Source organism: Algoriphagus sp. A40, from assembly GCF_002002735.1.
Lineage (GTDB): Bacteria > Bacteroidota > Bacteroidia > Cytophagales > Cyclobacteriaceae > Algoriphagus.
The window spans coordinates 1-57671 of sequence record NZ_MUNY01000059.1 but is presented as its reverse complement, the minus strand read 5'-3'; the positions used below and the strand labels follow the sequence as shown (position 1 = coordinate 57671).

At 44.4% G+C, this 57671-nt stretch carries 35 protein-coding genes (1 of these 35 running past the window's edge); 21 read left to right on the top strand and 14 right to left on the bottom strand.

Features of this window, described 5'->3' with window-relative positions; genetic code table 11:
- The 7 genes from B0E43_RS13825 to B0E43_RS13795 form a co-directional block, all read left to right on the top strand.
- A protein-coding gene (locus B0E43_RS13825) for a CusA/CzcA family heavy metal efflux RND transporter (protein WP_077350694.1) crosses the window boundary here: on the top strand, positions 1 to 1882 show its end. Its footprint begins 2441 nt before the window's first position; only the last 1882 of its 4323 coding nucleotides appear in the window; its start codon lies beyond the left edge, outside the window; it ends in the stop codon at positions 1880 to 1882.
- Positions 1882 to 3039 (top strand): efflux RND transporter periplasmic adaptor subunit, encoded by a 1158-nt coding sequence (locus B0E43_RS13820; RefSeq protein WP_077350692.1) that lies wholly within the window; start codon positions 1882 to 1884, stop codon positions 3037 to 3039. Before B0E43_RS13825 ends, B0E43_RS13820 begins: the two co-directional genes overlap by 1 nt.
- Before the next feature lie 266 nt (positions 3040 to 3305).
- A complete protein-coding gene (locus B0E43_RS13815; RefSeq protein ID WP_077350690.1) occupies positions 3306 to 3926 on the top strand; it encodes a dihydrofolate reductase family protein in 621 nt (206 codons plus the stop codon).
- Positions 3927 to 4096: 170 nt separating this feature from the next.
- Positions 4097 to 4627, top strand: a complete 531-nt coding sequence (locus tag B0E43_RS13810; RefSeq protein ID WP_174567132.1) for a GNAT family N-acetyltransferase — start codon at positions 4097 to 4099, stop codon at positions 4625 to 4627.
- 232 nt (positions 4628 to 4859) lie between these two features.
- The gene (locus tag B0E43_RS13805; protein ID WP_077350688.1) at positions 4860 to 5963 is read left to right on the top strand and encodes an adenylate/guanylate cyclase domain-containing protein; all 1104 of its coding nucleotides are present in this window, start codon (positions 4860 to 4862) and stop codon (positions 5961 to 5963) included.
- 172 nt (positions 5964 to 6135) lie between these two features.
- A complete protein-coding gene (locus tag B0E43_RS13800; RefSeq protein ID WP_077350686.1) occupies positions 6136 to 6573 on the top strand; it encodes a GNAT family N-acetyltransferase in 438 nt (145 codons plus the stop codon).
- A 61-nt stretch (positions 6574 to 6634) separates the two neighbouring features.
- On the top strand, positions 6635 to 7474 hold the full coding sequence (locus B0E43_RS13795) for an N-acetylmuramoyl-L-alanine amidase-like domain-containing protein (RefSeq protein ID WP_077350684.1): 840 nt from the start codon (positions 6635 to 6637) through the stop codon (positions 7472 to 7474).
- A 33-nt stretch (positions 7475 to 7507) separates the two neighbouring features.
- Here the strand turns inward: B0E43_RS13795 and B0E43_RS13790 are convergent, their stop codons facing one another.
- Together B0E43_RS13790 and B0E43_RS13785 are read right to left on the bottom strand one after the other, a co-directional pair.
- On the bottom strand, positions 7508 to 9805 hold the full coding sequence (locus B0E43_RS13790) for a right-handed parallel beta-helix repeat-containing protein (protein ID WP_168171954.1): 2298 nt from the start codon (positions 9803 to 9805) through the stop codon (positions 7508 to 7510).
- 731 nt (positions 9806 to 10536) lie between these two features.
- Positions 10537 to 17850, bottom strand: coding sequence for an Ig-like domain-containing protein (locus B0E43_RS13785; protein ID WP_139352770.1), 7314 nt, complete (start codon positions 17848 to 17850; stop codon positions 10537 to 10539).
- Positions 17851 to 18207: 357 nt separating this feature from the next.
- On the opposite strand from B0E43_RS13785, the gene B0E43_RS13775 reads away from it, so the two are divergent.
- On the top strand, positions 18208 to 18660 hold the full coding sequence (locus tag B0E43_RS13775) for a DinB family protein (RefSeq protein WP_077350676.1): 453 nt from the start codon (positions 18208 to 18210) through the stop codon (positions 18658 to 18660).
- 122 nt (positions 18661 to 18782) lie between these two features.
- Here the strand turns inward: B0E43_RS13775 and B0E43_RS13770 are convergent, their stop codons facing one another.
- Positions 18783 to 21101 carry a hypothetical protein gene (locus B0E43_RS13770; RefSeq protein ID WP_139352769.1) on the bottom strand — a complete coding sequence of 773 codons (2319 nt, stop codon included), beginning with the start codon at positions 21099 to 21101 and terminating at the stop codon, positions 18783 to 18785.
- A gap of 371 nt (positions 21102 to 21472) precedes the next feature.
- Between B0E43_RS13770 and B0E43_RS13765 the strand changes: the two genes are divergently transcribed.
- From B0E43_RS13765 to B0E43_RS13745, 4 genes are all read left to right on the top strand, one after another.
- Positions 21473 to 23296, top strand: a complete 1824-nt coding sequence (locus B0E43_RS13765; RefSeq protein WP_077350674.1) for a Xaa-Pro dipeptidyl-peptidase — start codon at positions 21473 to 21475, stop codon at positions 23294 to 23296.
- A gap of 333 nt (positions 23297 to 23629) precedes the next feature.
- Positions 23630 to 24106 carry a putative toxin-antitoxin system toxin component, PIN family gene (locus B0E43_RS13755; protein WP_077350670.1) on the top strand — a complete coding sequence of 159 codons (477 nt, stop codon included), beginning with the start codon at positions 23630 to 23632 and terminating at the stop codon, positions 24104 to 24106.
- 208 nt (positions 24107 to 24314) lie between these two features.
- Positions 24315 to 25127 carry a phytanoyl-CoA dioxygenase family protein gene (locus B0E43_RS13750; protein ID WP_077350668.1) on the top strand — a complete coding sequence of 271 codons (813 nt, stop codon included), beginning with the start codon at positions 24315 to 24317 and terminating at the stop codon, positions 25125 to 25127.
- 78 nt (positions 25128 to 25205) lie between these two features.
- Positions 25206 to 26390, top strand: a complete 1185-nt coding sequence (locus tag B0E43_RS13745; protein WP_077350666.1) for a Gfo/Idh/MocA family protein — start codon at positions 25206 to 25208, stop codon at positions 26388 to 26390.
- Positions 26391 to 26618: 228 nt separating this feature from the next.
- On the opposite strand, the gene B0E43_RS13740 is transcribed toward B0E43_RS13745, so the two are convergent.
- The gene (locus B0E43_RS13740) at positions 26619 to 28064 is read right to left on the bottom strand and encodes a M48 family metalloprotease (protein ID WP_077350664.1); all 1446 of its coding nucleotides are present in this window, start codon (positions 28062 to 28064) and stop codon (positions 26619 to 26621) included.
- Positions 28065 to 28420: 356 nt separating this feature from the next.
- On the opposite strand from B0E43_RS13740, the gene B0E43_RS13735 reads away from it, so the two are divergent.
- From B0E43_RS13735 to B0E43_RS13720, 4 genes are all read left to right on the top strand, one after another.
- Complete coding sequence (locus B0E43_RS13735) at positions 28421 to 29425, top strand: bestrophin family protein (RefSeq protein ID WP_077350662.1); 1005 nt, start codon at positions 28421 to 28423, stop codon at positions 29423 to 29425.
- Between the two features lie 265 nt (positions 29426 to 29690).
- Positions 29691 to 30272, top strand: a complete 582-nt coding sequence (locus B0E43_RS13730) for an RNA polymerase sigma-70 factor (protein WP_077350660.1) — start codon at positions 29691 to 29693, stop codon at positions 30270 to 30272.
- Positions 30269 to 31240, top strand: a complete 972-nt coding sequence (locus B0E43_RS13725; protein WP_077350658.1) for a FecR family protein — start codon at positions 30269 to 30271, stop codon at positions 31238 to 31240. Before B0E43_RS13730 ends, B0E43_RS13725 begins: the two co-directional genes overlap by 4 nt.
- A 17-nt stretch (positions 31241 to 31257) precedes the next feature.
- Positions 31258 to 32910: a carboxypeptidase-like regulatory domain-containing protein gene (locus tag B0E43_RS13720; protein WP_077350656.1), complete on the top strand. Its 1653-nt coding sequence runs from the start codon at positions 31258 to 31260 to the stop codon at positions 32908 to 32910.
- Between the two features lie 122 nt (positions 32911 to 33032).
- Here B0E43_RS13720 and B0E43_RS13715 read toward each other — a convergent pair whose 3' ends face one another.
- The 5 genes from B0E43_RS13715 to B0E43_RS13695 are packed head-to-tail and all read right to left on the bottom strand — an operon-like array spanning position 33033 to position 43910.
- The gene (locus B0E43_RS13715; RefSeq protein WP_217349170.1) at positions 33033 to 35672 is read right to left on the bottom strand and encodes an ABC transporter permease; all 2640 of its coding nucleotides are present in this window, start codon (positions 35670 to 35672) and stop codon (positions 33033 to 33035) included.
- Positions 35672 to 38317 (bottom strand): ABC transporter permease, encoded by a 2646-nt coding sequence (locus B0E43_RS13710; RefSeq protein ID WP_217349169.1) that lies wholly within the window; start codon positions 38315 to 38317, stop codon positions 35672 to 35674. The genes B0E43_RS13715 and B0E43_RS13710 overlap by 1 nt, the downstream gene beginning before the upstream one ends.
- A gap of 5 nt (positions 38318 to 38322) precedes the next feature.
- Positions 38323 to 40914 (bottom strand): ABC transporter permease, encoded by a 2592-nt coding sequence (locus B0E43_RS13705; RefSeq protein ID WP_217349168.1) that lies wholly within the window; start codon positions 40912 to 40914, stop codon positions 38323 to 38325.
- A 51-nt stretch (positions 40915 to 40965) separates the two neighbouring features.
- On the bottom strand, positions 40966 to 43584 hold the full coding sequence (locus B0E43_RS13700; RefSeq protein WP_077350654.1) for an ABC transporter permease: 2619 nt from the start codon (positions 43582 to 43584) through the stop codon (positions 40966 to 40968).
- Entirely contained in the window at positions 43584 to 43910 is a 327-nt protein-coding gene (locus B0E43_RS13695; protein WP_077350652.1) for a PadR family transcriptional regulator, read from the bottom strand. The genes B0E43_RS13700 and B0E43_RS13695 overlap by 1 nt, the downstream gene beginning before the upstream one ends.
- Positions 43911 to 44178: 268 nt before the next feature.
- On the opposite strand from B0E43_RS13695, the gene B0E43_RS13690 reads away from it, so the two are divergent.
- From B0E43_RS13690 to B0E43_RS13675, 4 genes are all read left to right on the top strand, one after another.
- Positions 44179 to 45393, top strand: coding sequence for an LA_2272 family surface repeat-containing protein (locus B0E43_RS13690; protein WP_077350650.1), 1215 nt, complete (start codon positions 44179 to 44181; stop codon positions 45391 to 45393).
- Positions 45394 to 45780: 387 nt separating this feature from the next.
- Positions 45781 to 46386: a hypothetical protein gene (locus B0E43_RS13685; RefSeq protein WP_077350648.1), complete on the top strand. Its 606-nt coding sequence runs from the start codon at positions 45781 to 45783 to the stop codon at positions 46384 to 46386.
- A gap of 173 nt (positions 46387 to 46559) precedes the next feature.
- On the top strand, positions 46560 to 48905 hold the full coding sequence (locus B0E43_RS13680; protein ID WP_077350646.1) for a TonB-dependent receptor: 2346 nt from the start codon (positions 46560 to 46562) through the stop codon (positions 48903 to 48905).
- A gap of 325 nt (positions 48906 to 49230) precedes the next feature.
- Positions 49231 to 50685 (top strand): hypothetical protein, encoded by a 1455-nt coding sequence (locus tag B0E43_RS13675; protein WP_077350644.1) that lies wholly within the window; start codon positions 49231 to 49233, stop codon positions 50683 to 50685.
- Positions 50686 to 50741: 56 nt separating this feature from the next.
- Here B0E43_RS13675 and B0E43_RS13670 read toward each other — a convergent pair whose 3' ends face one another.
- Positions 50742 to 51173 (bottom strand): nuclear transport factor 2 family protein, encoded by a 432-nt coding sequence (locus tag B0E43_RS13670; protein WP_077351047.1) that lies wholly within the window; start codon positions 51171 to 51173, stop codon positions 50742 to 50744.
- Between the two features lie 103 nt (positions 51174 to 51276).
- Here B0E43_RS13670 and B0E43_RS13665 point away from each other — a divergent pair, with 103 nt between their 5' ends.
- Positions 51277 to 52137: an oxygenase MpaB family protein gene (locus B0E43_RS13665; RefSeq protein ID WP_077350642.1), complete on the top strand. Its 861-nt coding sequence runs from the start codon at positions 51277 to 51279 to the stop codon at positions 52135 to 52137.
- A 128-nt stretch (positions 52138 to 52265) separates the two neighbouring features.
- Here the strand turns inward: B0E43_RS13665 and B0E43_RS13660 are convergent, their stop codons facing one another.
- The 4 genes from B0E43_RS13660 to B0E43_RS13645 form a co-directional block, all read right to left on the bottom strand.
- Positions 52266 to 52619, bottom strand: coding sequence for a hypothetical protein (locus B0E43_RS13660; protein WP_077350640.1), 354 nt, complete (start codon positions 52617 to 52619; stop codon positions 52266 to 52268).
- Positions 52620 to 52766: 147 nt separating this feature from the next.
- Positions 52767 to 54074 carry an APC family permease gene (locus B0E43_RS13655; protein WP_077350638.1) on the bottom strand — a complete coding sequence of 436 codons (1308 nt, stop codon included), beginning with the start codon at positions 54072 to 54074 and terminating at the stop codon, positions 52767 to 52769.
- A gap of 136 nt (positions 54075 to 54210) precedes the next feature.
- A complete protein-coding gene (locus B0E43_RS13650) occupies positions 54211 to 54588 on the bottom strand; it encodes a GxxExxY protein (RefSeq protein WP_077350636.1) in 378 nt (125 codons plus the stop codon).
- Between the two features lie 102 nt (positions 54589 to 54690).
- Positions 54691 to 57264, bottom strand: coding sequence for a cation-translocating P-type ATPase (locus B0E43_RS13645; protein ID WP_254423427.1), 2574 nt, complete (start codon positions 57262 to 57264; stop codon positions 54691 to 54693).
- Positions 57265 to 57671 lie beyond the last annotated feature (407 nt).

Sequence of the window (57671 nt, the reverse complement as noted above, 5' to 3'; positions counted from 1 at the left end):
AGGCCCGGCTAAAATCTCCCGTGACAATACACAGCGAAGGGTGGTGATCGGAGTGAATGTCCGAAACCGCGACCTGCAATCCGTGGTGGACGATATCCAGGGAATCGTTGCCAAGATCGATATTCCAGAAGGCTATCGGGTGGATTATGGGGGGCAGTTTGAAAACCTACAACAGGCACGGACCCGATTGATGATTGCAGTGCCGGTGGCTCTGATTCTGATTTTCATTCTCTTGTATTTCGCCTTTTCTTCAGCCAGGGACGCATTTATGATCTACACCGCGATTCCGTTTTCGGCTATCGGTGGGGTTTTGTTGCTCTGGTTTAGGGATATGCCGTTCAGTATTTCTGCCGGAGTGGGATTTATTGCCCTTTTCGGTATTGCCGTACTCAATGGAATCGTGATGATCGAACACTTTAAATCCATGAAAGATAAATTTACTTCTATCCGGGAACTGGTCGTGGTGGGTGCAAAAGAGCGATTGAGACCGGTTTTGCTCACAGCTTCAGCAGCTGCACTTGGTTTTTTGCCGATGGCAGTTTCAGGTTCGGCAGGGGCTGAAGTCCAGCGGCCTTTGGCTACAGTAGTGGTCGGTGGATTGATCTCAGCGACACTGCTTACGCTCGTGGTTTTACCGGTTTTATATGTGCTTTTCAATTCCAAAAAAGCCAGTGGAAGCGGAATCCCAAAAACAGCACTTCTTCTGTTAATGCTTGTGACCGGTTCGGCTTTGCCCGCTTTTTCTCAAACCGAAGTGCAGCAACTTAGCCTAAGTCAGGCACTTCAAATCGCCCAAGAGCAAAATTTGAGTTTGCAGGCAGCCCAAAAAAGCTTGGAATCGGCTTCCGCAAGAAGCCATGCAGGTTGGACAATTGGCAAGACCCAAGTTTATTATGGCTTTGACAAAAACGACATTGCCGAAAACGGAGAGTACAATCGGGTTTGGGGAGTGAGGCAAAGTTTTGATTTCCCCTCGGTTTACTCCGCTCAGAAGAATGTTCTTCAGGCGTCTGAAATGCAGCAGACCGCACAGCTTCAGCTTTCAGCAAGGACCCTCAATAGGGAGGTAAGTGAGGCTTTTGTTACGGCACTTTATTGGAAGGAACTTGAGCAGAATTATAGTTACCTGGACAGTTTGTATGGAGAATTTGCCCGGGCGGCCACCCGCAGGCTGGAGACAGGAGAGTCCAATCTTTTGGAAAAACTCACCGCAGAAAGCAAACTGAGGGAAATCGGCCTGAAAAAAGCTGAAGCCCTCCGGGGTTTTGAAATTTCCAAAAACCAGCTTCGGCAGCTGCTGAATATTGAAGAAGAAATTGAGTTGATTGAAGAAGAAATTTCTTTTGATGCAGAGGTGGATCTGGAAAATCATCCTTCCCTGATGCTTTATGAGTCGGCCTTCCTACAGGCCGAAAGCCAGATGAAAGTAGACCGAAGGACGATGCTACCAGATGTGAATGTAGACCTGTTTCGGGGTACTAATCCCGGAGAAGCAGCCAAAGTTTATCCTGGATTCCAGGCAGGAATTGGGATTCCCCTGTTTTTTGGTTCGCATACTGCTAAAGTCAAGGCCGGGAAATTCCAGCAGGAGCAAATTATGCTCGAATCACAGGCTTTCAAACAAAAACTTCAAACCAACTATTCCAAAATTCAGACTTCACTTGCCCAAAACAAGCAAGTGATTGAGTACTATGAATCGGAAGGAAATATGCTTTCAGTTCAGCTTCGGGATCAGGCCATCCGCTCTTTTAAGGAAGGTGAAATTGATTTTCTCCAATACGTCCAGCTGATCGAAAACTCCCGAAACATCACGCTGCAGTATTTGCAGGCCAAGCTGGATTATCAACTCAACCAATTAGAACTTATTTACCTGAATAACTGATGCGCACATTTCAGTCCAACCTCCTCATTTTTGGCGTTTTTGCCGTGATTCTTGGGTCCCTTTCGGGCTGTGGGAAAAACGTGAGCCTCGCCGTAGAAGGCATAGAAGTCACAAAAGCCCCTGAGGGTTCAACGGAGATTTTCCTTACCCAAACCCAGTTCAACACGATGAAAATGGAATGGGGGAGTCCACATCAGGGGGATTTCTCAAGTGAGGTCAATGTCCAGGGTACGGTGAAGGTGCCCGTGGAAGGAATGCAGGAAATTTCAGCCTACTTCGGTGGTTATGTGAGTGATCTTGAGCTTATAGAAGGTCAATCTGTAAGAAAAGGACAGACTCTTTTCTATCTGGAAAATCCTGAATTCATCCGCTTGCAGCAAGACTACCTGGAGACTACCAGCCAATTGGCCTATCTGAAAGCGGAATACGAGCGTCAGAAGACGCTTTATGGCGAACAGATCTCGGCACAGAAAAACTACCTCAAAGCGGAGGCTGATTACCAGGGTGCGCTTGCCAAAAGTCAAAGTTTGAAAAAGCAACTCAGCCTGATCCATATTGATGCAGAGCAGTTGACCCCGGCAAACATCCGGTCAAAAGTACCCGTGATTTCTCCGATCAGAGGTTTTGTGGAAGAAGTGTTTGTAGCTCCGGGACAGTTTCTTCCAGCGTCCGGAAAGGCGATTTCCTTGCTGAATAAGGAGCATTTGCACATCGAGTTGATTCTGTTTGAAAAAGATGCTACCCGCATTCACATCGGACAGAAAGTGGAGGTTTCCATGCCGGATTCTCCGGGTCAAGTCCTAATGGCTCAGATTCACGTGGTAGGCCAGTCGATCAATGAACAGCGACAAATAAATGTCCATGCGGATTTGGTGGATGAAAAAGAGGTGATCAAGCTGATCCCGGGGATGTTCATTCAGGCAAGAGTTCAGCTGGATCCCCAGGAATCCTGGGCTTTGCCTGAGGATGCCATGATTGAGGTGGATGGGGAATATTTTGTTTTGATCCAAAAGGAAAAGACAGATCAAGGATTTAAGCTGGCCAAAGTGAAAGTAATCCCGGGAGCAAAGAATAAGTCAATGATTGCCATCGAACCTGTGGAAGGACTGGATGAAACGGCTGTGGTGTTGGTAAAAGGCGGGTTTAATTTGCTTTGATTATTTGTCCCTAGAGGTAAGGGGTAAGCAATAAGTGCTGATTGAAACTACTTACGACTTTCCGTTTCCAATATGTATTGGCAAACTCAACCCCCAATTGTCGGTTGAAATGGTTTTGGTAGCCTGAATGGACTTTTTTAAGTGAGAGGGAATTAGTAGGTTGGGGTTCGGCAATAATTAAGTTTGCGGCTATTATTTGGCGACAGTCCAAAGCTTAAACAGTCAGTCAAATCCTACCAGAAACAAAAAATTAATTAGGTGTAATTATGAGTAAAATAATCTTTGACAGTGGAATATCACTTGACGGTTTTTTCGCAGGGGATAATAGAAGTCCTAAAAATCCTATGGGTGGAGTCTCGGGGCAAATTCATTCGTGGATGTTTAAGCAAAAAGCTTTTTGGGAATACTTAGGGATTGAAGGAGGCAAAGAAGACGGAGCTGACGGGAAATTCATCAGGGAGACAATCGCTAGAACGGGTGCTTTCATTATGGGGAAGCGAATGTTTGAGGAAGGCGAAGCCAGTTGGCCAAATGACTTATACAAAGCTGACGTTTTTGTATTAACACATGAAATCCGAGAACCTTGGGTACAGGAAGGAACGACAACTTTTTATTTCATAAACGATGGAATCGAAAGTGCTTTGAACAAGGCAAGACAATCTGCAAAAGGAAAGGACATAAGAATACAAGGTGGTGCAAACACAATTCAACAATTTTTAAACGCAGGACTTGTTGACGAATTTTTTATTCACATTTCTCCAGTTTTTTTAGGAAGCGGTATTCGACTCTTTGACGGCATTGACAAAAATAAATATGCAATTCAGATTGAGGAGGTAATACCATCTGACATGACAACTCATTTAAGATATAAACTGACAAAGAAATAGTGAAAACGACCTGCTAATGCTGGTTTTTCAACTTGAAGGCTGATCTTCAAACGTGGTGCTTTTTGTTTCTTTTAAAGTTTAGTGATTGTTGACAGTAGACTGCTTCGAAATCCGCTTCTTTTCCAACCTCAAATCGTTAAAAAACCACTCCAACTAAGGCTGCAAATCCCATGAAAATCCAGATTCGACAAGAAAACCCCGGGGACTATGAAGCGGTTTTTGAAGTGGTAGAAAAGGCCTTCGCAGCAGAAGAATTTAGCGATCAAACCGAACAGTTCTTGGTAGAACGCCTTCGAAAATCCGATGCCTTCGTTCCCGAACTGTCCTTGGTTGCGGAGCTAGGGGATAAAATCGTTGGTCATATTTTGCTTACCAAACTGAGGCTTGTCAATGACCAAACGAAATTTGAATCTTTGGCTCTTGCCCCTGTGTCGGTTCTTCCAGAATATCAAAGAAAGGGTATTGGCGGAATGCTGATTGAGTATTCCCATCAAAGGGCTAAAGAATTAGGATTTAAATCAGTGGTTGTACTCGGTCACGAAAAGTACTATCCGAAATTTGGATACCAACAAGCTGACCTTTTTGGAATTGAATTGCCGTTTGATGTTCCGAAAGAAAACTGCATGGTCATTGAATTGGTCGAAAATGGATTGACAGGGTTGAAAGGGATGGTGGAATACCCGAAAGAATTTTATGAATAAAAAGGGAGGAATCCACTGCCCTTGACACTATCCCGAAATGTGTTTAAATGAAACTTTGGGCTTCTATTCAAACTCAATGTTTTTCGTACTTTTAGTTAATTGGAATCCAAGATTAGAAATGTCTTCTAAAGGAGCAGAGATTTAATACATCCCCAATTTCCTTCCGCAGAATACCAAAAGGCCAAGTATCTCACACCGATCCTTATTTATGTAACTTTTAACTTTTCAGATCATGGCCGCAAAAGATTCGAATCAAGGCTTGAATAAGTACGGAAACTTGGACCTTGATCTTTTTAAAAAGCATGAAATCGAAAGCCTTATCCAAGAACAAAACAAGCGCTTCCAAGTAATCTGCAGTTCTAAAAACGATGCGATTATCACCTCTGATGAGTCCAAGCGGATTTTATTCTGGAATAAAGGAGCGGAATACATATTTGGCTTTACCTCAGACGAAGCGATTGGTCAACCAATAACCCTGATAATTCCCCATGAATTGCACCACAGCCACAATGAAGGCATGGAAAGAATGAATCAGGGAAAGGAACCTCGAGTGCTTGGAAAAGTACTTGAGTTGAAAGCAGTCAAAAAAGGAGGGGAAGAATTCCCAATCGAACTCACTCTCGGAAGTTGGGATAACGATGGCAAAAGATACTATAGCGGCATAATCAGAGACATTACTGAAAAGAAAAAGGCTGAATTGATCATACTGAACGAAAAGAAAAAATCAGAAGAATTATTGTTGAATATTTTGCCGAAGCAGGTAGCTGAAGAACTCAAAAGCAAAGGAAAAGCGACAACCAAAAGGTATGGGAATGTTAGCATTTTGTTTACCGATTTTAAGGATTTCACGGTAATGGCTTCTTCAATTTCCCAAATAAAACTTGTCAAAGAATTGAATGAGATATTTAGTCACTTTGACGATATCCTGGAATCCTTGCAAATTGAAAAGATAAAGACAATTGGCGATGCATATTTTGCAGCGTGTGGATTGCCGGAAAAAAACACAGATCATGCCCACCGATGTATAGAAGCTGCAAAACATATGTTCAGGTATTTGGAGGTGCGAAATAGAAAAAACAAACTCCAATGGAAGATGCGGGCAGGAATTCATTCGGGTCCTGTGGTAGCTGGAGTGATCAGTAAGAAGAAATTCGCCTATGATCTTTTTGGTGATACTGTAAATATTGCCAGTAGGATGGAATCCAATGGAGAGGTGGGGAAGATTAATATCTCAGAGACAACCTATGAATTAATCAGGGAGAAATATAATTGCATTCCCAGGGGGCAGATTCATGCCAAAGGAATTGGGAATTTGAACATGTATTTTTTAGAATGAAAATTGGCAATTTGGGCTTCTAGGATAGGTTCTCCCACTTTGGAAATGAAAATTCGACAGGAAAACCTCCATCTAGCCCTTTCAAAAAAACTTACTTTTAAAGGATTGATATCCAGTCAGTACTTATTCTTTTTAACTTAAAACCACCACAAAAATAAAACTGAATTTGACCATGGAACTTCTGCCGATTTCAAATTTGCCTGAAGAAAACAGGCAGTTTTTGGAAAATCCCTGGCACAGGGAGATTTGCCAAATGACCCTTGATTTTTACCAACGGGTCGGTTTTAATCCACCTTGGATCGGATATATGGTGATGGAGGATGGGGAGCTGGTAGGAACAGGAGGCTTCAAAGGCAAGCCGGTCAATGGTTCGGTGGAGATTGCCTATGGTACCGAGGAAGCGCATCAGAAAAAAGGAGTCGGAACTGCTATCTGTAGGGAATTGGTGTTGATTGCCATACATGCTGATTCCAGCCTGGAAATCACAGCCTGCACGCTTCCTGAAAAAAACTTTTCCACCCGGATTTTGGAGAAAAACAGGTTTCAATTTGTCGGAACAGTCCAGGACCCCGAAGACGGAGAAGTGTGGAAATGGGTGTATAAAGGCTGATTCAGTGCTGCAATTTCGATGATTTCTCCCATCTTCAACCTGTTAACCTGGCCCCGAACTCATGCGTCTTTTAGCGTTTTTACTTTTGATTCTTCCTTTTTCCCTTTGGGGACAGACCGTTTGCTCTCTGGAAAGCCGGCAGCGGCTTGAGCTCGCTTTGGATGCACTTTCCCGACAGGATCTTTCCGGTAAATCCATCCAGGTATTGACTGTGGAAATCGGGGAAAGTTTCCTCGGAACTCCTTATGTCGAAAAAACTCTGGAATTGCCCGGAGATGAAAAACTGGTTATCAATCTGACCGGTTTGGATTGCACCACTTATCTGGAAACGGTGGTGACTTTGGCCAGAATCGCCAAGTCCGGGAATCTGACTTTTGAGGCATTTGAGCAGGAATTGGAGCGGCTTCGTTATCAGGAAGGAATCAGGATAGACTATTCCTCCAGACTCCATTACTTTTCCGACTGGATTTTTCAAAACCAACAAAAAGGAATCCTCAAGGACATCACAGAGGAAATCGGTGGGTCACTTTACCCCAATCAGCCGACTTTCATGTCCGAGAATCCAAAGTTTTACCACCAGTTGAGCAACTTGGAGTTTTTGGAAGCCATCAAAACGGACGAGGCTGAAATCGCCAAAAGAACTTATCATTTCATCCCCAAAGCTGAGATCGAGACTTTCGAGAAAAACATCCATTCCGGCGACCTGATTGCGATCACCACCTCGATCAAAAACCTGGATATCGTCCATGTCGGTTTTGCGGTGGAGCAGGAGGGAAGGATTCATCTGATGCATGCCGGAACGGGAAACATGCAGGTTGAAATTTCTGAAAAGCCCCTGAGTGATTATTTGGCAGGGAATAAATCCCAGTCGGGAATTATGGTTTGCAGGCTTTTGGAGTAGGTTCCTTTTTGGAAGTCCTTGATTATTTCAGTTTCATTTTTGATCAGCCGGTATCTTAACCAGTAACACCGAGCCATAGGCTGGGATCTTTACTTCCTGATTGAATTCTTCATTTTTGGCGTTTTTGTAGCGGCCAGACATGGGAAGAGTCACTTCCTGATCAGAATAGTTGAATTCAAAAAATATGTATTCAGAAATATTCAACTTTTTGGTCTTGACTTTTGAAACGGTCATGTTGTCAAATATGACCGGAACTGAAGGTTCATTGATTTTGATAACGACACTTTCGCTAGGTGCAGAAACTCTTGCTTTGAGCAGGATTTGGATTCTTTTAGGATCCTTATTGGTGGAGAAATATCGGGTGGTTCCCTCCTGGTTGTCGTCAAAGGTTTTCTCGAGAAATACCTGGACTTCTTTGTTTTCCTCCAGACTTTTTGAGTCAAACTCAATGAGGATTTCATCTCCGGCTTTCACTGCACCAATTTGAATGTAGGCCAGGACATGTTCGCCTGGATTTGGTGTGATCGAAAGGGAGTTTCCTTTGATTCCGTTTGATATCAATTCTGAAATCCCTCCGTAAGTGCCTGCGATTAGATCGATTTTTGATTCAAACGTACTGGATTTGATCGGGCTGCGGGTGATGATTTCGTATGGGCGAAGGTTAAACAGAGGTTTGTGGGAATTTAATTCGTAGCCAAAAGCTTGTCTCCAGCTTTGGAGATTGCGGATTTGTCCGGAGGGGGAATCACTTGCGTCTTTTGAATGAAAAATGAAATCGGTGTTAAGGAGATCCAAAAAGTAATTATTGTCGAGTTGGCCGAATTGTGCGATGTCATTGTCATCGGTGGTGAAAGACATGACCAATTCCCCAACAAATACACTTGAAAGTTGGTTGTTTTCTATAGTAATGTCCCGGATCGGAGTCCCGATCGCATCATGAGAAGCCCGAATTTGGATGGGTACATTATATATCAGATTTTCGTTCAGTTCCAGATTGTTGTTGTTATGTAGGAAGATTCCGCTGCCATTGACTTTATGGATCGTGTTATTATATATTCTGATCCCAGAAGCCATATCATCTGCATAAATGCCGTTGGCTAAATATACTTTTTCTTCATTACCGTCAATATTTCCTATCCCGTTGACAATGATGTTGTTGTGAATCTCCCTGCCTTGATTGTTTTTGGAAATTTGACGGTCTGAGTTGGTGTAGATGCCGCCACCGTCTTGTTTAAAGACACAAAATCCATCAATCAGATTATTTTTTACGATTGTAAAGTCTCCTCCAAAGTGAATGCCGTTGTATCCGGTGTTGATAATGCGGTTTTTTTCAACCACTGAACTATCAGAATCAGAGCCTAAGTATAAGCCTATCCCATTCATATCGCTGGATTGTCCCATACCCTGAAAGGGCATAGTGTTTTCAATCAGGTTGTTTTTGACTGTAATTCTGGGGCTTTTGTTGAAGACAAAAATGCCGTTGCTCAAGCTATTCTTGATTGTGTTTCCAGTTATGGAAAGATCCGGTACTTCCTCCATGAAGATTCCGTTTTCACCGGCAGACTCCAAGATGCAATTTTCTATTTTAAAATTGCCGGACTTCTTCACATAGAATAGGCTTTTGTTACTTCCTTTAAAATGAAGGTTAACAAAAGAAAGGTTTTTCACAAAAGGTTGATTTGTTACCAAGTAATCGTTGGTTGCAAGTTTGATCTTGGCGGCAGCTGGAACTGTTGCCCCAGTGTAAACAGTTATGGTTTTTAAAATGGAATTATAGACCCATTCCCCAAAAGTATCCAATGTATTGACATGATTCTGGATGAAGTACCCGTAGCCAAGTTTAACAGGGTAGGGTGTTTTGATTGTTTGGTAGTTGATGGTGCTTCCGGAGGTGGAAGTGATGGGGTGGCGGTCAATGATCCAGTTGTTCTTTCTGACTACTAGTTCACCGCCTATCCAGTTGTTGCCTTCGGGCTGTCCGTGGAGTGAATTGGGATTGTAAATGCCTTCAATTTTCAGAAACCTCTCATCACTATCTGAATTGGGGTACCTACCTAGCTCTCGGGGTAAATTATCTATTTCAACAATATTGACTTTTGAGCTCCGCAAATTGGGAATTAAGGCTTCAAATTTTCCGCCTCCGAGGGATCTCCAGGTTTGGATTTCTTCCAATGATGTAATCATCGCAGGCGCACCAATGCCATAAGTAGTGTAGACTATAGGGTTTCCGATATCTCCTCCCTTTACAAGATAGATTGTCCCATAGAAAACTTCTCCTGCTGCAAACAAAACCCGATCTCCTGGCTTTAAGCCGCTGGCTATTGCGTTCAATTTGCCGATTGTTTTCCATGGTGTTGCCGGATTTTGAGCCTCTGTATACGGCCTATTATCGTCCCCTAGGCTTGTCGAAAAATAGTAATCGGTACAATGGCCAGCCAGTGGAAAAATTAGGAATGCCAGCAGATGAAGGTGTTTAATCAATTTGATAAAATTCACTTTGTGAAGAACCAACCATGTAATCATTAAAAAATATAACGGTCAATAGGTGAAATCTACTAATTAATCTTTTTCATAGCGAATTTTTAAAAGTAAAAGGTTGTATCTGTTTCAAATATGTTAGACAAATGAAAAACCTTCCAGTTTATGAAAGTCACCATTTCCTCATTTGAGATGAAAGTTCCCTTTAAGTACTTTCCGCGAATTGCCTGGTCGCTCCAAACCATGGGCCAATTGGAGGAGGGTTTTTTGGATCACCCTTAATTCCATGCTTTTGCCCAAAATAGTCTCATTAGGTCCCCCTGATTTGACATTTCAAGGTAAGGTGTGGTGAGTGATGGGTTTTTGTGAGGTTTAAGAAGAGCCTACTTTTCAGGAATTCAAAGATTCAAGGCGAATAATTTAAGCAGTTTAAATTTTAAGAAAAGGTTGTCATGAAGCAACTTCATCCAGAGATTCAGTGGCATGTGCCCTCAACTGGGGAACATGCCGAACTGAATCGAGAATAAATGCTCATTCTAAATTTTCAAATTCTTTCATCTAGACAAAATTAGCCGAGATTACTTTTAGAACTTAATCACTTTTTTGATCACTGCTACGTTGTTGTCTCCTAGGATCTTGAACAAGTAGATGCCCGGAACATATCTGGAAATGTCAAGGGTAACTCGTTTGGTTCCTTCATCCACCTCAATAGTTTCCACCAATCTTCCTCTCATATCGATTACCTGGATTCGAATATTTTCAACTTGGTCGAAATTGAAGAAATGTAGGTTTACGTATCTATTGGTCGGGTTAGGATAGGCCAAAACTATAGGCTGTTCAAAAGAGAAACCTCCTGATCCTGGCCTGACTACCCTTACTGTAGGCCGTGAAGATTCAGCAGTGAGCCCATCTGTATCAAATACCTTAGTTTTAAGTGTATAAGTTCCTACAGGAGGATTGATCCAATTATACTCATATGGCGGTTCGGTGACGATGGCAAAGATCTGCTCGTTATAGAAGAATTCTACGTGCTGGATCCTGTTTTCAGGATCATTTGGCACAGTTTTGATCAGAATATTCTCTCCACGTTGGAAAATCTGTCCATCTATTGGTTCCACCAGATTGATCGTAGGAGGTTGATTTTCCCTCACTTCTATGGTTGGTCTGGAAGACTCGGCGGTGAGTCCTTTAGAATCAAACACCTTCGTTTTCAGCGTATAGGTGCCTGCAGGAGGACTTGCCCAGTTGATCTCATAAGGAGCCTCGGTGACGATGGCAAAAATCTGCTCATTGTAGAAGAACTCAACATGGTCGATTTCGCCTTCGGGATCAACCGGATTGGTTTTGATCAGGACATCTTCCCCGAGTTCGAATATCTGACCGTCGATTGGCTCAATTATTTCAATTGAAGGGGGCAGATTTTCATTGATTACAATATTCACCGGTTGCGACTCTGCCATTTGCCCGATTTCATCGAATACTCTGGCTTTGAGTACATAGTTTCCACCAAGCGGGCTAGGCCAGTTGATTGCGAAAGGAGCCTGCTCCAGAGTTGCCAAAAGTTCGTCGTTGGCGTATAGCTCGACTTTTTGGATTTGACCTTCAGGATCGCTTGGCTCAGCACGTATCACAACATCCTCACCAAGTTCGAATTCCTGACCATCAAGCGGCTCGACAATCGCCACAGTAGGTGGCAGGTTTTCAATGACCGCAATAGTCGGCCTGGCGGACTCAGCGGTGAGTCCTTTGGCGTCAAACACCTTAGTTTTCAACGTGTAGGTTCCTGCAGGAGGATTGATCCAGTTGAATTCATAAGGAGCTTCAGTGACAATGGCAAAGATCTGTTCGTTGTAGAAGAACTCGACATGGTCGATTTCATTTTCGGGATCAATCGGATTGGTTTTTATCAGTACATCATCCCCAAGATTGAATGCCTGACCATCAACAGGTTCAATAATGGTGATGGTAGGAGGTTGATTTTCCTGAACCACGATGCTTATAACTTCTGATTCTGCTGTTTGTCCTATTCCGTCATAAACTTTGGCTATAAGGGCATAGGCTCCGACCGCTGGGCTAATCCAATTGAATTCAAATGGAGCTTGGGCTACAGTTGCCAGGATTACATCATTGGAGAAGAATTCTACTTTTTGGATCTGTCCTTCCGGATCTGAAGGATCTGCAATAATCATCACGTCATCGCCCAAATCAACAACTGTTCCGTCAAGCGGAGCTGAGAGAATAACTATTGGAGGTAGATTTTCCCGAACAACAATTCCCACAGTCGGAGACTCTGCAGATTGACCTTCTTCGTCAAAGACTTTTGCTTTAAGTGTGAAGCTTCCGGCTGGAGGACTGATCCAATTGTATTGGAAAGGAGCAAGATTTACCGTAGCCAAAAGTTCATCATTGGCGTAAAACTCAACTTTTTGGATCTGTCCTTCCGGATCTGAAGGATCAGCAATAATCATCACGTCATCGCCCAAATCAACAACTGTTCCGTCAAGCGGAGCTGAGAGAATAACTGTTGGAGGTAGATTTTCCCGAACAACAATTCCGACAGTCGGAGACTCGGCAGATTGACCTTCTTCGTCAAAGACTTTTGCTTTCAATGTGAAGCTTCCGGCCGGAGGACTGATCCAATTGTATTGGAAAGGAGCAAGATTTACGGTAGCCACAAGTTCATCATTGGCGTAAAACTCGACTTTTTGGATCTGGCCTTCCGGATCTGAAGGATCAGCAATAATCATCACGTCATCGCCCAAATCAACAACTGTTCCGTCAAGCGGAGCTGAGAGGATGACTGTTGGAGGTAGATTTTCCCGAACAACAATTCCGACAGTCGGAGACTCGGCAGATTGACCTTCTTCGTCAAAGACTTTTGCTTTCAATGTGAAGCTTCCGGCTGGAGGACTGATCCAATTGTATTGGAACGGAGCAAGATTTACGGTAGCCAAGAGTTCATCATTGGCGTAAAACTCGACTTTTTGGATTTGGTTCTCAGGATCTGATGGATCAGCGATAATCATTACGTCATTGCCCAAATCAACTATTGTTCCGTCCACAGGTGCAATAAGATCAACCGAAGGCGAAAGGTTTTCAATGACCGCAATAGTCGGCCTGGTGGACTCAGCGGTGAGTCCTTTGGCATCAAACACCTTAGTTTTCAAGGTGTAGGTTCCTGCAGGAGGATTGATCCAGTTGAATTCATAAGGAGCTTCAGTGACAATGGCAAAGATCTGTTCGTTGTAGAAGAACTCGACATGATCGATTTCATTTTCAGGATCAATCGGATTGGTTTTAATCAGAACATCATCCCCAAGATTGAATACCTGACCATCAACCGGTTCGATTATAGTGATGGTAGGTGGTTGATTTTCCTGAACCACGATGCTAACAACTTCTGATTCTGCTGTTTGTCCTATTCCATCATAAACTTTGGCTTTAAGGGCATAGGCTCCGACCGCTGGGCTAATCCAATTGAATTCAAATGGAGCTTGGGCTACAGTTGCCAGGATTACATCATTGGAGAAGAATTCTACCTTTTGGATTTGGCCTTCAGGATCAGTTGGCTCAGCAGATATCATAACCTCTTCACCAAATTGGAAGACCTCCCCATCTGTCGGTTCCACGATGGAAACGGCTGGTGCTTGGTTTTCTTCCTGCACCACAATTACTGGCCGGGAAGATTCGGCAGTTAAACCATAAATATCGAAAACTTTGGTTTTAAGCGTATATGTTCCAGCTGGTGGGCTTACCCAATTAAATTCGTATGGCGCTTCTGTGACGATGGCAAAAATCTGCTCGTTATAGAAGAACTCCACATGGTCGATTTCCCCTTCAAAATCAATCGGGTTGGTTTTGATGAGTACATCATCTCCCAAGGCAAATGTCTTCCCATCTACTGGTTCCACGATGGAAATAGTAGGAGGGTAATTGGAAATGGTTAATTCGACGGTTTCGGAAGTCCCGGTTTGCCCTCCTTCGTCAGTAACCACAGCATAAAGTTGATGAGTGCCGATTGGTATTTTCACCCATTCATAATCATATGGGGTTTCCTGATCAAGTTCTACCAATTCGCCATCGATATAAAACCTGACATGTTTTATTTCATTCTCAGGATCGTATGGGTTCGTTTTCACGAGAATCTTTTGTCCATAACTGTAGTCATATCCATTGTTCGGCTGGCTGATGGAAATCGTCGGTGGAAGATTTACCTCTGAGTCGGGAATCACGTGGACGATGACAGTTTGAGATATCGAACTGTTTCCTCTATTGTCGTAGGCAACTGCATGCAATAGATAGGTACCGGGCTCTACCTCTGAAGGCCAGTTAAATTCGAAAGGATCGGTTTCGATTGATCCGATTAAATTGTCTCCGCTGTAGAATTCAACGCGATCTAGATCATTTTCAGGATCATACACAAATGCCAACAACTTCAACAAAGCTCCTGAACTTATGACAGCTTCTTTAATGGGTTGTTCTAAAACAATAATAGGAGGGAAGTCTGCCTGGGCAGTGTCAACGACATTGATATTGATAGCATCGGATTCGGCAGACAAACCTTCGTGGTCATAAATAATGGTTTTCAAAGAATGAATGCCTGCCGACGCATTGGACCAATTGAAGTTGAAAGGAGCAGTATCCGACGTTCCGATGATGTCGGTTCCTGTATAAAATTCTACTCTGTCAATGTTGTTTTCGGGATCGGTGGGGTCAGTTTGTATTGTAATATCCTGGCCAAACAGCAAATACTGTCCGTCGATTGGATCTGTAATTTGAATATTTGGAGGTAAGTTTGAACTAGGAGGTTCTGTAATATGTATGGTGACAGTTTCAGAACTTCCCGAAGCACCCCCCGTGTCGTAGACAACTGCTCGGATCTCATGGGTATTGAGAACTGAAGGAGACCAAATCAGTTCGTACGGCTGCTGGGTAACGGTACCCAAAAGGATGTTCCCGTCATAGAATTCAACTCTATCGACCGCACCTTCAGGATCATTTGGCAGGGTGCTGATTAAGATATCGATTCCAAGGTCAATTGACTGATTATCTGACGGGGTGACGATTTCGATGGTTGGTGGGAGGTTAGAGGGTTGCCCATTTAATACGATGATCGGGACAATCGCGGATTCAGCAGACCTACCTATGATGTCGTATGCGACTGCCTTCAGATTATAGTTTCCGGCGACGGGCGTCGGCCAATTATATTCGTAAGGCGCCTCATAGATTCTGGCGATCACGCTATCTCCTTGATAAAAGAAAACCTTGTCAAGGAAGCCTGTTGGATCCGTAATGGTTGTGTTTATTAAAACATCGTCATCGCTGTAGAATTCCTCGTTAGGAGACGGTTCGATGATCGAAATTTCAATAGGCGAAGGAGGTAAATCGGCGATATTAAAATTTGTCTTTACCAGCAGGGCTGATCCATAAGGAGGAATAGTTACTTCCTTGTCAAATAATTCGTTCTTGACGTTTCTATAAAGACCAGGCAGAGGAATGGTCACTTCCTGATCGGAGTAATTGTATTCGAAAAACATGTACTCCAAGATATTCAGCTCTTTGGTTGTGACTTTTGAAATTGCCAAACTGTCAAAGATGACAGGATCAGAAGGTTCGTTGATCTTTATCACGATGCTTTCGCTTGGTGCAGAAACCCCGGCTTTAAACAGGATCTGGATTTTTTCAGGTTCCAGACTCGTTGAAAAATATCTGAGAGTTCCTTCCTGGTTATCGTCATAAGTTTTTTCTAGAAACAACTGGATTTCTTTGTTTTCCACCGGGCTTTTTGAGTCAAACTCAAGGAGGATTTCATCTCCAGCCTCTACTGCCCCGATCTGAATATATGTCAATACATGTCCACCAGTATTGGGCGTGATTGAAAGAGATCCTCCGGTAATCCCGTCTGGAATCCAAGAGGAAACGCCACCATAGGTGCCAGCTATAATATCAATATTGGAATCAAAGGTGCTGGATTTGATTGGGTTGCTAGTGATGATTTCGTATTGGTGGAGGTTAAACCGGGGTTTTTTTGAATTCAAGTCGAAACCAAATGCTTCTCTCCAGCTTTGAAGATTGCGGGTTTGGCCTAAAGGGGTATCACCAGCGTCCTTAGACAGTAAAATGAAATCGGTATTATAGGGATCCAAAAAGTAGTTGTTGTCGAGTTGGCCAAATTCTCCAATGTCATAGTCATCGGTGTTGAAAGACAAGGTTAATTCCTCACCAAATACCCTGGACAACTGGTTGTTTTCAATGGTGATATCTCGGATAGGAGTTCCGATTGCATCGTGGGAAGCCAGAATTTGGGTTGTAACATCATAAATCAAATTCTCGGTAAGGTCAAGGTTGTTGTTGTTGTGAAGGAATATCCCATTGGCACTGACTTTATGGATTGTGTTACTATAAATTTTGATCCCTGCCGCCATGTCATCGGCATAAATCCCACTTGCTAAAAGTACTTTTTCCTCGTTCCCGTCCATGTTTCCGATGCCGTTTACGATGATGTTATTGTGAATTTCACGTCCCTCGTTATTTTGTGTGGTCTGACCGTCTGCATTGGTGTAGATACCTCCTCCATCTTGTTTATAGACACAAAAACTATCGATCAGATTGTACCTCACGATGGTAAAATCTCCGCCAAAGTGAATTCCATTGTATCCGGTATTGATGATGCGGTTTTTTTCGATCAGTGAATTGTCAGAATCAGAGCCTATGTAAACCCCAATGCTGTTCAAATCGCTGGATTGCATCATGCCCTGATATGGTCCTGTGTTCAGGATCTCGTTGTTTTGGATGGTAATTCTAGGACTGCCATAAAATACAAATATGCCGCTGTTTAAGCTGTTTCTTATTGTATTTCCAACTATGGAGAGGTCAGGTACTTCTTCCATGTAAACTCCATTTTCACCGGCAGATTCTAGGATGCAATTTTCTATTTTAAAATTGCCTGACTTCTTCACGTAGAATAAGCTTCTGTTACTTCCTTTGAAATGAAGGTTGACAAAGGATAGGTTTTTCACATAAGGTTGGTTGGTTACCAAAAAATCATTGTTGGCTACATTTACTTTGGCAGCAAGTGGTGCCTTGGCCCCAGTATAGACCGTAATAGTTTTTAAATTGGAATTGTAAGCCCATTCCCCAAAAGTATCTAAGGTATTGATGTGATTTTGTATGAAGTAGCCATAGCCATGTTTAGCGTCGTAAGGGGTGTTGACGGTTTCGTAGTTGATCGTGCTGCCGGCAGTAGAAGTGATGGGGTGGCGGTCAATGATCCAGTTGTTTTTTCTTATGACTATTTCACCACCTGTCCAGTCAAATGGATTAGGTTGGCCGTTAAGTGAGTTGGGATTGTTTACGCTTTCAATGTCCAAAAACCGCTGCTCACTTCCTGAATTGGGATAGCTTCCAATCTCTCGGGGTACATTTTCTGCTTCCACTATTTGGACTTTTGAGCTTCCTAAATTGGGTAAAGAGGCTTCATATTTACCTCCACCGAGTGACCTCCAATTTTGGATTTCTTCCAAAGAGGTAATGATCGCAGGCGCGCCGGTGCCATAGGAAGTGTAGACTATAGGGTTACCGGTATCTCCCCCTTTTACGATATTGATGGTCCCATAGAAGATCTCTCCTGCAGCAAACAACACTCGGTCTCCTCCCTTCAGTCCACTGGCTACCGCATTCAATTTGTCGATGGTTTTCCATGGAGTAGCGGGATTTTGTGCCTCAGTAATCGACCGACTGTCATCTCCTATGCTTGTGGAAAAGTAATAGTCCGTGCTGTAGCCTACCAAGGGTAAAAAGAGGCAAAGTAGCAGGAATAAATTGGGGACTAATCTAGTGAATGCAAGTTTTTTGTGAAGCATTGAAAACAAATTGCTTCTTGAATAGAGAGTCTTCATAACCTTATGAATTAGTTTAAATAATTTTCTTTTATGTAAAAATCTTACCGGTTTGTAATTAGAAAAATCCGGTCCTTTGGAAGGGGATACAAATTTGGAATTCAATTTTTCCGCCGCATCCACCTGCTAAACTTTTATTAGTGAATACTTAGGTGATATTAATTAAAAATCCTTCCGATAATTAATAAATATACTGGAAAATGCTTTTTAGATTCATCAAAATGACGAATATTTTTTTTTCGATAAACTAGGTTCAATGGAAGCGAAATCAACAACAGTCCAATTTCCTGATCTTTGATAAAAAGTAATGGATTAGAGTTGATGCTGAAAACAGACAAAAAGAAAGTATTGTAACAGATGAAAGAGCAAGCCGAAAAACTGAAACAATTGATTGCAACAGGGCTGGAATATATCCGCCAAACTGATGAAGAGAATCTAAGCAGGAAACTATCTCCTGAAAAATGGTCAAAAAAGGAAATTCTAGGCCATTTGATTGACTCTGGAATCAATAATCTTCAAAGGTTTACTGAGATCCAAAATGAAACCAAACCTTACAAAATCCGAAAATACAGGCAGGATGATTTGGTCCGAGCCAATGATTACCAGAACGCGGATATTCAGGAATTAGCTGATTTCTGGAAAGCTGTCAATTTTAGGATTATCATGGTAATTCTTCAACAAACGGACAAAACTCTCGCCTTTCCCGTTGATTTGGGGGAGAATGAAATGGTCGATTTGAGTTTTTTGATCAGAGATTATATCGATCATCTGGAACATCATCTCAAACAGATCATGATGCAGAAGAGGTGAAAATTTATTGGCTTTTATGGGAATTTTGGGGAAAAAGGATAATCCGGGTTAAAAATTGGAAATGCTAAAATGACCAAGCGAGGTCATTTTAGCATTTCCAATTTCAAACCGTTTCCGGCTGATTAAAACTCAGGTCTAGCCGGGCCCTGATAAGGTGCTGCTCCGAATTTTTGATTTCTTGGTTCGACCGTTAGGAGCGCTTTATCGGTTACAGTCGGAGCTTCGATAAAACCGTGATATCTCCCCATCCAATAGTCTCTTAGGTATCCGGTGGGTTCCATCACCCGTCTTCCACCCAAGGATCCATCCAAAACGGTTGCATATCTGCTGCCTCTCATTACACTTGATTCCCTTGGCGAAATGGTCTTTAAACCTCCTTCATAAGAGGTAAATCCAACTTCTACGAATAGATCATCCCGGTGAGAGTTTTGGAAACTGTGCTCCACGCAGTCCAAAGTCCAAGCCTGGAGGTGTTTGACGCAATGCTCGTTGTCAAAATCATTGTTGGTATAGGCTCCATAGGCAAAGTTGAACCAAGGAACGTGCTCCATCCGCTTTACTTCAAAGGTTCGCTCCAAACTTCTCAGCAGAAAAGATTTGTACTTGGGATCTGTGGTATAGCGCAGGATGGTGTAATAAGCCTCAAAGGCAAGTTGGTCGTCCCATGGTGCCAAAGTGGATGGAGGGAAAGTGTTTTTCTGGCGAAGTGTGTTGTTTAGATAACCCCAATCCACCAATTGTTGGTATCCTTTTTTGAATTTTTCGTCACCAGATACCGAATAGGCAGTCTGCATGAAAGCCAAGGCTTCCAATCCATTGAGACCCCTGTCACTGTATCCATAAGGTGTAAGAAGGTAATCCGGATCCCAACGTCCCCATCGGGTTGGCTTGCCATCCATGTCGATAATCAAAAACCCGTTGTCATGAATATAAGAGGCAATCCGAGTCAGGTGCTCTTTGGCGAGTTCTTTCTCGTGACCTTCGGCCACCAGATCATGGAAAATTGAAACTGAATAAAAATGGGCAATGATTTCGTCACTGGAAGTATCTCCTTTCCAGTACCATTTTCCGTCCTCGGTTTTGTTCCATTTGGCTGGAAGACCACCTGAGCCATGCTTGGCCAATCCGCTTTTATCCCCTTCGACTGAATAAATGGATCTTGCAACCAAACCGTCAATCGGGGTGATTCTTTCCAGCCAAATCATGGCCTTAAAGGATTCCACTGCTTTCTTTCGGGCTTCTTCATCACCGGTCACCTTGTATTTGTAGCACATTGCCGCCAAGTAGCTAGCCGTATGGTCGCCGTCATTGTCACTGACTTCCCGGGTCCATTCTCCGTCTTTAAGGAAAAGAGTCTGGATAAAACCCAGTCTTTTTTGTCCCCATTCCTCGATATGTCTTTCGTAGAATTCAGCTTTTTTCTGCAGGGTATATTCCTGATATTCAATGATTCCAAGTCCTCCGTCTGTGGCGATAAATACCTTTTTGTCAGCTACTGCAATATCATTCACCTTGTTGCTTGGCAGCCAGTGACTTGCGCCGAAATACTGCCATTCGCCTTTCAGCATTCTTACAGCCCCACGTTCGGTTCCGATCCAGAGATCATTGGCAAATCCTCTGGTGAGGGAGGTGGTGTTTTCAACCGGTAATCCGTCTTTCCCCTGGATAGTTTTTAAGGAAGCTCCCTGTAATTCTGCCAATCCTCTGTCAGTGGAAACATATAGTCTGCTACCAAAACTTTGTAGGTCTCTTGTAGTTTTGGACGGCAATTTTCCCCAATCAATAAAATCTGTGTTGACGATTTTACCATCGAATTGCACCAATTCTCCTGATCGGAGGATATGAAGGGTGCCGGCATAAGATTGAAACCGGGTGATTGGTCCGAGTTTGACAGGTTCTGCATGAAGTTGGGTACCGTCTTCCATCAGCATGGTGATATCACTGTTGTAATATCCGCCTTCTGGTTTAATGGAGACAAATTTGTTGTTTTCCAGCTTGAATATTTCTTCTGAGGTGGCCGCGTATAATTTCCCGTCGTGAAAAGAAAGATCAACGTAGTTCCGGTTGTCTACTTTTTCCCAGGCGTTCGATCCCAATTTGTAAATCCCCTCATTGCCCAAAGCCCAAAGTTCTCCCTGAATCGGGATCAAGCGACTAATTTGAGAAGGAGAGTTTTGGACCTCTTTGAATTTATTGTCCTTGAGTTGGTGGATTTTGCTTTGGATAATGCCGTAGCATTCTTTCTGATAAACCCCGATTCCGGTGATAGGCTGGTCAGTTTGGATTTTATGGGAAACTTCCTGGAGGAAAACCTCATCGGCTACCGGTGTCCAAAACCTTTCAGTTTGGTTTTCCTGGGCAAAAGCCGGGAAAAGAGACATTATAAACAAGGGGAGAAATAAACTTTTGCGGGCAATTTGCCGAAGGAATTGCAACATCATCAGGGTTTGGTTTATTAAAAAGGGTTTGATTTTGATAATTAATACCTGATTATTTCCCCGAAAGGCTAGTGAAAATTTTCGTTTTTTATGAAAGGGGGCATGTTTTGAAATTATCATTAAGCGTAGTCAGTTTTTGCAATTTTCTTGATTTTCGAATGTTTCGGATTTGATTTAAAATCTCTGCCTTGTTTGGTTGGGGAAAATAGTTTTGGCCTGAATGAGGTCAAAAGGAAGGCATTGGACTTACCTGCGCTATTGTTGTTGGGTCAAAAAGTCTAATTTAGATTTTCCCAAAAAATCAAGAGAACTTAATCCATTCACCTTATAAAATCTTAATCCGACGGACACAGGTTTGTCGCTTTTATACCAGCATGAAACACTCCCGCACCTTGGCTATTTTATTCTTGTTGCTTTTTTTCAGCAACTGTTCTTTGAATGCACAGGTTAAGCCTGTTTTTGAAAATGGAGAGGCTCAAATTGTACCTGAACTGAAGGATTCCGCCAATTGGATCCGGCATGATCTCTGGGTAGAAACAGAATTTGATACCGATGGTGACGGCAAAAAAGACCGCATGCATGTGGACGTGACCCGTCCCAGACAAACTGAAACTGAAGGTCTGAAACTACCGGTCGTCTATGCCAGCAGTCCTTACTATGCAGGAACTGCCGGAAATGCTCCGATATTTTGGGATGTAAAGCATGAATTGGGCGCTCCTGCTCCTCTGAGAAATCATACGGAGGTAAAGCGAACAGGAAAGCGTCCGGTCATCTCCAATGACGAAATTATGACTTGGGTTCCCCGCGGGTACATTGTAGTCCACTCTTCCTCTCCGGGCACAGGCCTTTCTCACGGGGCACCAACTGTTGGAGGGGATAACGAATCTTTGGCTCCAAAAGCCGTTATCGAATGGCTAACGGGAAAAGACAATGGCTATACCAAACCAGACGGAAATGAAAAAGTAATGGCCTTCTGGTCCACTGGAAAGGTAGGAATGACAGGAACTTCCTACAACGGTACTTTGCCTCTAGCTGCCGCAACTACAGGAGTGAAAGGCCTCGAAGCGATCATTCCCATTGCTCCAAATACATCCTATTATCATTATTATCGCTCCCATGGTTTGGTTCGCTCCCCGGGAGGCTACCTGGGAGAAGACATCGATGTCTTGTATGATTTTATTCACAGCGGAGAGGAAGCCAAGCGACCCTACAACAACAAAACTGTTCGCGATACTGAAATGGCCCAGGGAATGGATCGGAAAACCGGGGATTACAATGATTTTTGGGCTGGCCGAGATTACCTGAATGACATGGAACCGATGAAGGCCGCCCTTTTGATGTCCCATGGTTTCAACGATTGGAATGTGATGCCCGAGCACAGCTATCGGATTTATGATGCTGCACGTGCCAAAGGTCTTCCTTCGATGATCTATTACCACCAAAACGGTCACGGTGGACCGCCACCTTTTTCGATGATGAACCGCTGGTTTACACGATATCTCCACGGAGTCGAAAATGGGGTGGAAAATGACCCTAGAGCCTGGATCGTCCGTGAGCAGGATGATCGCGCCAAGCCTACGGCATATGCTGATTACCCAAATCCAGCAGCTTCCAATGTCAGCTTTTACCTAAAAGGCGAAGCACCAGCAGCTGGTACATTGGGACTTGAAAAAACGAGCTCAGGCCAAAAGGAAACGCTGGTCGATAATTATTCTTTTCCAGGATCGGCTTTGGCCCAAGCCGATTACACCGAGCATCGCTTGATCTATCTGAGCCCTGTGCTCAAGGAAGCGGTGCATATTTCCGGTATTCCAAAAATCACGGTGAAGTTGGCTTCCAACAAACCGGCGGCAAACCTCTCAGTTTGGTTGGTTTCACTTCCTTGGACCGAAGGAAGAAATGCGAAAATCACCGATAATATCATCACCCGAGGCTGGGCGGATCCACAAAATCATGCTTCCATCCGAAAAGGTGAGCCTTTGGAGCCAGGTAAATTCTACGAGGTAAGTTTTGATTTGCAGCCTGACGATCAGATCATCGCCGCCGGTCAGCAGATCGGACTGATGATTTTCTCCTCAGACAAGGAGTTTACCATTTTGCCTAATCCGGGGACCGAACTGACCATTGATCTGGACGGAACTGTACTGACACTTCCGATCGTGGGAGGGAAAAGCGCTTTGGAAAAGGCTGTGAAATGAAGAGTTGAAGAATTGTAGCGGAGCTTGGATTATCCTAAGCTCCGCTTTTTTTGAGTTTCTAAATTGGATAAAAGAAAAGATGTCTTTTGTATTTATAGCTTAAATCAAATAAACGAGCGTTCAATCTAGTATAGTGAGCGAAATTCTCGATTAGCTCATCATTATTTGGTTAAAAAAAGTAACTTACTGATATGGAAACACTTCAGATAAATATTCTGGATCCAAAAGCTAAAAAACTCCTTGAGGACTTGGCGGACCTTAATTTAATTGAAATCAAACCCGCAGAAATTCCTGTTTTAGACGCTTACAGCCGAATTAAATCTAAGTTTGAAAATGCCCCGATCTCTGAAGAGGAGATTTTCAATGAGGTTGAGGACGTTCGTCGGAATAGGTATGGTGCCTCCAAAGTTTAGGGTAATTTTAGATACAAACATTTGGTTAAGTTTGTTGATCAGGGGAGGATTCCCTGCCATTTTTGAACTTGTCGAGGCAAAACAAATTCAAATACTATTAAGCATTGAATTACTAGATGAGTTTCTAGAGGTAGCCGGTAGACCTAAGTTTCAAAAGTACTTTTCAACGACAGACAGAGACTCTTTTCTGAGATTTTTATTACAAAAGGGAGAGTTGGTTAATGTCAATACAAAACCTTCAGATTGTAGAGACTCAAAAGATAACTTTCTTTTGGGCCTGGCTGAAGATGGAAAAGCCACTCATTTACTAACCGGAGATCATGATTTATTGGTTTTAAATCCCTTCCGAGAAACCAAAATTCTTCAGATATCCGACTTCCTGAAAGAATTCGAGTAATCCCAAGCGATCCGAATAGCCCACTCTTCTATTTCAAATAACTCCTCAGGTAATGAACAGAAATAAATTGCAATTTGGCTGTTTCGAAAGTTGCAGCTTTTGAATAATCGTCTTTGGAGACTTTTTAAATGCCGATTTTTTGAGCAAATTAAGAACTGAAACTTCTCACCAAGAAGGCATTTGATTTCCTTTTAAACCCATAAAAACCATGATTTCCGCATTTCAAATTGAATCCTACAGGCAGGATGGATTTTTGATACTTCCCCAGCTTTTTTCTCTTGAAGAAATGGCCCTGCTATATTCCGTTGCCACCGATGAAACTGTGACTTCGAATTCCTTTGATCTCAATGATCAAGACGGGAAAAAGACCAAATTGACGCTTTGGTTTACTGCTGGGGATGATTCCTTTGGACTGATGTCGCGTTGCAAAAGAATGGTGGAGTCGGTCCAGCAACTATTGGGTTCGGGTGAGGTTTGCCATTTTCACTCCAAGATCATGCAAAAACAACCCAAAGTCGGAGGAGCATGGGAGTGGCATCAGGACTATGGTTATTGGTACAAAAATGGATTTCTCTTTCCGGAGGCGATGATTTCGGTGATGCTTGCGCTGACAGATGCCAACAAAGAAAATGGCTGCCTGCAAGTCCTGAAGGGAACACATAAGATGCAGAGAATGGAGCATACGTTTATCGGAGAACAACAGGGTGCAGATCCCGATTTTGTGATTGAGGCTGAGAAAATTTCCGAGCTGGTTTATTGTGAATTAAAGGCTGGAGATGTGCTCTTTTTTCATCCCAACCTACTTCACCGCTCTGAAGCAAATCTTTCTGAAAAGCCGCGTTGGTCTGTGATTTCTGCTTACAACCTCTCCTACAACAAGCCTTTCCGGGAGAAGCATACTTCCTGTATCACGCCGGTTTCTATGGTGAGGGATGAGGCAATTTTGGCCAGCGGCCAAAAGAAAGTTTCGGGTGCTGATTTCTTGGTCAAGGAAGCTGAAATCACACTCAACGTAAAGTAAAAGCAAAAGACCTGGCAGGTTTTCAAAACCTGCCAGGTCTTTGAATTGGCACTATACTTTAAAAATATCCATTTTATTATGATCAAAATTTGCATCCTCGGAGGAGGGTTTATCGGTCGTTTTTATGCGGAATCACTTATCGGCAGAAGGGGAAAAGATGTGGTAAGTATGATTTACGCAAGAAGGGAGGAAACAGCAAAACGATTTGCCGATGACTATGAGGTTCCGAACTTTTCCACCGATATGGAAGCTGCCATCTCGCATCCGGATTCGGAGGTGGTGATCATCGCCCTGCCCAACTATGTGCATGAAGAGGCAGTGATGCTCTGCGTCAAACATAAAAAACCGGTTTTGTGCACCAAGCCATTGGGAAGAACGGCCGAGGAGGCCTTACGGATGACTTTGGCCTGTGAAGAAGCTGGAGTTTTCGCAGGATATCTGGAAGATCTTTGCTATACGCCGAAGTTCCTGAAATCCGTGAAAAGTATTGAAACCGGAGCTATCGGTCGTGTACTTTGGGCCAAATCCAGGGAAACCCACCCCGGACCGCATTCTGATTGGTTTTGGGATATCGAAAAAGCAGGAGGGGGAGCAATCCTTGATTTGGGCTGCCATTGTGTGGAGATTTCAAGAAATTTTATCGGAAAAGACGTGCTACCAGTCGAGGTAATGTGTTGGGCAGATACTCAAGTGAAGCCAATCGATGCAGAGGATCATGCGATCGGCCTAGTCAAATATGAAAACGGAGCCATCGGGCAATTCGAAGTTTCCTGGACTTTCAGAGGTGGAATGGATCTCCGGGACGAAGTCATGGGAACGGAAGGGACGATATGGATCAATTCATTTCTCCGCACTGGATTTGAAATGTTTTCCAGCGGTAATGGGGGAGATTATGTAGCCGAAAAAGCTGAAACTTCCTCCGGTTGGCTGTTTCCGGTAGGAGATGAAGCGCATGAACTGGGCTATCCCAATATGTTCGTGGACATGTTTGATTCCTTTGAGAAAGGGACCCAACCACGAGAGACTTTTTATGACGGTTATGTGGTCAATGCGATCTTGGATGCAGCGTACAAATCCGCCAAAACCAAACTTTGGGAACCAGTTCAGTTGCCTGTTTGGAGAGGCAAAACTGGACTTTCGAAACCTTCTGTTTACCAGGATTTTGATGAAAACTATTGGCTGATCAAAGAGGAAATCCTGCCAAACGGGGACCGGAAAACGATTCTGAAAAACAAGAAAACCGGAGAAATCACCACGGTCTAAGGGTAAGTGAATGTTTAACCTTTTGAAAACAAGGGGTTATTATAACATTAAGGGCAATGAGAAAATTAAGAACAGGAAGTCCAGACGTCGAAAGTTCTCTTCCCGGATTAGGCATTTTTCGTGTTGAGAGCTAAGCTGCTCCCTACAAACTTAATTCCCTACATTCTCTTAATGTTTTGAATATTTCATACTACAAAGCCATTTGAGCTATCCTTGGAGGCCAAATTGTTATTTCCCAATCACCTTGATCAAAGTTCCTTTTTCCAATTGATCAGTCAAGAGCATCCCGTTTAATATTGCCAATTCTTCAAACCTTGCTTTTGGCATTTTGAAATTTGAAAGTGCGGCTTCTAAAGTCATTCTCTGGGGGATAGTTTGTATTCGAACCACTTCTGGCTTTCTGTTGAGTTTTTCAGCTTCCTTTAGTTCCTTGAAATTTCTGATGGTAGAAAGGAAAACAGGCTGATAATTTGTGAATTTGGATAGTTCGGAAATCCCCATGATGCTATAAATATTTCCGTCAAACTGGATCATGGCGGAAAGCACCCGGATTGTTCCCGACTCCTGCTTTTGATCCGCAATGGCGAGAAGAGCCGAAAGCCCATTGATGGTTTCATTTTTCGATTCCACCAGCTCCAATTTGTATTGCTGAAGGAATGCCTGAGTGGCTTCTTCAGGTGTTTTTCCCGGAGCCAAAGTAAGAGACATCAGGGCATCACCTGCTTTTGGAGCCATCTGAACCTGTTGAGGTGTGTTTTGGAAGTTCCAGTCTTGGGGTGTTGGAAACTGGATTTTCAACACCGGATGGTAGAAAACATTGTTTTCCAAAAAACCCTGACGTGGATCTTCACCCAACACAATTCCGTCAATCTTTTTTAGGTAAGCATCCCTGTTTACTGATGGATTGGTCAAATCGAGTTTTGCCTTCCATTCCTCAGCCAGTTTTGCAACGGTGGTATTTCGTTCACCGGGAGAAGGGTGAGTAGAGAGAAATTCTGGAATTTCGCTCGCGCCTTCTTTGGCACCCTGTCTTTCAAGGGTGTTAAAGAATCCGGCCATTTCGGTAGCATCATACCCAATTCGGGAAGAATATTCCACACCCAATTCATCGGATTGCCGCTCAGCATCCCGGCCAAAACTCAGCAATGCGATCTGCATACCCTGAGAAAGTGGCTCCGCAAATTCTGCCAGTTCCGGCACAAACACCATTCCGGCGATCATTCCAAGCTGTCCGATCATCTGATTTCGCTGCTGAATGACCGAATGCCGGGCAGTCACGTGACCAATTTCATGGCCCAAAACTCCTGCAAATTCCGCCTCATTGTTGAAATGAGCCATGATTCCACGGGTGAAATAGACATAGCCTCCCGGTACTGCGAAAGCATTGATCACAGGTGAATCCACTACTTTGAAATGATAGTCCAGTTTTGGCCGATGGGAGACTGCTGCCATTTCCAGGCCTTTTGCTGTGATGAATTGCTGCAATTCGGGATCCTCATAGACTCCAAAAAACGCGGAAATCTCAGGGTCTGACTGCTGTCCGATGGAGATTTCCTGGGCTTCTGACATCAAGACTACTTGCTTTTTTCCAGTTACCGGATTGATGGCACATCCTTCGGTGAAGAGAAGAATTCCTGAGAACAGAAATACAATAATTGCGGATCGAGATTTCATGCGGTTTTGTTTTTTCGAGAGTTTTTAAACAATCTGAATTTACTCAGGATAGGAAAAAACCTTTTTAGTTCCATTGGATAATTCCCACTTACCTTTTGAGATTTTCAGATTGAATTCAGTTGTTTCCTGCAATTTTCCTGCCTTTGTAAATCCTTAGGAAAAATCCCCCTGCAAATCCAATCGAGCATTCATCTAGGTTGAGATGGGATTTGGATATATTTTCTGATTGTGTCAGTCAGAAGTTGAAAATTCAGGTTCCTTGGGTTTTCTTTAAGTTAGAATTAGTGCTGTTCCTCCCTGCTACTTTTTGAATTTAACCTGAACTAGATCCTTTAATTCCTAAAACCCAACTGAAAATGAATACAGGAAACTATTACAAACTGCATCATTTTATTCCCTGGACCAGGATGAAAATACTGTATATGGTTGCTGTCAGCACGGTGCCGACTTCGCTCTATTATTTTCTGGATTGGCATTGGTTGGGGATTCCCTGGGTTCCCGTGGCTTTGGTTGGTACAGCAGCTGCATTTATAGCCGGATTCCGGAATACGCAAACCTACAACCGACTTTGGGAGGCAAGGCAGATTTGGGGCGGGATCGTCAACAGCAGCCGAACTTGGGGGATCATGGTCAAGGACTTTGTCCGAACGGAAGATTTGGACGAAGAAAGAGGCCTGCACCAGCAATTGTTTTACAGGCATTTTGCGTGGCTGACTGCTTTGCGTTTTCAGCTAAGAGAAAGCAGGAGTTGGGAAAATGTCAAAACCAAAAGCTACAACCGAGAGTACCTCAACTACTATCTGGTGCCGGAATGGGAATGTGGAGTGGAAGTCGATTTGGTGAATTATCTAAGTGAGGAAGAATTGAATCTGATCCTTTCCAAGAAAAACAAGGCAGCTCAAGTCATCGCTTTGCAATCTTCCCAGCTCAGAAAATTGAATGAGCAAGGTCAACTATCGGATCTGAACTATGTGGAAATGCAAAATCTCTTGAAGGAACTCTACGATCATCAGGGGAAAAACGAGCGGATCAAAAACTTTCCCTATCCGAGGCAATTCTCCAGTATCAACATGTACTTTGTCTATTTGCTTACAATTTTGCTCCCTTTGGGGTTTTTGAATGAGTTTTCAAAACTGGGATCTGAAGTTGTTTGGCTCACTGTCCCGTTTAGCGTGATCGTGGGTTGGGTATTTTTGGTGCTGGAGCAGATTGGAGAAAGTACCGAAAATCCCTTTGAAGGCGGACCCAACGATGTGCCGATTTCATCCATGAGCAGGGCAATCGAAATTGACCTGAGAGACATGCTGAATGAGGAAAATCTGCCACAGCCCATCCTTCCGGTGAATGAGATTTTGATGTAGAATCAGCACCTAATGGATGGTTTTCAGGTTTTGAATTAGACCTTTTTCTATTTATGCTTTTCAGGAAAAGACCCTTTGAAACACAGAAATTACTTTGTCAAGAAAGCCTCCCGTCAGCAAAAATGCCAATTGTCTGCTTTCTTGAAGCCTAAGGATTATTTTTTAAAAATATTCCAAATTTAGAATAGGGGTAAGTAGGATTTCAGTTGTCTTATTTCAAAAAGAAACCAAAATCTTATCTTGCACCGAAAGCATTTTTATTTCCATGCAGGAGTCAGATCAACAGGTTTTTTTAGCGATACAATCAGGCCAAACTCCTGCCTTTGAAATGCTGTTTAAAACCTACTATCAACCCCTTTGCCGCTATGCTACGAGCTATCTGAAAGATCCCGATGGGGCGGAAGAGATCGTGCAGGCTGCATTTATCGGGTTTTGGGAAAAGCGGAAAACCATTTCGATCGAGACTTCGCTCAAATCCTATCTCTACCGTGCGATCCGCAATGCCTGCCTCAACGAGCTGAAACACGAGCAGGTCAAGCAGAAATATTTCGCCAGTGAATCGCTCAAGGAAGAAGCTCAATCCAGTCCGGCCGATCACCTTGCCATCCATGTGGAGTTGGAGGATAAAATCCGTGCCGCCATCCAGACTTTGCCCGAGCAATGCAGGCTAATCTTTACCATGAGCCGGTTTGAGGAGCTGAAGTATCAGGAGATCGCAGATCAACTGAATCTGTCTGTGAAAACTGTAGAAAACCAAATGGGCAAAGCATTGAAAATCATGCGGGCCCAGTTGAAAGAATATTTGCCTTTGCTGGCCATTTTGATGAGTAATTTGTTGAATCCATGAAGTGGGAAGAGGAATATATTGAAGATCTGGTCGGCAAATTCATCGTCGGTGAAGCCTCGGAAAGTGAAGTCCGAGACTTGCGGGAATGGTGCGCCCTTTCGCCCGAGAATCAAAAATACCTGGACGATTCGCTTTTCATTTTTGAAAAAGCCCAGCTTCCCGATGACCAGAATTTCGACACCGATGTGGCTTGGGACAAAGTAAAGGCGCAGATTACAGCAAAGAAAACAGTTCAAAGAACGCTGATTCCACTTTGGAAAGTAGCCGCCGGACTGATCCTGGTTGCAGCTGTTTCTTATTTGTTTTACTGGAATCTGGCTCCCGGAGACGAATTCGTCTACCTGAGCGAAAACCAGGTCATGACCCAGACACTTCCCGACCAGACGGAGATTTCGCTCAACAAAGCTTCCGAAGTCAAGGTGGAATACAATGTCCGAAAGAAAAGAGGAACGATCCAGCTCAAAGGCGAAGCGACCATCAGCATCGGCAAAGAGAAAGATATCCAATGGACTGTGGAAGCGGAAAATCTCCTGATCCGGGATATCGGGACGGTGTTTCATGTCAAAGCCTATCCTGATGGCCAACAGATTGAGGTTTCTGTTTTGGAAGGGGCAGTACAGTTTTATAGTCAGACTGAGGAGGGGATTATGCTGGAGGTCGGAGAAAAAGGAATTTACGACAAAGCATCCGGCAGCTACAGCAAAACCGTGGCAGACACTAATGTGGTTGCTTTCAAGACTCGCTCTTTTCAGTTTAATGAGGAAAATCTCCAGATAGTCGTAGACCGGATCAGTGAGGTTTATGACAGGAAAATCACCTTGGCAGGTGGAATAGGAACCTGCAAAATCACCGTTGAATTTACCGAGGAAGAACTGGACACAATCATTGGAATATTGTCTGAAACGATGGGCTTGGAAGTCAGTGAAAATGGCGATGAAATTATCCTGAGCGGCGAAGGCTGTTCCTAATCTGACGCACCGGACAAATGAGGAATCTATTACTGTTTTTAGCTGGATTTTTTTTGGTTTTGGGAAGTGTAAACAGCCAAACTATTCCCGTTTTGGAAAGGAGGATAACTATCTCTGTCCAGAATGAACGGATTGACAACCTTCTCAAGCGGCTTTCCCAAGACGCCGGATGCGTGTTTTCCTACAGCCCTTCAGCCATTGAGGTGAGTCGGACTTTTTCCGGAAGCTTTTCCGACCGGCCGCTGAGGGAAGTCTTGGAGGTGGTCTTTGACGGTGAAGTTCAGCTAAAGCCCAAGGGCGTCTATGTAATTCTGACTCCCAAACCATCCTCATCCAAAGAGATGGTGGTAAGCGGCTATGTGGTGGATGAAAGCGGAAAGGGAATCCGAGATGCAACAGTTTATGATCCGATCACGCTGAAATCCTCGACCACGGATGAGTTTGGTTATTTTCAGTTTGAGGTTAAAAACCCCGCTCAAGAAAATTTTGAGCTAGTTGTCAACAAGAAAGACTTTTCCGATACACTGGTCTTGGACAACTCCGGTAATTCCTTCCAGAAGATATTGTTGAAATCCGAAGATCTCGGCAAGAGTATAGCTGAACCGATGAAAAATTTCTGGCTTTGGACCAAAAACTCTGTGGGCGTCAAAAACCTTGAAAACGTCACAGATACCATTCACCGTGGATTTCAGATGTCATTGGTTCCATTTGTCGGCACCAACCGAAAAATCTCCGGTAGCGTCATCAACGACTATTCGCTCAACGTCTTGGGAGGTTTTTCGGGAGGAACTGAAAAGGCTGAACTTGGTGGATTGTTCAACATCAACAAAGGGGATGCTGGGGTAGTACAGATCGCCGGTCTGTTTAACCAAGTCGGGGGTCAGGTAAGGGGCTTCCAGTTGGCAGGTTTGGTCAATTCCGCAATGGACTCGGTAAAGGCCGCCCAAATTGCCGGACTCACCAATTTCACGACGGGAAACGTGCGTGGATTCCAATTGGCTGGTTTGCTGAACCTAGGCACACAAAGTGTTCAGGGTACGCAGATCGCCGGCATTGCCAATTACACCCATCGCGATATCGCGGGAGCGCAAATCAGCGGGATTTTGAACATTGCCAGGAATGTGACCGGTTCCCAAGTCGGCTTGTTCAACTATTCTGACAGCACCACAGGAGCTCCTGTCGGCCTGATCAGCTTTGTAAGAAAAGGGTATCACAAGGTTGAAATCGGCGCCGATGAAATGATGGCTTTGAATATTTCCCTGCGCACGGGTACCCGGTCCTTTTACAACATGCTTTTTGCGGGTATGCGCCCCGAGCAGGCAGATTCTACTACTTGGGCATTCGGCTATGGGATCGGCTTCTCACCAAAATTGGGCAAAAAAACATACTTGAACATCGAGTTCAGTTCCCAGCAGATGAACAAAGGCAATGTCCTGGCTTTAAACCTGATCAACCGGGCGTATCTGGGATTTGATTGGCAAATGGTCAAAGGCTTAGGGCTTTATGCAGGACCGAGCTTGAACTGGAGAGTGTATGACAGCTCCTACACCGACCATCCGGAGACCTTTACCTATGCCGATCCCAAAATTCTCTCTGAAAAAAACTATCCGGTAGAAGATCTTGCTAGCCAGCTGTGGTTTGGCGTTCGGGCTGGGGTTAGGTTTTTTTAGAAAGAGGAGGGAAGTCAGAAGGTTGAAGCTGGTAAAGTTTCCAAGAGCTAAAGGATCAAAGGTTGTCCTAAGCCGCGTAAATCGTACTTCGTAAATCCAATTTTTCTAGCTCCAAGAAATGCCTATTCTGATTTCAAACTCTTCACCGGATTCATAAGCGCGGCTTTGATCGCCTGAAAACTCACTGTCAATAAGGTAATTCCGAGCGCAATACCTGCAGCCAATACAAAAACCCATAAACTGATATCTGTGCGGTATTCATATTTTTGAAGACCCTCTTCGAGAACAAGGTAGGCCAATGGCATTGCGATGAGACATGCCAATAAAACCAGCAGCACAAATTCCTGAGACAGGAGTCTCCACATGTTCAGAACAGAAGCACCTAGCACTTTTCGGATGCCGATTTCTTTGGTCCGTCGCTCAGCCACAAAGGATGCCAATCCAAAAAGTCCCAAACAACTGATAAATATTGCAAGCACTGCAAAAACGCCGGCCAATTTGCCGATACGATCTTCTGTAGAAAACTTGGAATCAAATTCCTGATCGACAAATCGATAATCAAAAGGAATATCAGGGATAAGCTGCGTAAAGACCTTTTCGATTTTGGGCAAAGCTTCAGCAGCACTGATTCCGGGCGTGATCCGCATCAGAAGTACCCTTTCATAACCATAGGTGACATAAACCGCAGGTTTTACCGGTTCGAACGGTGAATTCATCAGCATATCCTTTATCACTCCCAATACCACAAAATCCTGATCCACATTCCAGGATCGGTTGGTCCAGCGGATTGTTTTTCCAACCGGATCCTCGAGATTCATGTATTTTACCGCCGCCTCGTTCAATACAATTCCGGAAGAATCACTTGCCATTTCAGCCATGAAGTCCCGTCCATCCACAAATTCCCAACCCACGGTTTTCCCAAATTCAGGAGACACATTCAGCGTAGCGAAGTACGCCTCAAAACCGGGATCTTTTCCTTCCCAATTGAAGCCTCCATTGTGCGACCAAGTCCCGGTGACATCACCGCCGGATTCTGCCACCTCTGTGACCATGCCCGTCCGCTTCAGTTCTTCCCGGAGCGCAATGGCTTTTGTATTGAATTCATCTGATTTTTTGCGAACCGAAATCAATCCTTCCCGGGAATAGCCCACCGGTCTGTCTTTGACATACATGAGCTGATGGTAAATGGCGGCAGTACAACTAATCAATCCGACAGAAACCACAAACTGGAGCACCACGAGCGTTTTCCGGGGTAGGGCAGAGAACCGGCCTGCGCGGAAAGTACCTTTCAAAACGCTTATCGGTTTGAAAGAGGAAAGGTAAAAAGCTGGATAACTCCCTGCCAACAAGACTGTAAGGAAAATAAAGGAAAGGCAACTGAGCCAAAACCATTTGTTGGCCAGTGGCAAAGCCAGGTCCTTCCCAGCCAATTGGTTGAACGATGGCAAGACTCCATACACAGCTATCAGGGCCAACAAAAAGGAGAGAATCACTACCAGGAAAGACTCACTGAAAAACTGCCCGATCAGTTGGGAACGGATCGAACCCATCGTTTTTCTGATTCCGACTTCTTTGGCTCTTCTTTCGGATCTGGCCGTACTCAGATTCATAAAATTGATGCAGGCAAGCAGCAGCACAAAAATCCCGATCGCAGCAATGAATCGGACCATTTGGATGGGACCGTTTTGGAGTTCCCCATCCCTGAAGTCAGCATACAAGTGCCATTCCGCCATTGGAAGCAATAAAACATCTGAACCCTCCGACCCATCCTGCTTCCTAAAATCCAGGTTTTCAGTTGCTTTTTTCTCAGCGGATTTGATGGCGGCACCTGCTTCCTGCATCGTCACATTTAGAGCAATCTCCACATAGACCATGAGAAAATTATTGTCCCAACCCTGCCGGGTGATATAGGAAGCGTCCTTCAAATAAAAATTCCAGGGTTCAAAAAACATCATGCCGTAGAATTCTGTGTTCTTCGGAAAATCCTCAAACACACCTGTGACTGTTACGTCGGTGTGGTTGTTTATCTTCATCGCCTTACCCATGGGATCACTATCGCCAAAAAATGCTTTGGAAGTGGATTCAGATATCATGATTCCCTGTATCTCATCGAGGCCATTCCAACTGCCATATTTCATTTTCCAGGAAAACATCTCGGGAGCACCTTCTCCGATATACATGCCTTTTCTGGTCAGTATTTTATCCTCTATGGAAAGCACCGCATCAAATCCCTCGGGGCCAGAGATGGGGACTATGTGTTTGAAATTCTGACCATAGGAGCTCTTAAGTTCCTCGATCAGCGGGAAAGGAAGATGCTTTTGCCCCATGTAATACTTGCCCTCGTAGTTTCCCGCTTTGGTCACCTGGGCGATCCGGTCATAGTTTTTGAAATACTTATTAAACGAAAGTTCATCAAAAACCCAAAGGCCGATCAGAATGGCCACTGCCATTCCAGCTGCCAAGCCAATGATGTTCAGGGAAGAGTTTCCTTTTTCCCTCAGCAGATTCCGCCATCCGATTTTGAAATAACTCTTGTACATGCCCATGGGATGAAACTGATTAGAATTTGAAAACGACCTGATAAACCCCGGTCTGAAATATTTTACCACACTCCAGGAAAATTTCCATCTGGCCTTTCTCGGAGATTCTTCCACCTCGCTGCCAAAAACCTCAATCAGATCCCCCTCGATCTCTTCGAGATAATCTTCGTGGCAAAACCAGCGGAGAAATTGAAGGGAACGTTTTGGAGGGGAGGTTTTCACTATTCAGATTTTAGACTGTTCACAGGGTTCATCAGGGCAGTTTTTACCCCTTGGTAACTGACGGTAAGCAAGGTGATGCCAATAGCGCCAACACCCGTTGCGACAAATACCCAGATGGATAAGTCAGTTCGGTAGATGAAATTTTGCAGCCATCCGTCCATCAAATAATAGGATAAGGGCGCTGCAACAAGGCATGAGATAAAAACAAGCCAAACAAACTCTTTGGAGAGCATGGCCCACAAGCCAGCGACTGAAGCACCCAGCACTTTTCGGATGCCAATTTCTTTTGTCCGGGTTTCGGCCACGAAAGAAGCCAATCCCAACAATCCCAAACAGCTGATGACTATGGCTAAACCGGCAAAGATGAAAGCCATGTTGGCGATTCTCTCCTCCTTGCCAAACTTCGCCGCATATTCTTCATCGGCAAACTTGTATTCGAAGGGAACAGTCGGGATGACTTTCTTAAAAACCGATTCAATCTCGGCCAATGCTTCGCTGGCGCTTACTTGTGGATTGATTTTGATGTTGACCCAATTGGGAGTTCCATTGTGTCCTTTCAAATAAAACATCGTGGGCCGGGCGGGCTCATACGGTGAAGCCATGACCATATCTTTGATCACTCCCAGGATTTTGTAATTCAGGACCTTATTCTCGTCTCCCCTCCATGTCCAGCTCACAAGTTCTCCGACTGGATCTTGAAGATTCATACGTTCGAGGGCAGATTCATTGATGACAATGCCCAGCGAATCACTGGCAATATTCAGATCAAAGTCGCGACCGTCAACAAATTGCCAGCCCACCGTCTTTCCGTGCAGGTGTGACACAGATAGCGTTGCAAAATCCCCCTCGTCTTCGGGCTTTCGGTCTTTCCAATCCCACCCATCGTTGCCGGAATAAATTTGAGTAATCGAACCCATGGATTCAGATACTTCGGAAACAACGCCAGTATTTTTCAATTCCTGCCGAAGCACATCATATTTTCCATTAAAGTCGGCTGACTGTTTGCGCATCATAATCAGCCCTTCGCGGTCGTAGCCCACCGGCCGGTCTTTCGCATATTGGATTTGGCGATAGACCACGATGGTTCCGATAATCAGGATGACGGAGATGGAGAATTGAAAAACCACCAACACCTTTCTCGGCAGGGAAGCAAAGCGTCCGATGCGGAAGGATCCTTTCAGCGCCCTGATCGGATTGAAAGAAGATAAATATAAGGCAGGATAAAATCCGGCCAGCAAACTGGTGAATGTGACGAAACCAAAACTTGCTACCCAAAACCAACCGTTGCCCAATGGGATCTCCATGTTTTTGGTAGCGATTTGGTTAAATCCCGGCAAAACGAGCACCGTCAAAATCAAGGCGAGAATGAAGGAAAAAATGACCACCAGAAAGGATTCGGTAAAAAATTGGCCGATCAGCTGACTACGAAAAGAGCCAATGGCTTTTCGGATTCCGATTTCCTTCGCCCGCTTTTCCGCCCGCGCAGTACTAAGGTTCACGAAGTTGATGCAGGCGAGCGCCAATACAAAAGCCCCAATAGCCCCGACGAGCTTCAGCATCAACATCGGCTCCATCTGGCCGTCACGAACCTCAGCAGGATGGAGGTGCCAGTCGCTCATGGGATACAATGCAAGTTCGGCTTCTCTTTTTTTGGCATCCTCTAAGTCTTCTGGGGCGAACTGCAGGGCACTTTTGATCTGTGAGCTAACTGATTCAAATGTGTTCCCTTTCTCTATCTCCACATAGATTTCGAGAAAGTGATTCCGCAGATCAGTCAAGGCACGTTCTTGAATCCATTTATTCTCGGACACATACAAGCTCCACGGAGCAAAGAACTTTACTTCACTGAATTCTGTGTTTTGCGGGAAGTCTTCAAAGACACCGGATACAACCACATCTGTTTTGTTGTTGATCCGAATGGTCTGGTTTATTGGTTCTTTCGAACCGAAAAGCGCATCAGCCACTGACTTTGCCAACATCACCGAATTCATTTCAGCAAGTCCAGCACGAGTGCCTTCAAGCATTTTTAGTGAAAAAAGCTCAGGTCCTTCCTCATCCACATAGAGTCCAAGGGAAGTTGTTTTTATTTCTCCAGCGGTCAGGATTTTTTCCTGCTGAGGGCTTGCCCGGGCAAGCCGTTTGAACTGGTGGTTATACTTTTCGACAAGATCCGCTCCGAGAGGGTAAGTCATAGAATTATAAGTATATGTCCCTCCCTCTTCGAGATCCAAACCAACCTCCACGACTTGGGCAATCCTGTCGTAGTTGTCAAAATATTTATTGTAGGAGAATTCGTGCCAGATCCAAAGTCCGTTCACGATCGCCACCATCATACCGATGGCAAGTCCTACTATATTGAGGAGCGAGTAACCCTTATTGTGCAGAAGATTCCGCCAGCCGATTTTGAAATAACTCTTGTACATGCCCATTGGAGAAAACTGATTAGAATTTGAAAATGACCTGATAAACCCCGGTCTGAAATATTTGAGCACGCTCCAGGAAAGTTTCCATTTGGCCTTGCTCGGAGAATCCTCCACCTCTCTGCCAAAAACCTCAATCAAATCCCCCTCGATCTCCTCGAGGTAATCTTCGCGGCAAAACCAGCGGAGGAATTGAAGGGGGCGTTTGGGCGGGGAGTTTTTCATGGTTCTTATTCCGATTTAAAACTCTTCACCGGGTTTGTGAGCAATGCTTTGAGAGTTTGAAAGCTAATGGTTACCAAAGCAATCAAGACAGCAAGCATGCCAGAGACAATGAATATCCAAACCGTGATATCGATTTTATAAGCATAGTCTTGCAGCCAGCCATTCATCACGTACCACGCCAGCGGAGAGGCAATCACAATCGCGATAGACACCAGAATGAACAATTCCCTCGATAGCAGATTGAACAGGGAGATCTGGGAAGCGCCCAGCACTTTCCGGATGCCGATTTCTTTGGTGCGCTGTTCGGTGGTGAACATGGTCAGTCCCAGCAAGCCCAGGCACGAGATGAAGATGGCCAGAAAGGCAAAAGCATTTGAGAGTTTGGTGACGACCTGCTCACTGTTATATAGTTGCTGATACTCATCGTCCGAAAACTTATAGGTAAATGGGAATTGGGGATTCAGCTCCTTGCTGATTTTTTCCAAGCCCGCCAAGGCTTCCTTTGTTTTTCCCGGTTCAATTCTGACCAAGACCCAACCCTGTTCAATCCCCTCACTCAAGCGAAACAGCAAGGGGCTGATGTTATTGTGCAAAGAGCTGAAATGAAAATCTTTCACAACGCCAATGATGGTTCCTTTTGTGTCCCAAAGTGTTAAAGGCATGCCGATCGGATCCTTGTAGTTGAATAGTTTCAGGGCTTCCTGATTGACAATATATCCAACACTATCGGAGCCAAATTCGGGAGAAAAATCCCGGCCGCTTTCCATTTCCATTCCCATGGTCTTGATGAAATCATAGTCAACAGCGGAGTATGTAAGCGGAAGGAAAGAGTTGGGGTCTTTGCCTTCCCACTCAACGCCACCGGTGCCGTTCGCTATCCGGGTAGGATTGTCAGTGATGCGGCTGATCGTTTTAACACCATTCACACCTAAACCCTGATCTTTGAATACCTTGTATTTGGCACCTAAGTCTCCTTCCAACTGTATATAGATAAGGTTCTCACGGTCATAGCCCAAATGTGCATCCTGCACATACCTCACTTGTTTTGAAATAACGATGGTGCCCACGATGAGCATAATGGAAAGCGCAAACTGAAACACAACAAGTCCTTTCCTGAACCACAGCGCACCACTTCCAAATTTCAATGAGCCTTTCAGTGCTTTTAGCGGGTTAAATCCCGACTGGTAAAGGGCCGGATAACTTCCTGAAATAAACCCGAGAAGAATGGAAGCGGCACCCATCGATAACCAAAAATAGGGTTGGCCTATGGGAATTTGGATTTGCTTTTGTGTGATCGCATTGAAGACCGGAAGCGCAGCAAAAACTATTAATAGCCCTAAAGCAAAAGCAAGGAGAACGGTCAGTATAGCCTCGCCGACAAACTGACTGACCAAAGCACTTCGGAATGCTCCCACCACCTTTCTCACGCCTATTTCCTTGCCGCGTTTCATGGAGTAGGCGGTGGTCAGGTTCATGGAGTTGATACATGCAATCAGGACAATGAACCCTGCAATGATGCTAAACAGGTTTACATACTGAACTCGCCCGCCTGCAATCTCACCATTTTCAAATTTGGAGTTTAGGTATTGTTCGCGGTATTTCTGCAAGGCAAGCTTGACTTTAAAGTTTTCATTCTGCGCGTCCTCATGCCTGTTAAGAAAATCCCGAAACTTACGTTCGAACGCTTCCCTGTCGGTGCCGTCCTCCAGCACCAGGTAACAGAGCACCCCGTTATTACCCCAATTTCTTGTCCAGTCATTTTCTTCCAGGAAAGTATCCCAGTTCAACAGGAAGTCAAATTCCATCGAAGTATTTGAAGGCATATTTTCGAACACGGCCGAAATCTTCATGTCCTTCATGTTTTTGTACCGAATAAACTGACCGTAGGCAGCATCCACGGAGCCAAAAAAGTCTTCTGCCATTTTTCGGGAGATCGCAATGTCGATGGTGGTTTTGAGCGCATGCTCTTTTGTGCCTGCCAGTAAAGGAAAGCTGAATACGGAGAAGAAATCGGGACCGGCAAAACTGCCTGACTCTTTCAAGATTTTGTTATTGGCTTCAAATGAATACAGGTTGCTCAAGGTCATCGAAGTTGCAACCTTTACTTCGGGGTAAGCTTCTTTCAATTCCCCTGCAAGCAATCCAGGGTTTGCATAGCCTCCATCAATTATTCCATCGTAATACGCGCGATGAAAGACAACATATAGGTTATCATTGTTTTCGTGGAAAGCATCTATTCCCTTTTCATCGAATACCCACAGCATGATGATCAGACTGCATGCCATGCCCAGCGCAAGGCCCGAAATGTTGATGGCGGAGAATGCCTTGTTCCTCAAAATATTCCTCCAGCCGATTTTGAAATAACTCTTGTACATTCCCATTGGATGAAACTGATTAGAATTTGAAAACGACCTGATAAATCCCGGTCGGAAGTATTTGAGCACGCTCCAGGAAAATTTCCATTTGGCTTTGCTCGGAGAATCTTCCACCTCTCTGCCAAAAACCTCAATCAAATCCCCCTCGATCTCCTCAAGGTAATCCTCCCGGCAAAACCAGCGGAGAAATTGAAGGGAACGTTTTGGAGGAGTGGTTTTCATGCTGGTGTTTCAATCAATTCTTCATTTGACTCAATTAGGAAGAATTGCGTTTTACTCGGTTTTTATGGACTTGATGGGATTTGCCAGAGCTGCTTTGGTGGCTTGTATTCCAGAACTCAAGCCTGCTATAATCAAGGTGATCACTCCGCCTCCCAAAAACATCCACCAGGACATTTCGATGCGGTAGGTGAAGTCTTCCAGCCAATGTTGCATCAGGAAATAGGCAAAGGGCAAGGCCAACAAAAAGGCTATCCCAATCAATACAGTAAATTCCTTCAAAAAGAATAGGACAAGCTCGGAAACCGTGGCTCCCAAAACTTTACGGATACCCACTTCTTTGGTCCGCTGTGTGGTGATAAAGGTCATTAATCCAATTAAACCAAGACTTCCAATTACTATGGCTATGATGGAAAATAAGGTGAAGCCTTTGAATGAAAGCGTCTCAACGAAGTATTCCCTTGCGATAGAATCATCAATAAATTCATAGTTGTATATAGATTTTGTAAATGAATTCTTCCATGATTGCTCGATGGATTCTAAAACCTGTGGGTTTATGTTGCTGACTTTGACAAATGCCTGATCCTGAAAATAATTCCAGTTGAGAATGACGCAGGGTGAAATGTCATGCTGAAGGGAATTGTTGTGAAAGTCCTTCACCACTCCAATGACAGTTGCCTCGCCTTCGTTGATTGTAAGTTTTCGACCAATGGCATTCTCAGGCGTCCAGCCCATTGATTTTAAGAGGCGTTCATTGACTATGAATTCGTCAAAATCTGATTTGTTGCCGGTAAAATTTCTACCGGAAATCAGTTCCATTCCATAAAAGTCCAGGTAGTTGGTGTCGCCGATTTTCATCTCAGTCTCATACCCATCTGCCTCGGGCATATCTGAAGTCCTGAACCTGGTTCCCAATTGGAATCCGTTGACAGCCATCGGCGGACCTGAACCAATGGCGATATCTTTGATTTCAGGATTGTTAGCCAGTTGGTTTTTGAAAGTTTCGATTTTATCAGATTGGGGAACAGGCAGCATCAATACCGCGTCAGTAGTGAAACCGAGGGATTTATTCCTGAACAAATCCATTTGAACAGCCGCGATAATGGTAGCTATGACAAATAATTGCACAAGGGCAAACTGAAATATCGTGACTGCCTTTCGCACTGAAAATCCCCTGGTCCGGGTAAAGGGCAGGTTGTTTTTGATGATTTGGAGAGGGTTGAAGGAGGAAAGAATAATAGCCGGATAGGCCGTGCCCAATAAGATGGTAATCCCTCCCAAAAAGACTATCATTCCCACATCAGCCCAATTCAACTCCAGCTGGAGGTTGATGATTGAAAACGCTGCATTTGCTTGACTGATTAAGCCAATAGAAAATACAAGCGCAAGCAAAACCGAGATGGCAACCAAAAGGGAATTCTCTAAGGTGAATTGCTTGAACAAATCAAACCTCGTACTCCCAATCGTTTTTCTGATTCCGACTTCCTTGGCCCTGATCACCGATTTGGCCGTCACGAGGTTGACAAAATTGCCGATGGCGATCAGCAAAATAAATATCCCGACATACCTCGCAGTCTGGAGCATATTGCTGGGCATTGTATAGCTTCCAGGGCTGCTTCCGTAGAGAGATTCCGTATGAATTTCAGCCAAAGGCTGAAGCTTGTAGGAGATCCTGCTGTCATCTTCTTTAGTGAGATATTTCTTTTTCCAAGTGGCAATAGAAGATTCGATTACCTCAGGATTTTGCTGTTCTGAGGTGACCACAAAGGTTGTCCCTCCATAATTTCCCGACCAATTCGACGCTGGATAGGGATTGTTTTGTTTGAAGAATTCATAGGGGACCAGCATTTCATACCTGAGGTTGGAATTGCCCGGTGCGTCTTTGATTATCCCGGTCACCTGCATGGGATCTTTGCCCGCCAGCATGATGGTTTTTCCCAGAATGGATTGTCCGGAAACATTTTGCCCAAAGCATTTCTCGGCTATACTTTCCGTCAAAACAATCGAATTGGGGTGTTGGAACGCCGAATTTTTGTCCCCGGCAAGCCAAGTGAGGTCAAATGCTTTTGGATAGAATGGGTCTATAAACAGGACATAATCCAACTCGAATTGATAATCATCCATTCCTTCCTTTTCCACCGTGAAAAATCTTTGAAATGGTCCGGCTGTCTGAGTGACTAATTCCAGCTCGGGAAAATCTTCCCTTACTGCTTCAGCCAAAGGGTAGGCTGTGGTATTCCAGTAAAGAGTCTGATCCGGATATTGGGTTTGCTGAACGACTCTGTAGCTGCGATTTGCAAAAGGATGGAAATTATCGAAGCTTGATTCATATCCAACAAAAATCAGCAGGGTAAGGCAGCACGCAATCCCTATGGATAGACCAAAGATATTGATGCCAGAGAATGCTTTGTTTCTCAGGAGTTGCCTTCCACCGATTTTGATATAATGTTGAAACATGAATGGATAAACCAGATGTGTTAAGTCGATTTTTTTAATGTTTCGTAATCTGAAGGATCGGATCACATCCCAGATGAATTTCCGATTCGCCTTCGTTGGCGACAGGTTGCTGTACCTGTTTTCAAACAATTCCACCAGATCCCCCTCGATCTCCTCAAGGTAATCCTCCCGGCAAAACCAGCGGAGGAAAGCGAGTGCCTTACGCGGAGGTTGCATCAGCCAAAGGAGATCTTGGGAATTCGGTTGTAGATATTGTTTCTCAGAGCAAACTGCTCATCAAGCACCCTCTTGCCCAAGGCAGTGATGACGTAGTACTTTTTGCGCCGACCTCCTCTGTCTTCTGTGATTCCCCCAAACCTGGACTTTACAAAATCTTTATCTTCCATCCGCTTCAGCGCAACATGTACTGCGCTGACGTTCAGTGATTTTCCCAGTTCTTTTTCCAGCCCGGAGAGGATCGATACGCCATAGGCTTCGTCGTGGAGCGCCGCTACCATTAGCAATACCAGTTCTTCAAATTCGCCCAATGAATGTTGTGCCATGTCGGATTTATTTACTTAACAAAAGTAAATGTAATTATTAGATTCATATTTGTTAAGTAAATGAGAAAAAAAATTCTGCTCGATTCGATTAGTGCTCAATCTCTTCAAGAGCAAAAAGTCGGAACGGTTTAAGGTTGAAAAGCTCAAGACAGTTCAGGGCTCCAACGCTGCCTGAAGCCCCGTAAATCATACTTCGCAAATCTTTTTTTCCCAGGAATAGGGGTATACCGCGGTTCGCTTGTCCTATAAGCGAAACTAAACCAATGTCATGAATACGTTTTATAGAATTTTCGCAGCAATCCTGATCTCTGCGCTATTCGGATCAGAAGCTTTTGCCCTCCAAACACAGCCGGACAGCCTGAACAAAGATGAGAAGCCCCTAACATTTCAGAAACCCGAACCCTTCCGATTTGATCCCTTTGGAAAAGACCTGAGCGATACTACCTCTATGGGATTTCAGTTTTCCTTCGTCCCCTACGTGGGAACGAACGGAATGTACTCCGGAAATATCGTCAACGATTACTCTTTCAATCTTCTGGGAGGCTATTCTGCAGGAACCAGAAAGCTCGAAATGGCCGGCCTGTTCAATATCAATCGCAGTGATATGACCGGTGTGCAGCTCGCGGGGTTGTTTAACCAAGTAGGCGGGAAGGTGGACGGTGTCCAGTTAGCGGGACTTTTCAACTCGAACTTAGATTCAGTGAAAAACTCGGTGCAGTTGGCTGGATTGATGAATTTTACCACCGGACCGGTTGATGGAGTTCAGATCGCCGGTGTGGCTAATTTCTCTCCCAAGAAAGTGGAAGGTGTTCAGGTAGCAGGTGTGATGAACTTCACCGCTGATGATCTGGAGGGTTCGCAGGTTGCCGGTGTATTGAATTTTGCTGCACGAGATGTCAAAGGCTCGCAAGTTGGCTTGGTGAATTTCGGAAACAAAGTAGATGGGTTCCAGCTCGGTTTGATCAATTACTCGGACAGCATCAGCGGTGTTCCGGTTGGGTTCCTGACTTTTGTCCGCTCGGGCTATCATACTTTGGAACTAAGCGTAAATGAAGTTTTACCACTGAATCTGGCCTTCCGAACCGGCAAGCGGGAGTTTTACAACATCTTCTTTGCGGGCATCAGACCTGAGTGGGACGATCAGGTAGTCTGGTCTTTTGGGTATGGTTTGGGGACTTCTCCCAGACTGGGCAAAAAGACCTTTCTCAACATCGAGGTTAGCTCTGAGCAGCTGAGTCAGGGCGGCGTCCATGCACTCAACCTGATCAACAGGGGCTACATAGGTGCAGAATTCCAGGCAACAAAAAACTTCGCCCTTTTCGCCGGTCCGACGGTCAATTTCAGGGTGTATGATTCCTCCTACGCATTCCATCCGGAGCTTTTCACTTACACCAACACCACCATTCACAATGACGTCTACCATCCCGAGGACTTGGGAAGTCAATTCTGGTGGGGATTCAAAGCCGGATTCCGGTTTTTGTAAGGGGATTCAACTTCTGAGAATCTACGGTTAAAAAAAGAAGTACAACCGCCAAGAACGCGAAGGGACACAAAGAGAAAATAGAATTTGTACGTCCAGCTTCTGGAGAAGCAGGACAACCAAAAGTATGAAAAGAGGGAAAGTACAAAAGTTGCAATGTTGAAAAACCTCGAAAGCTTTGACCCAATCCTGTGCCTCGTACTTCGTATTTCGTACCTCTAATTTTCAACTTTCTCTTACTTCAATTATTTAATTCAAAAAATATTCAAGCCACATAGGGGTAAAACCCTGATTGATTGTCTTATAAACGAAAGCTAAACCAACTCTTTCTTTTCACCTCAAGACGAGAATCTGATCAGAAAGACAAACGATTAAAAATCAAAAACTAAAATGAAAAAACTACTCGGCGTAATGATCGCATTGCTCGTAATGCAAACTGCATATTCTCAACAAGCTGGAAAATTCAGGTATCAAATGGATTTCGGATTCGCAGCTCCCAAAGACGGAGGAATTGGTGCCCTGGTCAATGTTGAACCCCAAGTTTTAGTCTTGGACAACCTTGCCCTAGGAATGAGAATGGGTGTAACAGGAATGGCAAAAGACGTCACTTACTACAGTATCCCGGATGATTACGATGGAGAAATCGGAGCAAATCTTTCTGTTTCCGGCACTGCCAATTACTATTTCAACTTTGGCGAAGGCAAGGTGGCGCCCTATATCGGAGGTGGTTTTGGCTACTATAGTTTGAGCAATATTGATATCGAAGAGACAGATATCGATGAAGACGACATCGAAAACCTGGAGGCGGATTTTGCCTGGGCACCGATGGTGCGGGCAGGGGTGGAGTTGAATAAATTCCGGATCGGTGTAGAATACAATTTTGTTCCGAAAAGCAACCTTCAAAACGTGGGCGGTGACGTGATCGGCCAGGCCACTAACGAATACTTCGCCTTTACGCTCGGCTTCTTTGTCGGGGGTGGAAGATGGGGAAATTAAACTCAGAAACTAGAGCCTAAAAAGCTCCTTTCCAGGGCATTTCCGCCCCAGCTATTCCAAAATTTCTTGTCCCAAATCACAGTGGCCGATTGATTAGCAATCGGCCACCTGTCACCGGATTGCCTTTTCCGAATCACTCGATTTAATTTCCACCCTTAAACTAAACCAACGCTATGAATTCGCTTAGTAAACTCCTTTTGGTGATTTTTTGCTTCGCAATCAATCCCCTTCATGCCCAAACTTTGACCCAAACCGTACGGGGCAAAGTAGTAGATCAGGTCAGCAAGGCTCCGATCCCTGGGGCGACCGTGATGATCCTCAACACAGATCCGTTGATGGGAGTTGCCACGGATGTGGATGGAGACTTCAAGATCTCACAGGTACCGCTGGGAACTCACACGCTTCGAGTGAGCTTTGTCGGCTATCAGGACCTGATTCTCCCCAATGTCTTGGTCAATTCCGGCAAGGAGGTCGTGTTGGCGATTACCATTGAGGAGGATTTTGGCCAGTTGGATGAAGTTGTGGTGATGGGTGCTGAAAAAGAAAGAACAGTCAATGACATGGTGACGGTGAGCGGAAGGACCTTTTCCGTTGAGGAAACGAGAAAATTTGCCGCGGCTGTGAACGATCCCGGCCGAATGGCGACTTCATTCTCTGGTGTCGTCGGCACAGACGATGGCAACAACAACATCTCCATCCGTGGCAACAGCCCAAATGGTTTATTGTGGAGAATGGAGGGCATCGACATCCCCAATCCCAATCACTTCGTCAATCCGGGAACATCGGGAGGCGGAATCTCGATCCTCAGTTCGCAGTTGCTTGCCAATTCTGACTTCTTGACGAGTGCTTTCCCTGCCGAATATGGCAATGCGCTGGGTGGGGTTTTTGATTTGAGTTTGAGAAAGGGAAACAACGAAAAACGCGAATTTACCCTACAGGCAGGCTTTTTGGGAACGGACGTAGCCGCTGAAGGTCCGATCGCCAAAAACTACAAAGGCTCTTATTTGATCAATTATCGCTACTCCACGCTTTCGATCCTGTCCAAACTCGGGATACCCTTGGGTGATTTTGTGACGGATTTCCAGGATTTGTCTTTCAATTTCTATCTCCCTGCGGGAAAGAAAAGTAGCTTTTCGATCTTTGGTTTCGGAGGATTGAGTGACCAAAACGGGGATGCTGAAAAGGATTCTCTCACCTGGGAAGGAGAAGGAGACCGCTACAGTTCCAGATACTTTTCCAACACAGGAGCGGTTGGAATCAAGTACTCGTATATGATCAACAATTCCAATTTTCTCCAAACTACCGTCTTGGCGTCCGGACATGAAATCGGAGATGACGTGGAGCGATTGGACGATGAATACAACGATCAGAAGTGGTCCTATGAGAATTTTGGCAACTCTAAGATCACGTTTTCCAGTGTGTTGAACTCCAAGCTTTCGGCCCGATCCAATCTCCGAAGCGGGATCTATGTAAACCAACTATCCTACAATCTTGTGGAAAATGGCCGAGAGGACGAAGGAGATCCCATGGAGACTTTCATCAACTCCAAAGGGAATACGCAAAGCATCCAGGCATTCTCTCAACTCAACTATCGGGCAAGCGAGCGGCTAACCTTCAATGTCGGGCTTCACTACCTCCAACTTTTGCTGAATAACTCCAACTCCATCGAGCCGAGGATCAGCGCCTCTTACGAGTTGGATGAAAAGCAGCGGTTCAGCCTTGGCTACGGACTTCACAGTCAGGTGCAACCGCTCGGAACTTACTTTGCGGAGCAGGAGGAAAACGGGCAAATCAGCCTGCCCAACAAAGATCTGGGCTTGAGCAAGTCGCATCATTTTGTGGTGGGCTACGACCGTCAGCTGAATCCATTTCTTCGGATGAAGATCGAGGGCTACTACCAGCACCTGTTTAATATCCCTGTCAAGCCGGGTGCGGACGAAACCTACTCCATCCTCAATCAGCAGTGGACGTACATGACCGATCCTTTGGTCAATGACGGTTTAGGTAAAAATTACGGCGGAGAGTTTACCCTGGAGCAGTTTACGCACAAAAACCTCTACTTTCTACTGTCAGCTTCCGTGTACAACTCGCTGTACAAAACGCAGGAAAACAAGTGGAGAAACACACTCTACAACGGAAATGCGAATCTCACGCTGACCGTCGGAAAGGAATATGAACTGAAGAAAAACCGGGTGCTTGGTCTCAACCTACGAAGCATCTACGGCGGAGGACTGCGGGCGACTCCGATAGATTTGGAACAGTCCATCACCGAAAACCAAACCGTGTATGACGAGACAAGGGCCTTTGAAGAGCAAAATCCGGCCTATTTCAGGACGGATCTTCGGGTGAGTCTTAAGTGGAACCGGCCTAAATCCACCAGCACCCTGGCACTCGATATTCAGAATACGACCAACCGCAAAAACATCTATGGAAGCTATTTTGAACCGATGAAAGGAGAGATCGAGACAGCCTACCAGACTCCTTTGATCCCGTTGATCAGCTATCGGATTGAGTTTTAGAAAAGGAGATCCCTTCAGGAAATGCTGAAGGGATTTTTTTGACTTGAATTTTTTAAAGGGAGACAAAATAAGTATTGAAATTCTCGTTTCTCTACCACACTTAGTTTAGCAGATTGCCAAGTTACTTTGTTCGGTTCGTAGCTTTGGAACTCTTAAGGTGCTAACTATCATGCGTTTTGATTTTTTTTCTACCGGATTTGCAGTTATAGCTAGGGATTCCGCCGAATACTAGGCGGAAGGCGCCAGATCCTGTTTTAATGTTGAGTAGCTACGGAGCTTAGCGTAGCTTTTATTACATTTTTCAACGCTCCCAAACACCATACCTATGAAAAAATCGATGAAAACACTGCTTGTCCTGCTGACAGCCTTGACAAGTATTCACAATTCCTTTGGCCAAGAAGTAGGGTTGGTTTCCCCGAAGGTTTTGACGATTCCTATAAACTCTCCTATTTCTGGAACCAAACAAAGATTGGAAGCCGACAAGGGGGAATTGGTAGTTCTCAAATTCACAGGACTAAATCCTTTGAAATACAAATATGCGCTTAACCATGAGATGGTTTCACTTTTTGGAGAAGGAGGAGAGGCGTTTATGGCGTCTTTTTCCAAAGTCGGCGGGGATCCTTCTATCGAAAAAGCATCTCAAGATGATTCACTCCCATCAAAAATCATTGAGCTTACTAACCTAAGGAACTTAGAGAAGGCCACAACAGAGGTACTTACATCTAAGTCTAATTCCGACTTAAATCAGAAAATCACAAATTTACAATCGGAGATTTTCGAAACGGCCAACTCCAATCTCAAATCGGTCAACTCCATTTTTGACCGATCTGGAATAATCCCCCAAATTAGCTTTAAAACAATACTTAGTGATGCAGATATCACCGAAAATTATCGACGTGTTTATCGAACACTTACAAATTATTCCATAAGCCGAACAAACTTCACCAAATCTGAGATGGCAATTAGCAGTCAGAAAGACCAACTGGATTTGACAGGGCTTCAGGCCTCTGCGCAGATATGGCATTCGGACATACAATCCTTATTTAGTGATTTCCAAGAGGTTTCTACATTACTCGGAGACCTTGGAGACGAGGATATCAAATCTCTCCGAAAGACCTTTAATGAAAATATCGAAGAGATCAGCAAAAACATCGTCTTGGTAAATTCAATACAGGATCACATCCAGACCCTCCCTCTTGACCATCAGGGGGAAAATATTGATTTTATCAAAGTGACTTTGGAAGTTCTTCCGGCCAGCGAAAAGACCGTCTCTTCCCAAAAAATCACAACCTACGACTACAAAGTCTGGATGAAGGGTGGCCTGAAGATTGATTTCAGTGCAGGATTGTTCATATCCTCTTTGGTGGATAAGACTTACATTACCACTCCGGTTGTCGGGCCAGATGAAGACAGTCCGCTTTACAAGATCTCAGAGGAAAATAAAGGTGGATACGAATTTGGAGTTGGGACTACAGTTAATTTCACCTATCGCAGCGCCAAGTCTGTCAATTTTGGAGGAAGCGTGGGGGGATATTTGACAGCAGATCAGCGATTTCGTCTAACAGCCGGCCCTTCCTTATCACTGGGCAAGATGAAGCGTCTGGTATTCGGTATTGGGATCGCAATGGGAGAGGTCATCCGACTTTCTAATAAAGTGGATCTTGATGGGTCATTTGATTTGGGCGACACAGGCACTGTTCCGATAGTAGGAAAGTTTGACTTCGGTCACTATTTCTCATTTACCTACAACCTCACTCCAGCAAAAGCCAAAAAAGATTAAGAAAAGCCGGAATCGAGATTCCGGCTTTTTCGTTTTTTTCAAGCAAAGAAACTGATCTACTGCCCCTGAGGAATCCGGAAAGCCTGTCTGGCCAGCAATTTCCAATCGCCTTTTTCCTTCACCCAGACCATCAACAAGCCTAGGTTCAGGGTTGCCACATTTCCGTTGGATGCAAAATCAGCTACCACATTGTGTCTGACCATTGCCAGTTCTTTGCCATGGAATGTGATGCTCAGATCCGAGATGTCCCATTTCTGATAATCGGTTTTCTTAGATGCAAAAACTTCCAAAAATTGCTCCTGATTTTCGATCACTCCACTGGAATGCCCATAGTTGAGATCCTCAGACGTTAAGGATTTCAGGGTGGCGACATCTTCGGCAAGGAGAGCTGTTCTCATCTTTTCCACGGAAGCGGCGACCTCTTTTTCAGCTTGGGCAAAAGTGAACAGCGGGATAAGGAAAAGTGCGGCAAACAATATTTTTTTCATGGCTTTTGGGGTTGATTTTCCATGAAAATAAGGAAAAATCGAACTTGGATAGGTAAATGTTTTTTCATCCTCGTAAATTCCATAAATCGAATTTCCTTTTTTCATGAATCCTTTTTCAACTCAGATCCAATCTCTAAATCCCGATACAGACCACGAAAAGATTTCCTTCCTGCTGAGCTGCCATGTTTTTCCTTGGGATTTGGAGCGGTCCTTGGAGTTTGCTCTTTTCAGGACTTTTGCAGTGCCCTCGATTTCGGGAGTTTTGGCCGAGACTGGCGAATTTGTTCAGAGACCCAGGAAACGCTATGATGATACGGAGCTGATACTCTTCGAAATTCTCGAACATGGCATGAATAGCCTTCGGGGAAAGCGCGCAATTCGGCGTATGAATTCGATGCACGGGCGATTTGATATTTCCAACGAGGACTTTCTGTACGTGCTTTCGACCTTTATTTTTGAGCCGATCCGATGGGTAGAAAAGTATGCATATCGGCCGATGACGGAAGTAGAAAAGGAAGGCATTTTCAAAAATTACCTTGAATTGGGAAAAAGGATGAACCTCAAAAATATACCCCAGACTTTTGAGGAATTTGAGGATTATAATGTCAAATACGAGGCTGAACACTTTCGATTTGCGGCCAGCAATCGTGTCATCGCTGACAAAACAATCGATTTGGTTTTGGGATTTTACATTCCAAAATGGCTGTTTTGGCTAGGCCGTCCCTTTGTTTTTGCCTTGCTGGATGCGCCTCTTCGAGAGGCTTTAAGCATCCGAAAAGTCTCCAATTTGAGGATTTGGATTGTGAAAAAAGGTTTGGCACTCCATGCACTTTTTCATCAAATCACGGGAGAACCAGACCAACCGGTCTTGGGAACCAAAAGAAAAAGACCCAGCTACCCGGAGGGTTACCAGATCGAAGAGTTGGGGACTTTTTCCTCTAAGGCCAGTGATCAGTCTCAGTGATCAGAGTTCAGTTTTTAATTTGCGAACCCCAAAACTTACCGAACACCGGAATTCCTGGAAATAGAAAATCCTTTGAGGTTTTAAATAACTTCAAAGGATTTCTGCCAACTGCGACAGCCAACTGATCCCTACTTCTTCTTTCCTTTGAAAGTTCCGGTGGCCATTTCCGCCAGATTTACTTTTCCCTCCATTTCGGTGGAAGTTGTGGTACCATCGTAGGTAATCAGATTTCCCTGAATATTGAATTCCAGATGGATCACATTGCCTTTGAGCGTTCCGGTGACAGGAGATTCTCCGAGTTGTCCGGTGTAGGTTCCTGTGATTTTTTCGCCTTCCTGTTTCAGGACAAAAGCCGGAGAACCGCTTCCGGCATCAGTCTGAACCTGCATGGTCCAAGAACCGGTCACGTCAATTGCATTTTGGGCTTTGGCCGAAAATCCAACAAGCAGAAGAATAAGAAAGAGTGAACAAAATGCTTTCATAGCTGAATTGGGTTAGGTGTGATTGAGTATTAAGTTATTGAAAAAGATAGAATTTAGTGATATGAATTTTGAATCCGAAATCCCATATCCGAAACTTGTGCTGAGCACTTGTATTGAGCTTGCCGAAGTATGTCGAAGCATCTGAAATCAAACTTCTCGTTGCTTTCTTCCCAGCCAATACAGCCCTGTGCCGATTCCGATAAAAAGCGCCGTCATCCAAACCGATTGTTCACTTACTTGCATCATCAGCCAAAGGCATGCTAAAATCCCTAAAACCGGAACCAAATAGCCGCCTTTAAGAATAAATCTCCCTTGGCCAATAAACTGGGGACGAAGCTTTGGTATGGCCGCACAACTCATGATATAAAGAAATAGGCGCGACAAAACAGTCATCGCTGCCAAGACCTTAAATGAACCGAAGGAGGAAAGCAAAAAAGCCGATATGCCGAAGAAAATCACCGAGTTGGCTGGCGTGAGGAATTTGGGGTGGACTTCTCCAAACCATTTTGGGAGGGAGTTTTCCAGAGAAAGCGCATAAGTCAGCCGGGTGGACGAAAACATGGCTCCGATTAAATTTGCCAAAACGGAGGCGACTACACCAATCATCAGGACCACAGCACCCTTATTTCCGAAAAGTGCCGCGGAAGCATCAAGGAGTGGAGTTTTGGATTCGGCCAAGTTGGGAACTGCAGCTTGGGTTACCACTTGAATCAGCATGTAAAGGGTTGCAACCACTCCAAGTCCCAACAATAATCCCAAAGGCATGTCGCGCTCAGGCTTTTTGGCTTCTCCGGCTGGGACTACAGCTCCTTCAAATCCTACAAAGGCATAGATCAACAGCAAGGCAGCACTTCCCAAATCAGAAAACGGTGATACTGGGGAATCAAACCTTGGAATCACATTAGCACCCAAGATGATAAATCCTCCCAAAGGCAGCAGAATCAAAACAGCAAATTTGATAACCGTAAAAAAAGTCATCGAACGGATCGATTCAACGGAACCCAGGACATTGATCAGGCTTAAGCCAAAGCAGATCACGGCCAGCGAAGCCAGTCTCCCGATTCCATCACTCGCTCCTTGGATAAAATAGGCAATACTATCTGTGAGCAAGACGGTATTGGCAGAAAAAGATATTAACCTCGCCAAGTAGTAAAGCCATCCTCCCTGGAAGCCGATAAACGGACCAAAGGCCAAGGTTCCGTATCTAACGGGACCGCCAGTACCGCGGAAATAGCTGCCTAACTCAGCGAAGCAAAGGATGACAGGTAGCATCAGCAGCGCACAAAATGCGTAAATCAAAATGCTGTACTCTCCTGCCAAAGCTGCCGCTCCACTGGGAAGACCAAAAATCCCTGCCCCGATCAGTCCATTTACCACCAGCATCCAAATTCCCCAAAGGCCAAGGTTACGGGGTAGTTTTTCCTGCAATTCTGTAGGTTTTGGAGCTTCGGGCATTTATTGAATTGAACTAAAATTGATAGAAAATTGAAAATAGAAAAAAATCTCTCACAGATGGCACAGATAGTCACAGATAAAAAAATCGAAACAACGGTGGAGATCTGTAATTCTCGGGAATAAATATTTGAAAGAATTAGTTAATTATTCGAATGATACTCTCTTTCTCAATAAGTTTTGCAGAATTGAAGTTTATTAAAAGTCCGATTTTTTTCTCCGATAGTTTTAGATAAGTCAACAGTTGTTTTTTATGAACATCATGAATGGCTTCGACCGATTTTATTTCAATGATTATTTTTTCCTCCACCAAAAGGTCAATTCTAAAACCCAGTTCCAAATTCACATTTTTGTATTGAACAGGCAAAGGAACTTGACTTCGGACCTTTAGGCCTATGATGCTTAGTTCAAAAGCCAAAGCTGCCTCATACACACTTTCCAATAAACCTGGTCCTAAACCATTGTGAACAGAAAAAGCAGCTCCCCTGATTTTAAAAGTTAAGTCGTTGATTTCCATTTTATATGAGAAAAAATTGATTGCTTTTTAAAATTATAAAAACAAAAATAATATAGTTGATTCAAAAAAACATCTGTGAAAATCTGTGAAATCTGTGAGAAATCATTTCAAATAACCCCTGACAAGCTTCTCCATTTCCACTGCATGAAAAACAATTAGTGCCATTCCTCCACAAAAAACCAATTCAATCAGGTCCAATGGCTGGGTGCGAAAGATGTCGTTGAGCCAAGGAAGATAGATTACTCCAAACTGTAGCCCCATCGTCAGTCCAACTGAGGCAAGAAGTGGCTTATTGCTGAATAATCCCTGCCGGAAAAGGAACGTTCGGTCACTTCTTACTGCCATGACATGCGCCAATTGAGAAAATGAAAGCACCGAAAAAACCATCGTTTGCCAGTGCCAATCCTGTCGAATCGCCCAATATTGAGTGAATAATGTAACTCCTGCCATCAGCATGCCAACCCAAACAATGTGATAGCCCACACCTTCGGCAAACAGACTTTGCTTGGGAGGTCTTGGAGGCCGGTTCATCAGGTCTTTTTCAGGCTTTTCTCCCGCCAAAGCCAAAGCCGGAAGCCCGTCAGTCACCAAATTGATCCAAAGGATATGGATGGGTAAAAGGGGATTTGGGAATCCTAGAAAAGGAGCCAAACCGATTACCCAAATCTCAGCACCGTTGCAGGTCATGATGTATTTGATGAATTTTCGGATGTTGTCATAGATTCTTCGACCTTCTTTGACAGCTACCACTATGGTCGAGAAGTTGTCGTCAAGCAAAATCAGGTGCGCTGCTTCTTTACTTACATCTGTTCCTGCGATTCCCATTGCCACGCCGATGTTCGCAGCTTTGAGTGATGGGGCATCGTTGACGCCGTCACCAGTCATGGCGGCATAGTGACCTTTTTGCTGCAATGCCTGGACAATTCTTAGTTTCTGCTCTGGAGCAACGCGTGCATAAACACTTACTTTTTCTACCTGATTGGCAAATTCCTCGTCATTGAGTTTTGCCAGTTCAGCCCCAGTCAGGACCAAGTCCCCAGGTTTCCAGATACCAACTTCGTCGGCGATTGCTTTGGCAGTGGCGGGATGATCGCCTGTAATCATCACGGGTTTGATGCCTGCGGTCCGGCATTCCTGTATCGAGACTTTCACAGTCTCGCGTGGAGGATCAATCATGCCAACTTTCCCGAAATACTCAAGGTCGTTTTCCAGATTTTTCCATTCCGATTCCAGGGGGAGTGTTGGGATCAATTTTCCTGCGAAAGCTAAAACCCGTTCACCTTTTGCTGCCCATTTTTCAGAAGAAAGATTGGCTTCATCAGCGAATTTTTTGTCCTTCAAAATCACTGAAATCGACTCAGAAGCTCCTTTACAAAGTACTAAATATTGATCCCCAAACTGGTGAATTGTGCTCATCCTTTTCCGATTGGAATCAAAGGGGACCTCTCCAACTCTCGGGAATTTTTTCACCAATTGCTCAACTTGGCCGGTCGAAAAATCCTTGAGTATCCTATCAACCAGGGCAAGTTCGGTGGCTTCGCCTTCTGGTTTTCCTTTTGGATTCAAATGCACATCATGGCACAAACCCATTCCGAGTTGGAGATTTGAGAATTCCGAATCGATCCCAGCTTGTTGCTCCGCATCGACTTGGACCACTGTCATTTTATTTTGGGTCAGCGTGCCGGTCTTATCCGTGCAGATGTAAGTGACAGATCCCAGACTTTCCACTGCAGGAAGCTTGCGGATGAGGGCATTTTTCTTGGCCAATCTACCTGCACCTAGGGATAGGGCAATGGTAATCAGCGCCGGCAAAGCCTCCGGAATTGCAGCAACGGCCAGGCTCACAGAAAGCAGCAGAACCTGAAACATTTCTTCTCCCCGGGCCAATCCTGCCACAAAAAGCAAGGCGCAAATTCCAAGAATCAGGTAAGAAATTACTTTTCCAAATCGTTGCATCCGTTGCTGAAGAGGAGTGACAGGAGTGTCTTCCTGTAGCAAATCGGCAATTTTTCCGATTTCAGTTTTCATCCCGGTGGCCAATACAAGTCCGATTGCCCGGCCATTGGTTACAAGAGTTCCCTTGAAGGCCATGTTTAGCTGATCTCCAGGAGGGAGGCTTTCTTTTGCAATATGCTCGGAGATTTTGTCGATAGCGACCGATTCTCCGGTTAAGGAAGATTCATCGATTTTCAGGGAAAAAGTCTCAATCAGACGAATGTCTGCAGGAACCATGTTTCCTGCTTCCAAAACGATCACATCACCGGGGACGAGTGCTTTGGATTGAACAGTAACAGGCTGTCCATCCCGAAAAACTTTGGTCTGAGTTTCGGTCAGTTTTTTCAGGGATTCCATGGCTTTTTCCGCCCGGTATTCCTGGACAAAGCCCAAAATGGCATTGAGAACAATGATTACCAGGATTATGATTGTGTCAGTCAAGTCTCCTACAATACCAGAAATCACTGCTGCTGCAGCCAAAATCAGAATCATGAAGTCTTCAAACTGGGCCAAAAAAAGAACCCACACAGGCTTTTTCTTTTTCTCCTGGAGCGCATTCGGACCAAATTCCTGGATTCTTTTTTCCGCTTCGGAATCAGTTAAACCCTCTTTTTGGGATTTAAATTCTTTGAAAAGTTCGGCAATAGGCTGTTGATAAAAAATCATGGAGGCTGGAATCATTTGTCCTTAAATTACAAAGGAATCAGGCATTTACCGCCGATGGTTTTATTTGAACTTCAAACGCTTTGGTTTAAGTACGAATTACGGCGAATGTTTGTCAGGCTGAGTCTTAAATATTCCGGGAACATACAAAAAGGAAATGACGGGGTTAACTTAGCCTTATCCTAAACAGTTTGGCCGCCTTCGTGATAGTGCACCTGCCTGTCGCTGAGTATGGTTCCGTTGAACTGAGTACAAAAGAATGGTACAGTGATTCACTTGTCCGATTGGTAGCCTGGCACTACAGGTGTTCAACGGGTTTGGGATTTAAAACTAATCCGGATGGAAAAGATCAATCTTCATTCAGCAGGAATCGATATAGGCTCCAGGAGCATTTATATCGGCATCGAAGGAAAGGAAGTGGCAAG

Coding starts and splice junctions, on each gene's coding strand:
- B0E43_RS13820 (WP_077350692.1), top strand. CDS start 1,882: ATGCGCACATTTCAGTCCAACCTCCTCATTTTTGGCGTTTTTGCCGTG.
- B0E43_RS13815 (WP_077350690.1), top strand. CDS start 3,306: ATGAGTAAAATAATCTTTGACAGTGGAATATCACTTGACGGTTTTTTC.
- B0E43_RS13810 (WP_174567132.1), top strand. CDS start 4,097: ATGAAAATCCAGATTCGACAAGAAAACCCCGGGGACTATGAAGCGGTT.
- B0E43_RS13805 (WP_077350688.1), top strand. CDS start 4,860: ATGGCCGCAAAAGATTCGAATCAAGGCTTGAATAAGTACGGAAACTTG.
- B0E43_RS13800 (WP_077350686.1), top strand. CDS start 6,136: ATGGAACTTCTGCCGATTTCAAATTTGCCTGAAGAAAACAGGCAGTTT.
- B0E43_RS13795 (WP_077350684.1), top strand. CDS start 6,635: ATGCGTCTTTTAGCGTTTTTACTTTTGATTCTTCCTTTTTCCCTTTGG.
- B0E43_RS13785 (WP_139352770.1), bottom strand. CDS start 17,850: ATGAAGACTCTCTATTCAAGAAGCAATTTGTTTTCAATGCTTCACAAA.
- B0E43_RS13775 (WP_077350676.1), top strand. CDS start 18,208: ATGAAAGAGCAAGCCGAAAAACTGAAACAATTGATTGCAACAGGGCTG.
- B0E43_RS13770 (WP_139352769.1), bottom strand. CDS start 21,101: ATGATGTTGCAATTCCTTCGGCAAATTGCCCGCAAAAGTTTATTTCTC.
- B0E43_RS13765 (WP_077350674.1), top strand. CDS start 21,473: ATGAAACACTCCCGCACCTTGGCTATTTTATTCTTGTTGCTTTTTTTC.
- B0E43_RS13755 (WP_077350670.1), top strand. CDS start 23,630: ATGCCCCGATCTCTGAAGAGGAGATTTTCAATGAGGTTGAGGACGTTC.
- B0E43_RS13750 (WP_077350668.1), top strand. CDS start 24,315: ATGATTTCCGCATTTCAAATTGAATCCTACAGGCAGGATGGATTTTTG.
- B0E43_RS13745 (WP_077350666.1), top strand. CDS start 25,206: ATGATCAAAATTTGCATCCTCGGAGGAGGGTTTATCGGTCGTTTTTAT.
- B0E43_RS13740 (WP_077350664.1), bottom strand. CDS start 28,064: ATGAAATCTCGATCCGCAATTATTGTATTTCTGTTCTCAGGAATTCTT.
- B0E43_RS13735 (WP_077350662.1), top strand. CDS start 28,421: ATGAATACAGGAAACTATTACAAACTGCATCATTTTATTCCCTGGACC.
- B0E43_RS13730 (WP_077350660.1), top strand. CDS start 29,691: ATGCAGGAGTCAGATCAACAGGTTTTTTTAGCGATACAATCAGGCCAA.
- B0E43_RS13725 (WP_077350658.1), top strand. CDS start 30,269: ATGAAGTGGGAAGAGGAATATATTGAAGATCTGGTCGGCAAATTCATC.
- B0E43_RS13720 (WP_077350656.1), top strand. CDS start 31,258: ATGAGGAATCTATTACTGTTTTTAGCTGGATTTTTTTTGGTTTTGGGA.
- B0E43_RS13710 (WP_217349169.1), bottom strand. CDS start 38,317: ATGAAAAACTCCCCGCCCAAACGCCCCCTTCAATTCCTCCGCTGGTTT.
- B0E43_RS13705 (WP_217349168.1), bottom strand. CDS start 40,914: ATGAAAACCACTCCTCCAAAACGTTCCCTTCAATTTCTCCGCTGGTTT.
- B0E43_RS13700 (WP_077350654.1), bottom strand. CDS start 43,584: ATGCAACCTCCGCGTAAGGCACTCGCTTTCCTCCGCTGGTTTTGCCGG.
- B0E43_RS13695 (WP_077350652.1), bottom strand. CDS start 43,910: ATGGCACAACATTCATTGGGCGAATTTGAAGAACTGGTATTGCTAATG.
- B0E43_RS13690 (WP_077350650.1), top strand. CDS start 44,179: ATGAATACGTTTTATAGAATTTTCGCAGCAATCCTGATCTCTGCGCTA.
- B0E43_RS13685 (WP_077350648.1), top strand. CDS start 45,781: ATGAAAAAACTACTCGGCGTAATGATCGCATTGCTCGTAATGCAAACT.
- B0E43_RS13680 (WP_077350646.1), top strand. CDS start 46,560: ATGAATTCGCTTAGTAAACTCCTTTTGGTGATTTTTTGCTTCGCAATC.
- B0E43_RS13675 (WP_077350644.1), top strand. CDS start 49,231: ATGAAAAAATCGATGAAAACACTGCTTGTCCTGCTGACAGCCTTGACA.
- B0E43_RS13670 (WP_077351047.1), bottom strand. CDS start 51,173: ATGAAAAAAATATTGTTTGCCGCACTTTTCCTTATCCCGCTGTTCACT.
- B0E43_RS13665 (WP_077350642.1), top strand. CDS start 51,277: ATGAATCCTTTTTCAACTCAGATCCAATCTCTAAATCCCGATACAGAC.
- B0E43_RS13660 (WP_077350640.1), bottom strand. CDS start 52,619: ATGAAAGCATTTTGTTCACTCTTTCTTATTCTTCTGCTTGTTGGATTT.
- B0E43_RS13655 (WP_077350638.1), bottom strand. CDS start 54,074: ATGCCCGAAGCTCCAAAACCTACAGAATTGCAGGAAAAACTACCCCGT.
- B0E43_RS13650 (WP_077350636.1), bottom strand. CDS start 54,588: ATGGAAATCAACGACTTAACTTTTAAAATCAGGGGAGCTGCTTTTTCT.
- B0E43_RS13645 (WP_254423427.1), bottom strand. CDS start 57,264: ATGATTCCAGCCTCCATGATTTTTTATCAACAGCCTATTGCCGAACTT.